62 protein-coding genes and 1 pseudogene are annotated in these 55,908 nt (G+C 50.0%); 30 read left to right on the top strand and 33 right to left on the bottom strand.

Annotation, left to right across the window (positions count from 1 at the left end; translation table 11 throughout):
• The first annotated feature begins 371 nt into the window (after window positions 1-371).
• Complete coding sequence (locus ACMVME_RS00315) at window positions 372-977, top strand: transporter (RefSeq protein WP_068794886.1); 606 nt, start codon at window positions 372-374, stop codon at window positions 975-977.
• A 313-nt stretch (window positions 978-1,290) separates the two neighbouring features.
• Here ACMVME_RS00315 and ACMVME_RS00310 read toward each other — a convergent pair whose 3' ends face one another.
• Window positions 1,291-1,824, bottom strand: coding sequence for a hypothetical protein (locus ACMVME_RS00310; protein WP_025203966.1), 534 nt, complete (start codon window positions 1,822-1,824; stop codon window positions 1,291-1,293).
• Window positions 1,825-2,078: 254 nt separating this feature from the next.
• Here ACMVME_RS00310 and ACMVME_RS00305 point away from each other — a divergent pair, with 254 nt between their 5' ends.
• The 4 genes from ACMVME_RS00305 (at window position 2,079) to ACMVME_RS00290 (ending at window position 6,198) form a co-directional block, all read left to right on the top strand.
• The gene (locus ACMVME_RS00305; RefSeq protein WP_414743336.1) at window positions 2,079-2,744 is read left to right on the top strand and encodes a Crp/Fnr family transcriptional regulator; all 666 of its coding nucleotides are present in this window, start codon (window positions 2,079-2,081) and stop codon (window positions 2,742-2,744) included.
• Window positions 2,745-3,048: 304 nt separating this feature from the next.
• The gene (locus tag ACMVME_RS00300) at window positions 3,049-4,014 is read left to right on the top strand and encodes a nucleoside hydrolase (RefSeq protein WP_414743335.1); all 966 of its coding nucleotides are present in this window, start codon (window positions 3,049-3,051) and stop codon (window positions 4,012-4,014) included.
• Window positions 4,004-4,987 carry an adenosine deaminase gene (gene add, locus ACMVME_RS00295; RefSeq protein ID WP_068794690.1) on the top strand — a complete coding sequence of 328 codons (984 nt, stop codon included), beginning with the start codon at window positions 4,004-4,006 and terminating at the stop codon, window positions 4,985-4,987. Before ACMVME_RS00300 ends, add begins: the two co-directional genes overlap by 11 nt.
• A 62-nt stretch (window positions 4,988-5,049) precedes the next feature.
• Window positions 5,050-6,198: an MFS transporter gene (locus ACMVME_RS00290; protein WP_059306225.1), complete on the top strand. Its 1,149-nt coding sequence runs from the start codon at window positions 5,050-5,052 to the stop codon at window positions 6,196-6,198.
• A gap of 181 nt (window positions 6,199-6,379) precedes the next feature.
• Here the strand turns inward: ACMVME_RS00290 and ACMVME_RS00285 are convergent, their stop codons facing one another.
• Window positions 6,380-6,859 carry a MarR family winged helix-turn-helix transcriptional regulator gene (locus tag ACMVME_RS00285; RefSeq protein WP_025203961.1) on the bottom strand — a complete coding sequence of 160 codons (480 nt, stop codon included), beginning with the start codon at window positions 6,857-6,859 and terminating at the stop codon, window positions 6,380-6,382.
• A gap of 140 nt (window positions 6,860-6,999) precedes the next feature.
• Here ACMVME_RS00285 and ACMVME_RS00280 point away from each other — a divergent pair, with 140 nt between their 5' ends.
• Window positions 7,000-7,821: an alpha/beta fold hydrolase gene (locus ACMVME_RS00280; protein ID WP_014170403.1), complete on the top strand. Its 822-nt coding sequence runs from the start codon at window positions 7,000-7,002 to the stop codon at window positions 7,819-7,821.
• Between the two features lie 75 nt (window positions 7,822-7,896).
• Entirely contained in the window at window positions 7,897-8,664 is a 768-nt protein-coding gene (locus ACMVME_RS00275; RefSeq protein ID WP_251858728.1) for an alpha/beta fold hydrolase, read from the top strand.
• A gap of 106 nt (window positions 8,665-8,770) precedes the next feature.
• On the opposite strand, the gene ACMVME_RS00270 is transcribed toward ACMVME_RS00275, so the two are convergent.
• On the bottom strand, window positions 8,771-9,712 hold the full coding sequence (locus ACMVME_RS00270) for an MBL fold metallo-hydrolase (protein WP_251858729.1): 942 nt from the start codon (window positions 9,710-9,712) through the stop codon (window positions 8,771-8,773).
• 175 nt (window positions 9,713-9,887) lie between these two features.
• Here ACMVME_RS00270 and ACMVME_RS00265 point away from each other — a divergent pair, with 175 nt between their 5' ends.
• A complete protein-coding gene (locus ACMVME_RS00265; protein WP_251858730.1) occupies window positions 9,888-10,784 on the top strand; it encodes a helix-turn-helix domain-containing protein in 897 nt (298 codons plus the stop codon).
• Window positions 10,785-10,823: 39 nt separating this feature from the next.
• Here ACMVME_RS00265 and ACMVME_RS00260 read toward each other — a convergent pair whose 3' ends face one another.
• The 3 genes from ACMVME_RS00260 to ACMVME_RS00250 form a co-directional block, all read right to left on the bottom strand.
• Window positions 10,824-12,029, bottom strand: coding sequence for an NAD(P)/FAD-dependent oxidoreductase (locus ACMVME_RS00260; RefSeq protein WP_414743334.1), 1,206 nt, complete (start codon window positions 12,027-12,029; stop codon window positions 10,824-10,826).
• A 136-nt stretch (window positions 12,030-12,165) separates the two neighbouring features.
• On the bottom strand, window positions 12,166-12,918 hold the full coding sequence (locus tag ACMVME_RS00255) for a glucose 1-dehydrogenase (protein ID WP_251858732.1): 753 nt from the start codon (window positions 12,916-12,918) through the stop codon (window positions 12,166-12,168).
• A gap of 37 nt (window positions 12,919-12,955) precedes the next feature.
• Window positions 12,956-13,303, bottom strand: coding sequence for a MerR family transcriptional regulator (locus tag ACMVME_RS00250; RefSeq protein WP_020882407.1), 348 nt, complete (start codon window positions 13,301-13,303; stop codon window positions 12,956-12,958).
• A gap of 248 nt (window positions 13,304-13,551) precedes the next feature.
• Between ACMVME_RS00250 and ACMVME_RS00245 the strand changes: the two genes are divergently transcribed.
• Window positions 13,552-14,442 (top strand): GNAT family N-acetyltransferase, encoded by an 891-nt coding sequence (locus ACMVME_RS00245; RefSeq protein WP_251858733.1) that lies wholly within the window; start codon window positions 13,552-13,554, stop codon window positions 14,440-14,442.
• Between the two features lie 247 nt (window positions 14,443-14,689).
• Here the strand turns inward: ACMVME_RS00245 and ACMVME_RS00240 are convergent, their stop codons facing one another.
• Both ACMVME_RS00240 and ACMVME_RS00235 read right to left on the bottom strand, forming a co-directional pair.
• Window positions 14,690-15,892: a sensor histidine kinase gene (locus tag ACMVME_RS00240; protein ID WP_044868160.1), complete on the bottom strand. Its 1,203-nt coding sequence runs from the start codon at window positions 15,890-15,892 to the stop codon at window positions 14,690-14,692.
• A complete protein-coding gene (locus tag ACMVME_RS00235; protein ID WP_047356792.1) occupies window positions 15,889-16,575 on the bottom strand; it encodes a response regulator in 687 nt (228 codons plus the stop codon). The genes ACMVME_RS00240 and ACMVME_RS00235 overlap by 4 nt, the downstream gene beginning before the upstream one ends.
• Window positions 16,576-16,680: 105 nt before the next feature.
• Here ACMVME_RS00235 and ACMVME_RS00230 point away from each other — a divergent pair, with 105 nt between their 5' ends.
• Window positions 16,681-17,457, top strand: a complete 777-nt coding sequence (locus ACMVME_RS00230; protein ID WP_068794692.1) for a MipA/OmpV family protein — start codon at window positions 16,681-16,683, stop codon at window positions 17,455-17,457.
• Window positions 17,458-17,503: 46 nt separating this feature from the next.
• On the opposite strand, the gene ACMVME_RS00225 is transcribed toward ACMVME_RS00230, so the two are convergent.
• Window positions 17,504-17,761, bottom strand: coding sequence for a LysR substrate-binding domain-containing protein (locus ACMVME_RS00225; RefSeq protein WP_237765322.1), 258 nt, complete (start codon window positions 17,759-17,761; stop codon window positions 17,504-17,506).
• On the opposite strand from ACMVME_RS00225, the gene ACMVME_RS00220 reads away from it, so the two are divergent.
• Window positions 17,708-18,313: a helix-turn-helix domain-containing protein gene (locus ACMVME_RS00220; protein ID WP_414743400.1), complete on the top strand. Its 606-nt coding sequence runs from the start codon at window positions 17,708-17,710 to the stop codon at window positions 18,311-18,313. The genes ACMVME_RS00225 and ACMVME_RS00220 overlap by 54 nt on opposite strands.
• Window positions 18,314-18,415: 102 nt before the next feature.
• The gene (locus ACMVME_RS00215; RefSeq protein ID WP_251858734.1) at window positions 18,416-19,162 is read left to right on the top strand and encodes an SDR family oxidoreductase; all 747 of its coding nucleotides are present in this window, start codon (window positions 18,416-18,418) and stop codon (window positions 19,160-19,162) included.
• A 142-nt stretch (window positions 19,163-19,304) separates the two neighbouring features.
• Here ACMVME_RS00215 and ACMVME_RS00210 read toward each other — a convergent pair whose 3' ends face one another.
• The gene (locus ACMVME_RS00210; RefSeq protein WP_014170418.1) at window positions 19,305-20,027 is read right to left on the bottom strand and encodes an SDR family oxidoreductase; all 723 of its coding nucleotides are present in this window, start codon (window positions 20,025-20,027) and stop codon (window positions 19,305-19,307) included.
• A gap of 98 nt (window positions 20,028-20,125) precedes the next feature.
• On the opposite strand from ACMVME_RS00210, the gene ACMVME_RS00205 reads away from it, so the two are divergent.
• Window positions 20,126-21,028 (top strand): LysR family transcriptional regulator, encoded by a 903-nt coding sequence (locus ACMVME_RS00205; RefSeq protein WP_025203945.1) that lies wholly within the window; start codon window positions 20,126-20,128, stop codon window positions 21,026-21,028.
• A gap of 161 nt (window positions 21,029-21,189) precedes the next feature.
• On the opposite strand, the pseudogene ACMVME_RS00200 reads toward ACMVME_RS00205, so the two are convergent.
• A pseudogene (locus ACMVME_RS00200) lies at window positions 21,190-22,089 on the bottom strand (LysR family transcriptional regulator).
• A gap of 161 nt (window positions 22,090-22,250) precedes the next feature.
• On the opposite strand from ACMVME_RS00200, the gene attM reads away from it, so the two are divergent.
• Window positions 22,251-23,042, top strand: a complete 792-nt coding sequence (gene attM, locus ACMVME_RS00195) for an AttM family quorum-quenching N-acyl homoserine lactonase (protein WP_251858735.1) — start codon at window positions 22,251-22,253, stop codon at window positions 23,040-23,042.
• Between the two features lie 87 nt (window positions 23,043-23,129).
• On the opposite strand, the gene ACMVME_RS00190 is transcribed toward attM, so the two are convergent.
• From ACMVME_RS00190 to ACMVME_RS00175, 4 genes are all read right to left on the bottom strand, one after another.
• Window positions 23,130-24,149, bottom strand: a complete 1,020-nt coding sequence (locus tag ACMVME_RS00190) for an NADP-dependent oxidoreductase (RefSeq protein ID WP_251858736.1) — start codon at window positions 24,147-24,149, stop codon at window positions 23,130-23,132.
• Window positions 24,146-24,556: a hypothetical protein gene (locus ACMVME_RS00185; RefSeq protein ID WP_251858737.1), complete on the bottom strand. Its 411-nt coding sequence runs from the start codon at window positions 24,554-24,556 to the stop codon at window positions 24,146-24,148. The genes ACMVME_RS00190 and ACMVME_RS00185 overlap by 4 nt, the downstream gene beginning before the upstream one ends.
• A gap of 4 nt (window positions 24,557-24,560) precedes the next feature.
• Window positions 24,561-25,379 carry an oxidoreductase gene (locus ACMVME_RS00180; protein ID WP_251858738.1) on the bottom strand — a complete coding sequence of 273 codons (819 nt, stop codon included), beginning with the start codon at window positions 25,377-25,379 and terminating at the stop codon, window positions 24,561-24,563.
• Between the two features lie 98 nt (window positions 25,380-25,477).
• The gene (locus ACMVME_RS00175) at window positions 25,478-26,257 is read right to left on the bottom strand and encodes an SDR family NAD(P)-dependent oxidoreductase (protein ID WP_251858739.1); all 780 of its coding nucleotides are present in this window, start codon (window positions 26,255-26,257) and stop codon (window positions 25,478-25,480) included.
• A gap of 240 nt (window positions 26,258-26,497) precedes the next feature.
• On the opposite strand from ACMVME_RS00175, the gene ACMVME_RS00170 reads away from it, so the two are divergent.
• The 4 genes from ACMVME_RS00170 (at window position 26,498) to uspF (ending at window position 29,240) form a co-directional block, all read left to right on the top strand.
• Entirely contained in the window at window positions 26,498-27,046 is a 549-nt protein-coding gene (locus ACMVME_RS00170) for a TetR/AcrR family transcriptional regulator (RefSeq protein WP_032681991.1), read from the top strand.
• Window positions 27,047-27,223: 177 nt separating this feature from the next.
• Entirely contained in the window at window positions 27,224-28,435 is a 1,212-nt protein-coding gene (yedE, locus tag ACMVME_RS00165; protein ID WP_068794699.1) for a selenium metabolism membrane protein YedE/FdhT, read from the top strand.
• Window positions 28,432-28,665, top strand: coding sequence for a sulfurtransferase-like selenium metabolism protein YedF (gene yedF / locus ACMVME_RS00160; RefSeq protein WP_014170428.1), 234 nt, complete (start codon window positions 28,432-28,434; stop codon window positions 28,663-28,665). The genes yedE and yedF overlap by 4 nt, the downstream gene beginning before the upstream one ends.
• Window positions 28,666-28,805: 140 nt before the next feature.
• Complete coding sequence (uspF, locus tag ACMVME_RS00155; protein ID WP_014170429.1) at window positions 28,806-29,240, top strand: universal stress protein UspF; 435 nt, start codon at window positions 28,806-28,808, stop codon at window positions 29,238-29,240.
• Between the two features lie 29 nt (window positions 29,241-29,269).
• On the opposite strand, the gene ACMVME_RS00150 is transcribed toward uspF, so the two are convergent.
• The gene (locus ACMVME_RS00150) at window positions 29,270-29,608 is read right to left on the bottom strand and encodes an energy transducer TonB (protein ID WP_080975384.1); all 339 of its coding nucleotides are present in this window, start codon (window positions 29,606-29,608) and stop codon (window positions 29,270-29,272) included.
• Window positions 29,609-29,731: 123 nt separating this feature from the next.
• On the opposite strand from ACMVME_RS00150, the gene ACMVME_RS00145 reads away from it, so the two are divergent.
• A complete protein-coding gene (locus ACMVME_RS00145) occupies window positions 29,732-29,938 on the top strand; it encodes a hypothetical protein (protein WP_320726084.1) in 207 nt (68 codons plus the stop codon).
• Between the two features lie 217 nt (window positions 29,939-30,155).
• Here the strand turns inward: ACMVME_RS00145 and ompW are convergent, their stop codons facing one another.
• Complete coding sequence (gene ompW / locus ACMVME_RS00140) at window positions 30,156-30,788, bottom strand: outer membrane protein OmpW (protein ID WP_014170432.1); 633 nt, start codon at window positions 30,786-30,788, stop codon at window positions 30,156-30,158.
• 282 nt (window positions 30,789-31,070) lie between these two features.
• Here ompW and ACMVME_RS00135 point away from each other — a divergent pair, with 282 nt between their 5' ends.
• From ACMVME_RS00135 to yciA, 4 genes are all read left to right on the top strand, one after another.
• Window positions 31,071-31,475, top strand: coding sequence for a YkgJ family cysteine cluster protein (locus ACMVME_RS00135; RefSeq protein WP_032680849.1), 405 nt, complete (start codon window positions 31,071-31,073; stop codon window positions 31,473-31,475).
• A 25-nt stretch (window positions 31,476-31,500) separates the two neighbouring features.
• Window positions 31,501-32,244 carry a YciC family protein gene (locus tag ACMVME_RS00130; RefSeq protein WP_020882388.1) on the top strand — a complete coding sequence of 248 codons (744 nt, stop codon included), beginning with the start codon at window positions 31,501-31,503 and terminating at the stop codon, window positions 32,242-32,244.
• 52 nt (window positions 32,245-32,296) lie between these two features.
• Window positions 32,297-32,836, top strand: a complete 540-nt coding sequence (locus tag ACMVME_RS00125) for a septation protein A (RefSeq protein WP_020882387.1) — start codon at window positions 32,297-32,299, stop codon at window positions 32,834-32,836.
• A 104-nt stretch (window positions 32,837-32,940) separates the two neighbouring features.
• Entirely contained in the window at window positions 32,941-33,336 is a 396-nt protein-coding gene (yciA, locus tag ACMVME_RS00120; RefSeq protein ID WP_014170435.1) for an acyl-CoA thioester hydrolase YciA, read from the top strand.
• A gap of 38 nt (window positions 33,337-33,374) precedes the next feature.
• Here yciA and tonB read toward each other — a convergent pair whose 3' ends face one another.
• Window positions 33,375-34,097 (bottom strand): TonB system transport protein TonB, encoded by a 723-nt coding sequence (tonB, locus tag ACMVME_RS00115; protein ID WP_025203933.1) that lies wholly within the window; start codon window positions 34,095-34,097, stop codon window positions 33,375-33,377.
• A 221-nt stretch (window positions 34,098-34,318) separates the two neighbouring features.
• Here tonB and ACMVME_RS00110 point away from each other — a divergent pair, with 221 nt between their 5' ends.
• On the top strand, window positions 34,319-34,615 hold the full coding sequence (locus ACMVME_RS00110; RefSeq protein WP_014170437.1) for a YciI family protein: 297 nt from the start codon (window positions 34,319-34,321) through the stop codon (window positions 34,613-34,615).
• Between the two features lie 45 nt (window positions 34,616-34,660).
• On the opposite strand, the gene leuE is transcribed toward ACMVME_RS00110, so the two are convergent.
• The 4 genes from leuE to ACMVME_RS00090 form a co-directional block, all read right to left on the bottom strand.
• Complete coding sequence (gene leuE / locus ACMVME_RS00105) at window positions 34,661-35,296, bottom strand: leucine efflux protein LeuE (protein WP_020882385.1); 636 nt, start codon at window positions 35,294-35,296, stop codon at window positions 34,661-34,663.
• A 67-nt stretch (window positions 35,297-35,363) separates the two neighbouring features.
• On the bottom strand, window positions 35,364-35,774 hold the full coding sequence (locus ACMVME_RS00100; protein ID WP_032678335.1) for an Exc2 family lipoprotein: 411 nt from the start codon (window positions 35,772-35,774) through the stop codon (window positions 35,364-35,366).
• Window positions 35,775-35,786: 12 nt separating this feature from the next.
• Window positions 35,787-35,915 (bottom strand): KPN_01571 family protein, encoded by a 129-nt coding sequence (locus ACMVME_RS00095; protein ID WP_014170440.1) that lies wholly within the window; start codon window positions 35,913-35,915, stop codon window positions 35,787-35,789.
• Window positions 35,916-36,031: 116 nt separating this feature from the next.
• Entirely contained in the window at window positions 36,032-36,205 is a 174-nt protein-coding gene (locus ACMVME_RS00090) for a YciY family protein (protein WP_086463573.1), read from the bottom strand.
• Window positions 36,206-36,349: 144 nt separating this feature from the next.
• On the opposite strand from ACMVME_RS00090, the gene cls reads away from it, so the two are divergent.
• Complete coding sequence (gene cls / locus ACMVME_RS00085) at window positions 36,350-37,810, top strand: cardiolipin synthase (RefSeq protein WP_014170441.1); 1,461 nt, start codon at window positions 36,350-36,352, stop codon at window positions 37,808-37,810.
• Window positions 37,811-37,843: 33 nt separating this feature from the next.
• Entirely contained in the window at window positions 37,844-38,173 is a 330-nt protein-coding gene (locus tag ACMVME_RS00080; RefSeq protein WP_006810881.1) for an HI1450 family dsDNA-mimic protein, read from the top strand.
• Between the two features lie 31 nt (window positions 38,174-38,204).
• On the opposite strand, the gene ACMVME_RS00075 is transcribed toward ACMVME_RS00080, so the two are convergent.
• From ACMVME_RS00075 to ACMVME_RS00045, 7 genes are all read right to left on the bottom strand, one after another.
• On the bottom strand, window positions 38,205-39,074 hold the full coding sequence (locus tag ACMVME_RS00075) for an ion transporter (RefSeq protein WP_044866074.1): 870 nt from the start codon (window positions 39,072-39,074) through the stop codon (window positions 38,205-38,207).
• A 14-nt stretch (window positions 39,075-39,088) separates the two neighbouring features.
• Window positions 39,089-40,093 carry a murein tripeptide/oligopeptide ABC transporter ATP-binding protein OppF gene (gene oppF / locus ACMVME_RS00070; RefSeq protein WP_014170444.1) on the bottom strand — a complete coding sequence of 335 codons (1,005 nt, stop codon included), beginning with the start codon at window positions 40,091-40,093 and terminating at the stop codon, window positions 39,089-39,091.
• Window positions 40,090-41,103: an ABC transporter ATP-binding protein gene (locus ACMVME_RS00065; protein WP_014170445.1), complete on the bottom strand. Its 1,014-nt coding sequence runs from the start codon at window positions 41,101-41,103 to the stop codon at window positions 40,090-40,092. Before ACMVME_RS00065 ends, oppF begins: the two co-directional genes overlap by 4 nt.
• 11 nt (window positions 41,104-41,114) lie before the next feature.
• Entirely contained in the window at window positions 41,115-42,023 is a 909-nt protein-coding gene (gene oppC / locus ACMVME_RS00060) for an oligopeptide ABC transporter permease OppC (RefSeq protein WP_044857337.1), read from the bottom strand.
• Between the two features lie 14 nt (window positions 42,024-42,037).
• Window positions 42,038-42,958, bottom strand: a complete 921-nt coding sequence (gene oppB, locus ACMVME_RS00055) for an oligopeptide ABC transporter permease OppB (RefSeq protein WP_014170447.1) — start codon at window positions 42,956-42,958, stop codon at window positions 42,038-42,040.
• 83 nt (window positions 42,959-43,041) lie between these two features.
• A complete protein-coding gene (gene oppA, locus ACMVME_RS00050) occupies window positions 43,042-44,673 on the bottom strand; it encodes an oligopeptide ABC transporter substrate-binding protein OppA (protein ID WP_020882381.1) in 1,632 nt (543 codons plus the stop codon).
• 772 nt (window positions 44,674-45,445) lie between these two features.
• On the bottom strand, window positions 45,446-46,093 hold the full coding sequence (locus tag ACMVME_RS00045) for a YchE family NAAT transporter (RefSeq protein WP_014170449.1): 648 nt from the start codon (window positions 46,091-46,093) through the stop codon (window positions 45,446-45,448).
• Between the two features lie 479 nt (window positions 46,094-46,572).
• Here ACMVME_RS00045 and adhE point away from each other — a divergent pair, with 479 nt between their 5' ends.
• On the top strand, window positions 46,573-49,251 hold the full coding sequence (gene adhE, locus ACMVME_RS00040; protein ID WP_025203929.1) for a bifunctional acetaldehyde-CoA/alcohol dehydrogenase: 2,679 nt from the start codon (window positions 46,573-46,575) through the stop codon (window positions 49,249-49,251).
• A 65-nt stretch (window positions 49,252-49,316) separates the two neighbouring features.
• Here the strand turns inward: adhE and tdk are convergent, their stop codons facing one another.
• Window positions 49,317-49,931, bottom strand: coding sequence for a thymidine kinase (gene tdk / locus ACMVME_RS00035; RefSeq protein WP_032669745.1), 615 nt, complete (start codon window positions 49,929-49,931; stop codon window positions 49,317-49,319).
• 549 nt (window positions 49,932-50,480) lie between these two features.
• Between tdk and hns the strand changes: the two genes are divergently transcribed.
• Window positions 50,481-50,894, top strand: coding sequence for a histone-like nucleoid-structuring protein H-NS (hns, locus tag ACMVME_RS00030; RefSeq protein ID WP_008502781.1), 414 nt, complete (start codon window positions 50,481-50,483; stop codon window positions 50,892-50,894).
• Window positions 50,895-51,094: 200 nt separating this feature from the next.
• On the opposite strand, the gene galU is transcribed toward hns, so the two are convergent.
• From galU to rssA, 3 genes are all read right to left on the bottom strand, one after another.
• Window positions 51,095-52,003 carry a UTP--glucose-1-phosphate uridylyltransferase GalU gene (gene galU / locus ACMVME_RS00025; RefSeq protein WP_014170452.1) on the bottom strand — a complete coding sequence of 303 codons (909 nt, stop codon included), beginning with the start codon at window positions 52,001-52,003 and terminating at the stop codon, window positions 51,095-51,097.
• Between the two features lie 200 nt (window positions 52,004-52,203).
• The gene (gene rssB, locus ACMVME_RS00020; protein ID WP_014170453.1) at window positions 52,204-53,217 is read right to left on the bottom strand and encodes a two-component system response regulator RssB; all 1,014 of its coding nucleotides are present in this window, start codon (window positions 53,215-53,217) and stop codon (window positions 52,204-52,206) included.
• Between the two features lie 91 nt (window positions 53,218-53,308).
• The gene (rssA, locus tag ACMVME_RS00015; protein ID WP_032669742.1) at window positions 53,309-54,211 is read right to left on the bottom strand and encodes a patatin-like phospholipase RssA; all 903 of its coding nucleotides are present in this window, start codon (window positions 54,209-54,211) and stop codon (window positions 53,309-53,311) included.
• A 114-nt stretch (window positions 54,212-54,325) separates the two neighbouring features.
• Between rssA and ACMVME_RS00010 the strand changes: the two genes are divergently transcribed.
• Complete coding sequence (locus ACMVME_RS00010; protein WP_025203926.1) at window positions 54,326-54,784, top strand: YchJ family protein; 459 nt, start codon at window positions 54,326-54,328, stop codon at window positions 54,782-54,784.
• 48 nt (window positions 54,785-54,832) lie between these two features.
• The gene (purU, locus tag ACMVME_RS00005) at window positions 54,833-55,675 is read left to right on the top strand and encodes a formyltetrahydrofolate deformylase (RefSeq protein WP_014170456.1); all 843 of its coding nucleotides are present in this window, start codon (window positions 54,833-54,835) and stop codon (window positions 55,673-55,675) included.
• Window positions 55,676-55,908: the final 233 nt, after the last annotated feature.

Raw genomic sequence — 55,908 nt, 5'->3', positions numbered from 1 at the left:
TTTATTATAACCACTTAAACACCCGGACGGCTGAATGGCTATGGAAATTAAGGCGCTGGCGCAGCGTATTCACGCCCTGTTTAGCTAAAGCATACTTCCCCTTTTGAGGGTGGATACCCGTCTGACGATGGGTCATCGTATGCACGTGACTGCTCAACCAGAGGCTGAACTCGTGTGACATGGGATTACATCGCTCAGGCGACTTTCCACCTGGATTTCTGATGCAAGGCTGAAGTCTGAGGTGGAATGCTAATGCGCCCTCGCTAAGTAGCTCAAAATGCTTAAAATTCATGCCTATAGCGCACAAAGTGAAATAGATTTTCGTTCGAAGCCACTTATCATAGGTGTTTTGAATGAAAGTGGTGGTGTTAATGTCTGTGCTCAAAAGCTTTTTCTTCTTTCTTTTCGCGTCAGCCGCCTGCACTGTGCCCGTGCTTTGCCTGTGGGCGGATATCTATTTATTTAACCTGGATATACCGGAGATATCGCTGACCGAAATTGTGCAGGAATCAGTTTTAGGGGGCATTGTATTTATACACTTCCTGCTGGCGAAGAAATGGGCATTCATGCGCTATTGCAACATCCTGATTGGCGGCTTTTTCCTCTCCATGCTGATTCGAGAACTGGATGCATTTTTCGATCTTCTGGCTCACGGAAGCTGGGTATGGTTTGCACTGCTTTCCGCCGTTTGCGCTTTGCTTTATCCCGTTATGCATTATCGTCTTACCCTTACGCAACTGGCACACTATACCCGTACCCCGTGGTACGGCGTGATGCTCAGTGGTCTGTTGGCAGTCCTGGTCTTCTCCCGGCTGTTTGGAATGCACGGATTGTGGTACGCGATACTTGATCAAAGCTACGTCAGGGTGGTCAAAAATGTCGTGGAGGAAGGCAGCGAATCATTCGGGTATATGCTCTGCCTTATAGCATCTGTAGGGTACTACTGCTCTTTCCGGTCGCTCCCCCGCCAGAAATGATTCTGGTATTTAGAGAGCACGATAAACACGCCAATCTTCCTGTGACGATGAGTTGAACGCCACAGGGAGAGCGGACTTCTATTCTCAAAAGCAAACGTTGTAGCGCCCAATATAATACGTTACATCTCTCTTAACGCCATCCGCGTGCTCCGTGTTCAGGTAATGCCCTTATAAAGTGAAAAAGAATCAATAGTCGTTGAACAGATGAAGATAAAAAACATCAAAAATCTCTTCTTCAGATTTTTAATGGTGAAGTCAATCTCCCTCGCAGCAAAAATTCACGTGATTATATGTGAATTCGCAGACTAACATCTTAACGCTCTATTAATTCGGCGAATCTCTCAAGAAATGCACTAAATGCAGCTTTCGGTAGCATCGGAACGACTTTAATTATAACCGATGGTGATATATCTCGCAGGGAAGGATAGTCTAATACCTTTTCCATACCCAGATCCCTCGCTTCAGTAGCGAGCATGATCCGATCAGCATGCTTAACTTCTGAGGCTTTACAGGAGGAAATATTAAATTTCACTCTGATCAATGACTCAATTTCTTTCTCAAGGTTTATATACTGCGGCATACATTTTTTTAAAGGAGAAGGGAAATCTTTTATGTAAGCCTCGGTGGCATCATGAAGAAGCCCTTCCAGAGCTAAATGCACTGGCGTTAAATAACTTACCAGAACGGAATGCTGAGCCACTGAATAGAAACTTTCGCATTGCCCACCAAAACGGCATTCATTTGACAAGCCCTTAGCGATATCAATTATATCTATATCATTTATACTGAGATTAAGAAAATCAATTTTCTTGCCGCTAAAAGTAACGATAGTGGTTGCTGAATGCATAAAACCGCCCCGAATAAAATAACTCTCAGACCATTTACCTTGAGTATAAAAAACGCTTTATCGAAAAAAAAGGACGCATGTCCTTTTTTCGAAAGGAGTTTTATTATAAGAGTTGATGACGATTTGAGAAAATGGTATAGATGCGCCAGAAATATCATCGCTGACAGGTTAACCTGGTGATGCCAGGCATATGACTTGAGATTATTTCATGCACAATCTATAATAATTCACAAACAAAGCGTTGAGTCACCTTTATGAAATCATTACAAATAGATTTATCACATTCTGACATTCTGAACTCTAAACTTAAATTAATTTTACCAGATGACATACTCAGCAGAGCTAAATTACTGATTTTTAATAAGGGAGAGATTTTACTCCACCAAGGAGATTCCCCATCGGGAGTTTACTGTTTAATTAAAGGTAAGGTACAAATAGAGCATTTATCTAAAGATGGTAAAGATATTACTTTTTGTATAGAAGAACCTCTCTCTGTGATTGGTGCCATTGAAATTTTCCAACATGATAGCACCAGCAGAAATCTGATTACAGTAAAGATCCTTAAGACGTCAACGATAGTTTATTTTTCACTTAACTATATAAATACTATTGGATTAAATGAGCCAGTTTTTCTTCGTTTTCTTTGCCAACAACTTGCAAATAAATTATTCATCTCTTCTAAATTAAAAACCACTATGTGTTTAAGTTCATTACAGAGAGTGTCAAATTACCTCATGAATGAATATAATAAACATGGTTCCGTTATCAGGCTTGAGCGAAGAGAATTGGTCGCATCATTTCTTTCCATTTCGGTGAGACATCTCAATCGAGTTTTAGCAGAGTTACAAGAAAATCAAATCATAGAACTCAAGAATAAAACGATTATAGTGAAAGACAGTGAATTATTAAAGCCAGAGTAATCTGCAAATAACCTTCGCACCACATTCTACCACAGCCGCTTTCAACGCCATCGGAAGATGGTTCATTTATATGAAGCCTTTTTTAATCACAATTTTTTTATTTTATAAAAGCACTAACCATATATAAAAACTATGGCACACGATTTTTTCACAAATATCTTAGCGAAGTTAGCGCTCAAAATACTAATCGTTATTGAAGCGAGACCGACTGGCATGTCCACTAAAAAGAGATAGATGTCCTTTTTTTTGGATGCATTGTTCGTCATCTTATCTCGTGACAAGCTTCCTTACTGAGAGAAATACTATGAGAAAATTACTTATTGATACTGATACCGCTTCTGATGACGCAGTCGCTATTGTGATGGCACTCAGAGAGCGTACCGTTAGGGTTGAAGCAATAACAGTAGTCGTTGGTAACTGTGAGATCGAACAGTGTGTTCAAAACGCATTAGTGAGTATTGAAAAAGCCGGAACATATGCTCCTCCTGTATTTTCCGGAAAGACAAAGCCGCTTTTTAAAACCCACTTCACTTCTCACCATATTCATGGCAAAGATGGTATGGGTAATATGGAAAATCCCCCCACCACCCTAAAGTCGGAATCACTTCATGCGGTAGATGCGATTCTTCTTTATGCAGAAAAATTCAAAGGTGAACTTGAGATCGTTACCCTGGGACCTCTGACTAATCTGGCAATGGCAGTACTGAAGGAACCAACGCTTGCGAAAAAAATTAAACATGTTTATATCATGGGCGGTGCCGGCCTTACTTCGGGAAATATCACGCCTCTGGCTGAGTTCAATTTTTTTGTTGATGCGGAAGCCGCAAATATAGTGATGCAATCAGGGCTCCCTATGACAGTCGTTGGGTGGGAAATAGGCATGGGAGAAGCTTTCATTAATGAAGATGATATAGCATACCTCAATCAACTGAGCCCCTTGGGTCAGTTCGCCGTAAGATGCAACAAATCTTTGATGGAGTTTAATGCAGGCCGAACGGTACGCAAGGGTTTTGATTTGCCAGACCCCACCACCATGGCAGTAGCGCTTTTTCCTGATATTGTTGAGGAGGCGTTTTCCCGTTATTCCTGGGTGGAGTACAAATGTGAGTCATCGTATGGACATTATGTTATCGATGCGACAAACCTTACAGGGAAAGCACCTAATGCCAGAATTATACTTAAAATAAAAAGTGGTATGTTCAAAGAGAAATTATTCTCGTTACTCGCAGACTCCGCAATGATGTATAGAGGAACTTTAGATGTATTTTAATTCCCGAAGGATTCCGAAAATTGAGCTTCACGTTCATTTGGATACTTGTATTAGCTATCATTGCGCAAAAATGCTGATGCCTGCACTGAATCTTAAAGTATTTCAGTCGAATTTTATCGCACCGAGTCAATGTACTGACCTGGGAGATTTTTTAAGAAGAATTTCTCCGCAGCTGAGCTTATTACAAACCCACACTGCATTACGTCAGGCCGTCGAAGACATGTTTGATCAACTCCATGCTGATGGGGTAATTTATGCTGAGTTACGCTTTGCGCCACTCTTACATCTTAATCAATATCTTACGGCTGAAGAGGTCATTGAAACCGTCCTGGATGCCATGCAGATAAATAGCCATATTTTTGATATCAAAGCCAATTTAATATTATGTACACTGCGTCATTTTACGGCAGAACAGAGCCTTGAGACGGCAAGACTGGTGACAAAATACCTGCATTATGGGGTTGTCGCGCTTGACCTTGCAGCTGATGAAGCCCGCTACCCGCTGGATAACCATGTTGAGGCGTTTAATTATGTACGCCAGCATGGAGGCAACTGTATCGCACATGCAGGAGAGGCTAAGGATTTCGTCAGCGTAAATGAAACGCTTAATAAACTGAAAGTTTCTCGCATCGGACATGGCGTCAGAAGCATTGCTGACAGAGCGACACTAGATCGGTTGCTTGAAGAGCATATCCATCTGGAGATTTGCCCGGGTTGTAACATTGTCTGTAATATTTATCCTTCCATTGAAGAGCACCCTGTTAATGCGCTTTTTCGTGAAGGCATTTCATTAAGCATTAATACTGATGCCAGAACCGTTGCCAACACCTCACTGGATAAAGAATATCAACTATTACATCATGTTTTTGGATGGGACACAGAAGAATTTCTGGTTTGCAATATCAATGCTATTGACGCATGTTTTCCCTCGCTACCGCTGAAGAAACAACTCAAAGCCAATCTTACGGGGTGATAATCCCAGACATACATTTAAACAACAGGCATGAGCGCTCATTACATCGAATATGAAATAACATGACCACATTTTTGTATCTAATACTCTGTGCGATGTCTACCGCCGCCGGCACCGATATGGTTTTGCCTGCTATTCCACTTTTTGCTACAGTCTTTAATACCTCATCGGAGATATCACAAAGGATACTCTCCATATATGTAGCAGGTAATGCCTGTGGTTTATTACTATTTGGTAACCTGGCCGATCGCTTCAGCAAAATCAGGATGCTCTTCTTTGCGCTACTTTTATTTTCACTAACTTCTTTTGGTTGCGCGTACGCTCCAGAAATAACACTTCTTTTAATATTACGATTTACACAAGGGATGGCTTCTGCTGCAGCATCAGTTTTCATCCCTGGATTTATTAGAGGTTTGTTTCCTCATCGGAAGGCAGCCCGGGCAATTGGATTGTTAGGGAGCATACAGGCATTAGTTCCGGCGATAGCCCCTGTAGTAGGTACACTTATCCTGCAGTTCTTTAACTGGAGAATCACGTTTATCTCTCTGGGCGTACTGACGATGGCTTTAGCTGTAATGATAAGGTTTGCAAAGGGACCAGAACGAAACCCAGGCCAGCACACGCCTGGAACGTACGTACAATTATTGAAAAATGCTGTTTATCTTCGCTATGCATTGAGCCAGGCTTTGGCCGTTGGCGGTCTGATAACGTTCGTATTCGGAGCACCAAGCGTCATTATCCTTTCCATGGGCGGGAACCTGAATGACTTCATCCTTATGCAAATGTTGAACGTAGGAGGTTACATCATCGCCGCCAACATTTCTCCGGGGTTGGCTGAACGTTTTAGCCATGAAAAAGTAATTCTTGCCGGCACGCTTATGGCATTGCTCAGCGCCTTCGCGCTATCGGGATATGGTTTCCTGAACGGAAGCCGGGCTTTTGTTATGACCATACTCTTTACGCCAATGGGTTTTGCGCTGGGGTTAAGGGGCCCCGTCGCCTTCTACAGGGGTATCGTTTCTGCAGGCAGTAATGATGCCAGAGGATCTGCGCTTATGATTTTCCTCACCTTCATAACGACTGCGCTGGGGTCACTCATAACTGGACATTTTATTACGGGTGGGCTCACCCCTCTTGCCATGTCAGTCACCGCCATGTTCTTACTGTCATTTTTGCTTTTTGTGTTATTGCCAAAACTGAACCGCCAGTGAATAAACAACAATGGGTAAGTCAATATTCTTTACAGCAGTGCATGAACGCTGTTGAAGAGTCGCTTCGGGGCGCAGCGGACATTGCATCCGCCCACCCCGGCAGTTAAAGCAAAGTTACTCCCCGGTACCTGTCTTGTCAGTCACCAGACGTACACTTATCAGGAACCCGAATCCGCCTCAATCAGGATAGGTCATCGGCGTCCGGTTTCTGCGCACGGTGGATCTTGTCACGGATCTTATCAACTGATGCTTTGATGTCAGCAATGATGTCGGCGTCCATCCCAAGGGTATCCACAATACAGCGCGTGATAGTGCTGGTCTCGCTTTTCAGCGCCTCACCCTTCTCCGTTAGGTGGATAAGCACTTCGCGCTCATCCTTCGGATTGCGTGTCCGGGTGATCAACCCCGCAGTCTCCAGCCGCTTCAGTAAAGGGGTCAGCGTGCTGGACTCAAGAAAAAGAATTCCACTCAGTTCCTTCACTGTTCGCCCATCCTGATTCCACAAGGTGACCATCACCAGATACTGAGGATAGGTCAGGCCAAGCTTATCGAGCATGGGACGATAGAGCTGGGTAAAAGCATGTCCCGCTGAGTAAAGAGAGAAACAGAGCATACCGTGCACATCGGGCAGGGAATCCTCGGAAGTAGTGTGTTTAGTCATATGTCCTCCAGTCCCCCTAAAATAATTTGCATACGATTTAATTGCAAGCGATTGACAAAGGCAAAAAGGGCTGCCATATTCATTTGCACACAAATAAGTCGCACACAAACTAATAGCACAACACATGACAGGAGAACGAAATGACAACTTTCACCACCACAGACGGAACAGGCATTTTCTACAAAGACTGGGGTTCAGGTCAGCCTATCCTCTTCGCTCATGGATGGCCGTTATCGTCTGATGCCTGGGATCAGCAGATGCTGTTTTTCAGCCAGAAGGGTTTCCGGGTCATCGCACACGACCGTCGCAGCCACGGGCGTTCGGACCAGACTTTCCACGGCAACAATATGGATCAGTATGCGGACGATCTCGCTGAGCTGATTGAGGCGCTGGATCTGAAGGATCTGATTTTAGTGGGTCACTCAACAGGGGGCGGCGAAGTTGCTCATTATATCGGTCGTCATGGTACCTCACGTGTGGCTAAAGTCGTTCTGGTCGGCGCTGTCCCTCCTCTGATGCTCCGGACGGATGCCAATCCTGACGGCACCCCGATGGAGGTGTTTGATGCCATCCGCGAAGGCACGGCCAAAAACCGCTCACAGTTTTACTTCGACCTGACGGTTCCGTTCTATGGCTTCAACCGTGACCATGTCCCCACCAATGACGGGTTGCGGGAAAACTTCCGCAGAATCGGCCTGCAGGGCGGTATTAAGGGGCAATATGACTGCATCCATGAGTTCTCTGAAGTCGATTACACACACGACCTGCAACAGATTGATCGCCCTACTCTGATTATTCATGGCGACGACGATCAGATTGTCCCCATTAAGGCATCTGCACACCGCGCCGCTGAGATCGTCGCGAATGCAACGCTGACGATATATGCCGGCGGTTCACATGGACTGGCGGAGACAGAAGCCGATCGCTTTAACGCTGACGTACTGGCCTTTATTCGCAGCTAACAAGGTGGCCTGTTCCAGACAGGCCGCAACTATCATACGCATAGCCTTTAAACTGAATTGAAAAGAGGAACGATCATGTCCAAATTTGCTGCCTCCCTTGCCGTTGCCACCGTTTTGCTGTCTGCCAGCGCTATCGCAGAAACCACTAAGCCGACTGTTGTCCTGGTTCATGGTGCCTTTGCCGACTCTTCTAGCTGGAATGGCGTTACCCAAATCCTGCAAAAGGACGGGTATAACGTCGTCGCTGCGGCGAATCCGCTGCGCAGTGTTTCGACTGATGCGGCTTACGTCTCTTCCGTGGTGAACAATATTAAGGGGCCGGTCGTCCTTGTCGGCCATTCCTATGGTGGCCAGGTCATTACGAACACGGCCCGTGATACAAACAATGTGAAATCGCTGGTGTATGTCGCCGCATTTGCTCCGGATGCCGGTGAAGCGGCGGCCGACCTGGCCGGAAAATTCCCTGGCGGCACGCTTGGCCAGGCGCTCGCCGCACCGGTGAAGCTGGCTGATGGTAGCGTCGATCTCTCCATCGACCAGGCGAAGTTCCACCAGCAATTCGCACATGACGTTTCAGCTAAAGAGGCGGCGCTGATGGCCGCAGGGCAAAGACCGATTACCGAAGCGGCTTTAACTGAAAAGTCAGGTGCGCCTGCCTGGAAAAAACTGCCCTCTTACTTCATTTACGGTGACGGCGACAAAAATATCCCCGCCCAGGGTTTGCGATTCATGGCTGAACGCGCGGGCTCAAAACACACCGTGGTGATCAAGGGCGCATCCCATGTCGTGATGGTTTCTCATCCGCAGGACGTTGCCACACTTATTGAGGAAGCGGCGAAGTAAACATCTCTCTCCCCCCTGAACGCCATCCCTCGCTTGAGGGATGGCCGTATAAGTAATGCCTCTTATGTTCCTGCCGGTATCCGTGAAAATGACGTCAGCGGTATTCTTAATAATCCCAGGGACCCGGAATGCAACGGAACGTATCGCCATCGACAGCAACATGGCAGACAGACGGGAATGAGAGATGAGTAGCGATCAATGACTCCCTGTTATCTGCCAGTTCCTGCAGCAGACGAATGCGAAACTGTGCCGCTTCTTCGGGATAATGGTCGAAACCATTGAACCAGTCAGGATGTTCAAACCCAACCTGGAAAATAGCATCGCCGGCAAAGGTGAGTCGTTCCCCCTCAGAGGCCAGCCTTACCACGCTGTGTCCGGGAGTATGCCCGCCTGTACGAACGACACGCACGCCGGGTGCAACCTCGTATTCCTCTTCGAATGTGTGCAGTTGAGTCTGGTACGCTTGCAAAAACTGGGTAGCGGTTTGGCGGAGTGCTTCCGGGAAACCAGGCGGCATGGATACCTGTGAAAAATCGGGGTCACGCCAAAATTCCACCTCAGCAGCAGCGACATGAATGCGAAGGTCTGACCGCATGCGCGCTTTCACACCCTCAATAAGCAGCCCACCAACGTGATCCATATGCAGATGTGTGATAATCACATCCGTGACGCTGGCAAGATCTATCCCCGCTGACGCCAGGCGGTTAACCGTTCGCCCGGCGCGGGGTAAATCAGGGAAAGCCTCCCCCATCCCTGCATCAACCAGGATCGTCCGGTCACCGCTATGCACGAGAACCACATTTAATGCCCAGTCGAGAAAATCGGCAGGCAGAAACTTATCTTCAAACCAGTGGGTACGTTCGGAGCCCTCCGCGTTATGACCCAACATGGGTCCAGGTAATGACAACACGCCGTCACTGATCACCAGAACATCAATCTTACCGACCTGTAGTGCATAACGTGATGGCACCTTTTCATAAACGGCTTCCACATGCGAGGTACCATTAACAGGTGCTAACGACGCTGCATCATTCTTAGATATCGCCATATTTCCTCCGGACAACATAATTAATCGATTTAAGGGTATACACACCGTAGAAATGACTTTTTTCCCCTCTGTTATTTCCCATCATCAAAAATAAACATGCAGACAGAACACAATGAAACAGGGTTAAAACATCGCTATACTCTTATGATGCCCACTGTTATTAACAGGTATACTCATGAAAAATCATGACATTCCTCTTGACGATGCCGTTCATAAAATGGCTCAGGTATTAAAGAACCGACCTGAATTAGGCATAGACAGTGGAGATGCGCTGCAAATTCGCTGTTATCACTGGCCGCATGGGCCATTACATGAAACTATCCCGCCACTTGATCAACATGTGATTATTGCTCACGTTGGACATATGCAACGTGTTGAGCGAAAAACAGAAAATAAAATCGTTAAAAACACGATCCGGAAAGGCGCCATCACGACAATTCCTCAGGGAAGTACGTCTCGCTGGGATATTGCTGGTCTTGTAGATGTTATGCATTTATATATTCCTGATAATATTTTCGCCGATCTTCTGAATCAAATGGAGATACCCACTGCTGAGTTACTCTTACGCACAGCGCATTTTGATGAGACGGCATCAAAAATTACGCTGGCCGTTGCGGAAATCATTTCGGACAATAACAAAATTAACCAACTGCTCTGCGAGCACTTAACACTGTCATTAATATTACAGTTAATAAAAAACCACCCCAACACGCTGACAGTCGCAGGTCAGTCGCAAGGAGTATTGTCTTCGCGCGCATTAAAAATGGCGCTGGAAAAACTGGATAACAGCCCCATAGGTGATGTCACAATTAAATCACTGGCTTTTGAGCTGGGAGTTTCCTCAGCTCATTTCTGCCGTGCCTTTAAAAACAGTACCGGCTTAACCCCGTACGGGTGGCTTAAGCAGCGCGTAATGGAACGCGCTTTCCACGAGTTACAACACACCGATAAACTGATTACAGAAATTGCCATTGAAAGCGGCTATGGCTCGCAAAATGCATTTACCCAGGCCTTCAGAAAAATTACAGGCTTGACCCCCGGTCAATGGCGTGAAAAAAAGAACACGCGTTGATGCTGCCAGCCGCCAGGCAGCATCAACAGAGATGCCCTGTTACGGAACAATAATATAATCAGGGTTAGCAACAGAAAACATTTTCTCTCTGTCGGGTTCTGGCGGATAAATCCACTGAGTATTAATTTTCTGCTTTATTTTTTTCGCTTCCATGCCCTGGTACATAACCTGATGATCCCAGCCTTCCGTGTAGACCGCCCCCCATTTGCCCAGATCAAGACAGGTAACATATTTTGGCTGGCTGTAAGGATGCAGCGGTAATCCCAGTATTTCTGCTGCCGCGTTATGACCGGCGACGCGCCCCAGGCTCATCGCATGCTGGCAGGACATGACGTTATAATTACCTTCATCATCCGTATGAACTTTTACGGTATCGCCGGTAACGAAGATACCCCTGGCGGCAGGTGCCCGCAGATACGCATCCCCAATAACACGGCCCAGATTATCGTGGTCGCCCGGGATGAGCCCGGCTAACGCGCTGGCCCGCATTCCCGCCGTCCATATCACCGTTTTGCTGGGGATAAATTCATCGTCCGAAAGCATTACCCCCTCAGCATTGATTGCGCGCACTCTGACGCCCGTTCGAACAGTCACGCCATTACTGGCCAGCGCCTGATTGATGATCTCACAGGCATCCTCGCCCATCGCCTGACCAATTTTGTTCGAACTGTCCACAATAATAACCTGCAAATGGCGCTCCGAACCCAAGAGGTCTCTGAGGCGTTCCGGCATTTCAGTGGCGGTCTCAAGCCCGGTCAGGCCCCCACCGGCGACAACAACAGTATTTCGTGCGGGAGAATAAGGCTCTGAAGCTAACGACATGAGGTGTTGCTCCAGTTCATGAGCAGCATTCAATGAGTTCACATCAAAACTGTATTCCGTGATCCCCGGCAGTTCTGGGTGAAATGCCTGGCTTCCGGTGGCCAGTACAAAACTGTCAAAATTAACCGAGGTTTCGCCACTCTCTTTTTTTACCGAGATAGTTTTATTTTCTGCGTCAATATCGGTGACATAACCGGCAATATAGTGCACACCCGCAGCCTTAAGAACATGCAGAATAGAGGGTGCCATATTTTCCAGTACGGCTTCATACAATCTTGGACGAATGGTTAATGCGGGTTCCGGAGAAACCAAAAAAATCTCAATCCGACCATTTGCCTTTTCCATATGTACCAGCCTTGCTGCTGAAATGGCGGCCCACATACCTGCAAAACCCGAACCGGCAATAATAATACGTTTTTTCATAGCGATACCTGTTAACAGCGGATGATGAAAATGTCGTTACCGCACCAAGAGTAGTGAAAGTCAAACCTGCCTGCTCTAGCAAAATTGATGTGCTTTAATCAAATTTGATGTTTTTTTATCAGCGCTGCGCGCGCCGCTAAATTTGCCCCATCCCGCCATCGACAGACAGGTCGATACCCGAAATAAAACTGCTTTCATCCGATGCAAGAAACAGCGCTGCCGCGGCCACCTCGTCAGGTTTGCCTAAACGACCTAACGGAATACGACTTGCGATGCTGGCGTCAAAAATCTCGCGATCGCTCAGGGAAACGCCCATTTTACTGATAATCGGTGTGGCGACGGGTCCTGGGCTCAGGCAATTCACGCGGATCCCACGGCCTTTAAGGTCGGTCGTCCAGCTGCGGGCAAAAGATCGCAGCGCGGCTTTTGAGGCGGCATAGATAGTGTGTCCATCGAACCCTTTATAATGCGCAATGGAGGACGTTAATATTATCGAACCACCGTCGGACATTAACGGGAGGGCCTGTTGCACGGCGAAAAACGTCCCTTTTACGTTGATATCAAACTGAGTATTAAAATCATCTTCGGTGGAGGCCGGGAAATCGGAAAGCACAATAACGCCGGCATTTGCAAACATCACATCCAGCTTGCCGTACTTTTCGTTAATAATACGAAAGAGGTTTTCATGGCTTCGTATGTCACCGATATCGTGTTGTATTGACAGTGCATTATCGTCACCGAGTTCATTCATCGCCTGCTGCAGGGTTTCTGCATTCCTGCCAGTGATAATCACCTTTGCACCTTCTTCACTAAACCGTTTAGCCGTGGCCAGTCCGATACCGCTACTGCCTCCGGTAATTAACGCGACTTTATTGTCTAACTGTTTCATGATGATATTTCCTGTTATTACTGCTCAGACAGAGCGATCACTCGTAAGCGTGAATACGCGTGGCAAGTGTATTTCTGCGTTCATTAAGTAATTCGATAAGCGTGTCCAGTGCCCGAAGTTTTTCTCTGTGCTGGGCCAGACACTGGATAAAACGTGCATCATCCATGTCGCTTACCTGAGAAAACTTTTCCAGCTCTGCAATCTGTCGGGTACTGAACCCACATTTTAAAAGCGAGATTATCCATCTCACTTTCTCGACGTCTTTCGCGTCGTAATTCCGATAACCGTTGTCCAACCGCTGAGAAACAATCAGTCCTTTAGCTTCATAATGTCTTAGCACTCGGGTGCTGACGCCAGTGAGCGCCGCCAGTTCAGATGGTCGCATACCTTTCTCCTCGTCATAGATGCACTCTACAACATTGACACTAGTGTCAATGTAAAGAGCATAGCGTTAGCTGGAATGTAAGCAGATATTTCCTGAGACAGGCAAAATTAACTCCGCCAACGAAGATTGCAGCAATCTTGATTTTGCCTTGACCGTTTATTGATTAACGGTCGGGATAATCAGCCTGTTCAGACAGAACTGCCCGGGGCTGACAGCGCCCTCTGATGAGATTGCAAGGAGAAACAATAATGGGCTTCAGACATTCGCTTTTTGGATGGGAACGTTCACACTTCACGCATTACCAGGCGGCTTATTATAAGTACGGCGGCAGTGTTAATACTCACCCCGACATTATCAATTTCTTTATGCAGAAGAAGGAAAAAGATTTCGCATTCTGGCATTACCGACGCGATGGCGAGATCACCGCAGCGTACTTTACCAGTGATGAAAATACCTTCGGCCTGAATGTCTGGCGCGATTACCCGGTATCTTATGATGAAATTATTATCCCCATGGCTGCCGATCAAAAAATCGTTCTGCCAGTAAAAACAAACCGGCTGTCTTCATCGCTGCGTGGGAATATAATAAATGCCACCTATGCTTTTCGTGAAAAACGTAAGGTTTGCCTGATTAAAACGTCTTTCTCAGGTAAAACGGTGAAAAAAAGAAATGGAGAGCTAAAAAAAATGCTGGCTGCGGGCGGAGAATGCATACCGCTCAGAGAGATGTCACCGGCGGATATTGCTGATATTTACGTGCATCTCTTCAGGCTGCGTTTTGCTGACAGCGTCAGATGCTATAACAGGAAAAACATCACTGAACTGTTAACCGCCCTGCCACATATGGTCACCGGCAATGTACTTTTCTTTGAAGGTGCCCCCGTTGCGATAGATCTCGTACTGTGTGCCCGTAGTGAAAAAAGCCTGTATTTTGATGTTCCTAACGGTGGGATTGACCCGTCGATCACCGCATTCAGCCCAGGAAGTCTGCTCATGTGGAAAAATATTGTTGATGCACGAGAAGTGTGTCGCGATGAAAATAAGGCAATGCAATTTTCAATCGGATTGTACGATAAAAAATGGGACTATAAACTGCTTTGGGCCGAAACCCGGCCTACAGGTAAATCATTGGTTCTTTGAACTGTATTCGCCGCCCTGCCCTTAACAATTATTTATCTCCTTTCGGCGCATCCAATAAAACAATAATGATAATCTGAAATATGACAATCACCGGTGCGATGTACAGTAAAAAACAACCACATCGTACCATTTTACGAAAGGCAGAAAGCAGTGAGAGAAGTAATTCAGGTGACATGGTAAACCCCCGTTTACCATGTATTTAAACTCAATTTTTACAAGATTCAGTTCACCCTTTGTTAAGGAACCGTCAATGCTGTTCCTTTTCGCTTAGCGGTATCGTCATCGTGAACGATAGCCCTCCGCTGGCATTCCGTTCTGCAAAGACAGTACCGCGATGCGCCTCGCATATCGCTCTGGCAATAGAGAGCCCAAGGCCGGATCCACCGGTATGTCGTGAACGAGACTGCTCCTCACGCACAAACGGTGAAAATATGGTTTCAAGCAGTGCGTCCGGGACTGCCGGACCGTTGTCGCGGAAAATAACGGATACCTTTTTATCGCTGACATGATAACGAATATCCAGGATGCCCCCTTCCGCAGCGTAACGCAGAGCATTGTCCATCAGGATCAAAAAGACCTGGCCTATCCGGTACGGATCAACCCGACAGGTCACAGATTCCCCCTCATGGTAGATAATGTTCACTCCCACCCTTTGGGCTGAAGGCATCGTCCATGCCACTTTCTCACGGATTATCTGGTCCAGGCTGGTTGATACCAGGCTCAAATTCAACTGGTTGGCATCAGCCAGTTTTAACAGATGCAGATCGTCAACCAGTCTGTTTAAATCATTCATCTGCTGCATGATCATGTTCAACTGGGCCTGACTGGGTTCAAATACGCCGTCCATAATGCCCTGCAGACGACCGATGGCAGCCGTCAGCGGCGAGCGCAATTCATGTGCCATGATCACATGCGATTTTTTCAAATCTTTCTCGTAGCGTTCCAGCTGCATCGACATCCCGTTAAAGTTCTCGCTGAGGCTACGCAATTCAAGCGGCAGATTGTCCGGGACGGGCACACGGGTCCCAAACCCGCCTTCAGCAACAGACCGTGCCGCACCGGCAAGCCGGCTAATATGATGGGATATGGGGCGCGCTGTTTTCAGCGTAAGCATAAAAATAATCGGTATGAATATCAGAACCAGGATGCCAAGAATCACCCAGTCCTTAATCCCCATCGTCGGATCTGAGTAGGACAGCCCATACCAGGTGTCGATAATTTCATGATAGCGGTTGATGTTCTGTTCAGGGTGCTTGCTCAGAACTGAGAGTTCAGCCCTGACGGCCTCTGGCATCCGGTAGGCGTGCCATTTGTTTTCAACAAAAAATCGCACCCACATAAAAAAGGCGATAAGAATAATACTTCCGACTGCCAGAGATATCAGCCGCTTGCATATCCAGTTCCACAGCGTACTCGGTTCGCCTCGTGGAGATAACGTAAACTTTTTCATGCATTTGCAAATCGGTAACCGATCCCTCGTACGTTTATCAGCAAATCAGTCTGCCCCGCTGACTCGAGTTTTTTTCGCAAGTTATAGATATGCGTGTCCACAACGCGCTCCAGGGCTTCACTTTCTGGGAGACACGCTTCAAGAAGCGCCTGACGGGTGAAAGCCTTATTCGGTGACTTAAGAAATGTCATCAGCAGCAGCAGTTCCGTCGGCGTTAAATCCAGCGCTGTCCGTTGCCCGTTATCGCTCTCAACGCTTACCGTCATGGACTCTGTATCTGCCTGCAGTCCCCGGTACTCAATAAGCGTGCTGCTGCGCTCGCCGGAATAACGACGGAGTACAGCATGGACTCTGGCGACCACCTCACCCGGGTTATAGGGCTTCACCACATAGTCATCCGCGCCAAATCGCAGGGCACTGATTTTGTCGCTGCCGTCGCGGATGGCGGTGATCATAATCACGGGAATATCACTGCGCCGGCGCAGGGCCAGCAGAACATCGTTCCCGCTCATGCCGGGTAACATCACATCCAGCAAAATAATGTCGGGCTTCCAGCTGAATGCCAGTTCGAGCCCCCGGTTACCGCTGCTGGCCGAAGAGGTCTGAAACTGATCGCGCTTAAGGTAAGCCTCAAGCACATTCGCGGCATCCAAATCGTCTTCAATAATTAAAACACGTTTCACATTCGCACCTTGATGGAATCTTGATTAAATCTTGCAGGAATATTGATTGACCGCCCGCATACTCCGCAATTCATAGATATAAGCATAATTCATTCAGGAAGTTTTATGAAGGAAATAAAAATCGCCTTAGTAACACTCATCGCAGCATCGTTCGCTTCACAGGCATCATCAGATAAAAAAGCATCTTATGTCACGATTGGCGTGGGTTCACAATATGCGCCTGAATATACCGGCTCGAATAAATATGATGTCAATACGCTGCCGTATTTCGGATGGACTTACGATGACTGGTCCGTCAATACCGACAAAGGCATTGTCTATTCCCATCAGTTCAGTAATGGCGTTTACCTGGGGCAAGCTCTGGGGTATTCCCTTGGCCGCACGGATAGCGGAAACGCCTGGCTTCAGGAAGGTTCTGATAAACTTAAAGGTATGGGTAAGATTAATACCGTAATGAATACCACCACCACGGCAGGATGGTGGATAGCACCCTGGATAGGCTTTGAGGGAAATATTACGGCACCGCTGACTGAAAGCCAGGGAATGCAATATAAAATTAAACTTAATGTCGTTCTTTTTGCTAACGACACAGATACTCTGCTAATCAGTACCGAAAGAAAATACGGCGACGCACGGTATAATAATACCTGGTTTGGGGTGAATGAAAATCAAAGTACCCATTCCGGATATAGGCCTTTCAACGCGGGTAGCGGATTAAACAGTGTGAATTACGATATTAACTGGCAACACACATTTAATGATAACTGGTCCGGCTATGCGGATTTAGGGTATATCACGCTTGCAGACCGTGTAAGCAGCAGCCCCATTGTGCAAAAGGATGAATATCTTCTCTTTACCGTCGGGGCATTTTATACATTCTGATGCAGGATATCGGTTATCTGGTGCTCTGACCGCCAGATAACCTGGTTTACTGCGTTTTAAGCTTATTAATAAACCAGCGTCCGGCTGGCCCTGGAGGATATTGCGTCATATGTACCGCATGCATGGAAAAACCAGGGCCAACATCGGGTTGCATCTCCAGGTTCAGGATAACCAGTCTGCCATTAGCAAGATCGTCCTCAACCATAGGCAAAGGCATATAACCCCAACCGAAGCCCGCACGCAAGAATGCATGTTTTGCCCCCATGTCACCCAAACGCCACGTCTTAGCCGACATCACACCAATATTGGTGTGTCCTTGATGCAGGATATTGAGCTGCGGGAAGTGTCGGGCGAACGCGATGAAACACTGTCAGCCCTGCTGGAACTTATGCGCGCAGAGCTTTATTTTCAGCACCCACCCAGTGGACCTTACATCCAGGGTATCGCTCAAGCCCTTGCCGTACATCTCTCCCGTGCTTACCGGACATCGGCAAAGCGACACCACGGCGGGTTGCAGGCATATAAATTACACCGGGTATTTAAGGCGATGCATGAAGAGCTGGCTCTCCCCTTCGACTTAGCACGTCTGGCTGGCCTTGCCGAGCTTAGCGAATTCCATTTCAGCCGGGTCTTTAAACAGTCTACCGGGCTTTCGCCTTCCCATTATTTTATCCGCTTGCGAATGGAAGAGGCGCGCCGCCTGTTGTCCGAGACAGAGGATTCGATGATCAGCATTGCCCTGACCGTGGGCTACAACAGCCCCAGCCATTTTGCTGCCATATTCCGCAAGCACACCGGTATTTCGCCCTCTCAGTATCGCCACGAAAATATGCGTAGCAAAACACCGACAGTGTGAGCAAACCACCGCGCGAAGAGAGTGCCTTTTGCAGACATGATTGACCCGAACTTCAGATGTTCTTTGCTGAAGCGCTGAAACAAACGCATAAGAGGATCAATCATGGAACTCAACGGTAAATCAGCCATCGTGACCGGTGCATCAAGCGGTATCGGCGCAGCCACCGCCATTAAATTGGCCAGAGAGGGGGTCAAAGTGGGACTCGCGGCCCGCCGCCGGGATCGTCTCCAGGCGCTGGTGTCAGAAATCAAGGCCTTCGACGGAGAAGCCATTGCGCTGGAAATGGATGTGACTGACCAGGCGTCAGTCTTCGACGGCGTGAAGAAACTGCACGACGCCTATGGCCACATTGATATCGCCTTCAACAATGCCGGACTCATGCCCATTTCAGACATCGCCAGTCTCAAACTGGAGGAGTGGCATCGTATGGTTGATGTCAATATTAAGGGCTTAATGAACACGGTTGCCGCGGTACTCCCTGTGATGCAAGCGCAAAAGTCAGGGCATATCATCAATACGTCCTCGATTGCGGGCAGAAAAACGTTCGCTGGACTCGGGGTATATTGCGCGACGAAACATGCGGTAGCCGCATTTTCAGATGTATTACGCATGGAACTTTCGTCTCAATACAATATTCGCGTAACCTCACTTCAGCCAGGCGCGGTTGAAAGTGAATTATTCGAGCACATTACTGACGAAAACTACCGTGCACAGATGGAAAACCTGAAGGAACACATGACGTTCCTGAAGTCAGAGGATATTGCTGATTCCATCCTTTATGTGCTGCGCGCGCCGGACCATGTCGACGTGGCAGAATTGTTCATCATGCCCACAGAGCAGCAGTGGTAAGTTTGTCATGCGGGCCAAACCGGTTGTCTGGTCCGCGTTATGACCTTTTCAATACACATACAATTTTCACCCTGCACTCTGTGACGCGACAAAAAAAAGCTGCCTTACAGGCAGCTTTCGTGGTGAATATGCGTTAGCCAGTTCAGTTCGCAGACGCGGTAGGTCGAATCGTGATTTCTGTTGTATCAACATTTTCAGGCGCTTCAATCACTTGCCGAACAGCGCGGGCAATATCAGCCGGCTGGAGTGCAATGGAACGGTATACCTCCATTGCCGCCTGCGTTTCCGGATGAGTAATGGTCGAGGCAAGTTCGCTTTCCACCACACCGGGGTTGACGCAGGTGACACGGATGCTGGCACTTTCCTGTCGCAAGCCATCTGAAATCGCCCGAACGGCGAACTTTGTGGCGCAATAGACGGCGGCTGTCGGCACCACAGAGAGCGCGCCGATAGAGCCAATATTGATTATCTGACCGGAGCCCTGCGCTTCCATGGTGGGAAGCACGGCGCCAATCCCCCATAGTACGCCCTTGATATTCACATCAATGGTACGTTCCCATTCATCATATTTACCCGCTGCCAGCGGAGAAAGGGGCATTATTCCCGCGTTGTTGATCAGAACGTCAATACGCCCCCACGTAGTCAGTGCCGCCTGCACGAAATCAGACATCGACTGGCGATTTGTGACATCCAGCTCGCAGGCTTCAGCATGCCCGCCTGTACTGCGGATTTCTGCAGCGATAGCTTCTATACGATCTTTCCTGCGTGCCCCAAGTAACAACTTCGCGCCTGCATTGCCAAGCTCTCGTGCAATACCCTCTCCGATACCGCTGGATGCACCGGTGATCAAGATGACTTTATCCATGATTTACTCCTTCAGTTGAGTTCAGAGGGATAATAGAACGAGGGTATTGTTTCGTGTATCCTGCCACTGATGTACACACTGGTTAGCAAACCTAAACAATGAAAATCGACCTTAATCTTTTACCTCTGTTTCTGGCTGTCGCAGAGGAACGTAGCTTCAGCGCTGCCGCCGAACGTCTTGGCGTGACGCGATCGGCGGTCAGCCAGGGGATCAGACGCCTGGAGGATACGTTCGGGACCCTGCTTGTCATGCGCACCACGCGTTCGGTAAACCTGACTGAAGCGGGAGAACGGCTGCGAAAATCGTTGTCCGTACCGCTATCAACGATTGACGCGGCGTGCGAAGACGTTCTCTCTGACAACGGGCCGCGAGGGCATCTGAAAATTGCTGTCACCTCAATTGCAGAAGAATTTCTTTCAGGCCCTCTGCTCGCGTCCTTTGCAGCCGCTAACCCTGCAGTCACCATCGATATCGTCGTGTCGGATGACGAATTTGATATTGTGGCAGCGGGCTATGATGCCGGCGTAAGGCTCGGTGACGTGATCGAAAAAGACATGATTGCTGTCCCTCTGACGGGACAGCAACGGGAAGTGGTGGTGGCATCACCAACGTATCTGGCGGCCCACAGCGCACCGCGCCATCCGCGAGAGCTTATCCGCCATCGCTGTATCGGCTGGCGCCCATCGCCAGACGTCGCGCCCTATCGCTGGGAATTTGAGGAAGCGGGAATACCTTTCGACGTGGCGGTTGAACCGCATATCACCACCAACGATCTCCGTCTCATGCTCAGGCTCGCGCTTGCGGGGGGAGGAATTACCTTTGCAACCTATGAAACATTCAGGCCATTTATTGAAAAAGGACAGCTTGTTTCATTACTGGATGATTTTCTTCCACCTTTTCCAGGGTTTTATCTGTACTTCCCGCAACGTCGAAATATGGCCCCCAAGCTGCGGGCTCTGATTGAACACGTCAGGCAGTGGGGGAAGACGTCACTGCAGTAGTTTCAAACCCGCGCAGAATATTTAGCTTCCGGAGAGTTGCCGCGCCGTAGCAGCGAATGACGCATGCTCGACTGGGCAAGCCATTAACCGGGGTGTACCTCAGGCAGGCAAGAAATTTTGTTCAACCGTTTATTTAACAGCCTCATATTCGAGTTTGAGAACTATAGCTGCCCTTTTGTTACCGAGCGCGTAAGGCTTGTGCGAAGTTCGTTTTCAAGGAAAGCGACACATGCTCGTGTTTCAGCGGAGATGATATTAGCCGGGGGATAAAGTAGATATGCAGGGAATGAAGGAACAAGGTAGTCGGGTAACACAGGTACGAGATGCCCGTCGGCAATCTCCTGTTGGCAAACCGGAGACTGCAATACCCCGATTGCCCTTCCTGCCAGAAGCACAGTACGTAACGGCCGTCAGTGGCTGGAAGTGAATGTTATTCTCACAGGGACGGTGAGTAACGCGTTGTCAGGCGCGATCAGCGTCACATGGTTATTCATAAACAGGCCCGAAACACGAGCAAACGCATGTCGGGCGAGCTCACCCGGTGTACGGGGCATATCATAACGCTGCAAATATTCGGGAGAGGCCACCAGCAACCGCTCAATTTTCCCCAACGGGCGGGCAACATAATATCCTTCCCCCGCCTCACCAAGACGTAGCGAGATATCCACACCTTCGGTGACCGGGTCCGTCACTCTGTCACTGAGCACCAGATCTATGTTTATGCCCGGATAGGCCAATTGCAGTTTAAGCAGGGCGGGCATAAGTAACTCTTCCCCGGCTCCATAGGGTGCGGCAATGCGCAGGGTTCCACTAATTGCTTCACCATTATCCACGATTGCCAGCGCATGGTCAGCCGCTGCAACGGCGCTTTTGCTCCGTTCATAGAACAGCGTCCCGCTATTGGTGAGAGACATTCGGCGCGTATGACGTCGCAGCAGGCGGGTATTAAGATGAGCTTCCAGACGCTCTATCCTTTCACTGACCGCCGGCTGTCCGATGCCGAGATCGCGCGCAGCGGCAGACATGCTTCCGCGCTCAACCACCCGAATGAAAATACGCATTGCCGTAAGTAAATCCATTCACCGATTATATTGGTAAAACCGATAAATGAAAGTGGTCCCGCCCCTCTACTGCCAGGCCCTTCTGTTAATGAAAATCTGTGCGTCCACGGCTGTTGTAGCTATGGCGTACAGAACATTTCATTTTTTACGGGAAAAGAAGCATGTCAGATATCAGGCTTTATATGTTCCAGTCGGGCTATCAGCGTTGTAAATATCACGATATCAGGATGAATCAGGGTGAAGGCTCCGACTACATTATACCTGTCCCCTGGTTTTTACTGACGCATCCGCAGGGAAATGTTGTTATTGACGGTGGTCTTGCGGTGGAAGGGCTGAAGGATCCCCGCGCCTACTGGGGACCGACTGTTGACCAGTTTCAACCCATCATGGATACAAACCAGGGCTGTAGAAGACAACTGGCGAAGCTCGGAATAAGGCCAGAATCGGTGCGTTATGTTTTACTCTCCCACCTCCACTCTGACCATACCGGCGCGATTGGCCGCTTTCCTGAAGCCACTCATCTTGTGCAACGTGCTGAGTACGACTATGCCTTTTCACCGGACTGGTTTACCGCCGGGGCCTACTGTCGGAAAGATTTTCATCGCGAAGGTCTCAAATGGCAGTTTCTGGCAGGAGATGCCGATGACGGTTTTGATCTGTATGGCGACGGCGTTCTGAAAATTATTTACACACCAGGCGACTCCCCGGGTCATCAATCTTTTGTCGTCTCCCTGCCGAGTGGAAAATCGTTCACCCTGGCGATAGATGCTGCCTATACGCTTGACCATTTTCAGGATAAAGCCCTGCCTGGCTTGATGACATCGGCCAGTGAGGTGGCACGATCGGTGGCAAAACTAAGAGTGGTTACCCAGATGCATAATGCGGAAATTATTCCCGGGCACGATCCTGATATCTGGCCGCATTATGCGATGAAGACGGAAGGCTATAACTGATACGAACGGTGATAGTGACAATACCTCTTCCCTGAGGCGATAACCCTGGTCATTTATGCTTAGCGCAGAGGCAAGCCTTCGTCTCTATCACTCATGAATTTTAACCACCACTTTCCCCTTTGCATGCCCGCGAGCCAGATAGGCGAAGGCGTCGCCAGTTTCGGCAAAGGGGAAAACGTTGTCGATAACAGGCTTGATGCGTTGAGCGTCCATGAGTTCAGCGATTTGGCTAAGCTGGCTGCCATCAGGGCGGACAAAGAGAAACGAATAGGTTAATCCTCGTTTTTTTGACAGTCGCATGATTTTGCGGCTCAACAGTCCTAATACAAAACGCAGGAAAACATTGAGGTGTCTTTCCCGTGCGAAAGCCGTATCTAACGGCCCGATCAGGGAAACTATCTTCCCTCCCGGTTTAAGGATTTGGGTGGATTTCTCAATCGCGTCACCTCTGATAGTCCCGAGGACAATATCGTAGCCGCTCAGCACTTTTTCGAATTCCTGCTTTTTATAGTCAACCACCTCATCTGCACCAAGGCGGCTCACCCAGTCAATGTTGGCGGTGCTGGTTGTCGTCCCTACCGTTGCGCCAAGGTGTTTTGCCAGTTGGATAGCAAAACTGCCAATTCCACCGGAGCCGGCCGGGATAAATACTTTCTGCCCCGCTCGCAGCTTCGCGCGTTCCGTCAGCGCTTGCCAGGAGGTGAGACCGACCATCGGAAGCGACGCTGCCTGTACGAAATCCAGAGTGGCGGGTTTTAACGCTGCAAGGTTTTCTGGCACCCGCACAAATTCAGCAAGCGAACCCGTTCCCCTGTCAAAAATACTGGCAAACACCTCATCGCCTGCGTTGAAACGCGTCACGCGGCGTCCTGTGGCAACGACAACGCCGGACACGTCACTGCCCAACGTCGCGGGGAGACTGAAATGCAGAACACGTTTGAACATGCCGGTCGGGATCATGTTATCGATCGGGTTCAGACCTACTGCATACACTTTGACTAGAATTTCATCATCACCAGGGGACGGAAAATCTATGTCGTCGAATCCCAGTTCAGGGGATTTACCATAGCGTTTAAACGTAAATGCTTTCATCGTCTTCTTATTCATTTGTCTTTTACTCTGCCGGGTTTGCCGGTGGCATGTTTCTTACCAACGCTGTTGCTGAGTAAAAAAGCGATACCCAGGAATAGCTCGATAAATACTGCAATAACGATCTGCCCATTAACGTGTCCTGCATACCACTCAACAACGCCGGACGCGGCTAAAATCAAACATAACGTACCGATTCCTGCTGCCAGGGCATAGCGTGCCAGCGAGGGCTCTGCGTGCCTGGCGAATAAACACATCACCCCCAGGCCCGCGTACAGGGCGGCAGAGCGATGGCCGAGCACATCAGTTCCCGGTGTCGGCGTGATTCCCCACTGCGTTAACAGCAGTTGCGGGAAGAACATCCATATCGCCGTCAGGATGAAAAACAACCCGGTAGTCAGAATAGCCAGTTGAGAAAATTTCATATTCTTATTCTTTCGCGTCGAGCTGAAGACTGTTGCGTACTACCTTGTCCAGAAGTGAAGCAGGCGCAAAGCGGCGAATAAAATTCAGTTTCCCCGCCAGCGTGCCCGCCGTATAACGCACCTTAGGCCGTAAAGACTGGGCAGCCTTTAGCACCACATCAGCCACCACTTCCGGACGTTCCGCCTCGTCCATTGCCTTGCTGACGACGTTGTTCAGCTTAGCCCGGAGCGGTTCATATTCTTCTAGCTTCGCGTCAGGTTCTAAATTGTTTGCGTCGAACTGTGTCTTTATATAGGCCGGCTCGATCACGGAAACCCTGATACCCTGTGTGCGCAGTTCATGGTCCAGCGCGCCCGTATACCCTTCAACCGCATGCTTACTGGCTGCATACAGTGCCACGTACGGTAGCGGGACAATCCCTAATATCGAACCAATGTTGATGATGCGGCCACTGCCCTGACGGCGCATGTGCGGGATCACTGCCCGCGTCATTCTGACCAGGCCAAGAAAGTTGGTGTCGAAAATACGCCTGGCCTGATCAATCGAACTTTCTTCCGCGGCCGCAGGAGCAACCCCAAAGCCCGCATTATTCACCAGCAAATCTATCCGCCCTTCCAGGTGCAGTAACGCCTCAATGGCGGCGCTCACGGACGCATCGTCCGTCACATCAAGCGTTAATAACGCAAAGGGATGTGTACCTGCCTGCGCACCGCGCCGGCTGGTGCCATAGACCGTATACCCCGCGGCCAGCAGTTTTTTAGCCGACGCCTCACCGATCCCCGAAGAAGCTCCGGTCACCAGTGCTACACGTTTTTTTGTCATTCTCACTACGCTCTCTTGATGGAGTCCTGCTCACCCTGCAGCGCAACAACACGCTGCAGGGAAACAACGCGGCATAGGGTTATGCCAAATCCCCGTGACTACACTGTGTACCGTTCTGCCGCTTTAGCCTGATTGATATCCGCCAGCAGAGCCTGACGCGCCTTCTCCAGGTCATCCCAGTGGGCAGCATTTTGTAAAGGAGGGATGGTGACGAGTTCGCGACGATCAAAGCCGGCCAGGGCTGCGTCAACTAACTGACCCACTTCCATCATCTCGGGCGCCTTAGTGATATCAATACCTGCACGCTCCCAGATTTCGGTGTAAGTGCCGGCCGGAAGTACTGCCTGGACGTAAACGCCCGCGGAGGACAGCTCAATATGCAATCCCTGCGACAGGAAAAGCACAAAGGCTTTGGTGGCACCGTAAACCGTCATGGCAAATTCCGGGGCGAGCCCAACGACGGAGCTGATATTGACGATTGCGCCTTCTCCGGTTTTGACAAACCGTGGCGCCGCGGCACTCGCAAGCCTCGTCAGCGCAGTGACGTTCAGGGCGATAAGACGCTCAATTGCCTCAGGCGTCTGGCCGGTAAAATTGCCCGACTGTGCCATGCCCGCGTTGTTAATCAGCACCCCTATTTTTTCGTCATCACGAAGACGAGCTTCCACCGTCGCTAAATCCGCTGCCTGAGTGAGATCGGCTGGCAGTACATCTACAGAAACGCCCTTCTCCTGTCGCAGATGCTCGGCGAGTGCGTCTAATTTTGTTTTATCGCGGGCAACCAGAACCAGGTCATGTCCACGGTTCGCAAATCTTTGCGCATAAACAGCACCAATACCCGTCGATGCGCCTGTAATGAGAACTGAAGTTTTCGTCATATGTGATCTTCTTTATTCAATGTTGAACAGAATCTGCACTGTTCGATGCAGGTAAATCCGGGGATATGTCCGGCTCTCTTTGCTGATCTCAGTCAGACTGACGGAGCGCGCATAACTCTGCGAAGCACCGTCGGGAACATGGATTTAATGATGATGATCATAATCTATAAAGTCAACTGGTTTGATTATGATCATCATCAATGTATAATTGAGCCTTGTTTTGTAAGGGGGCGGGAACGCATGAAAGTGTCAAAAGAGCAGGTTCGGGAAAACCGGATGCGCATTGTTGAAACGGCATCAGAACTTTTTCGTGAGCGCGGCTATGACGGCGTGGGCGTGGCGGAGCTGATGTCTGCGGCGGGTTTAACCCACGGCGGGTTTTATAAGCACTTTGGTTCAAAGGCTGACCTGATGTCAGAAGCCATGAACTGTGGTTTTGTACACGCCGCGGAAAACCTGGCGGGTGTGGACCGAGAAAAATTCATTGAATATTACCTCTCCCGACAGCATCGCGATGATATGGCCAGGGGTTGTGTGATGTCTGCCCTGGGCACCGACACCGCCCGTCAGTCCGAGTCCATCAAAGAGACATTTGCGGCTGGGGTTGAACGCCAGTTGGCAATGTTAAGCGACGAAAATGTCTCACGTGCTGACCTGATAGACACCTTTGCACATCTTGTCGGTGCTCTGGTGTTGTCCCGTGCCTGCCCGGATAATTCTGCGCTCGCTGACGAAATTCTGGATGTCTGCCGCTCGCGTATTCTGCGTGAGGAGCCGCGAAAAGAGTGAATATTTTGCAGCCGGGTGAGTGATTGCCAGGAGATATCAGGAAGATTTGATGATGGAGGTCATAAAAAAGGTAGGTATTTTGGAGAAAAGTTTTGGAGAGGTTTTGGAGAAAGAAAAAAAGTTATATATTCCAGCCCGTTAAATCCAAATATACCTTCTGAGTTCAGAGGCTTACTCATGTCATGGCAATACTTCAAACAGACTTACCTGGTTAAGTTCTGGTCACCTGTACCCGCCGTTATCGCAGCGGGGATCCTGTCTACTTACTATTTCGGCATTACCGGTACGTTCTGGGCTGTAACCGGCGAGTTTACCCGCTGGGGTGGACAGCTGCTGCAGCTTGTCGGTGTGCATGCTGAAGAGTGGGGTTACTTTAAGCTCATTCATCTGGAAGGCACTCCGCTGACCCGCATCGACGGGATGATGATCATCGGCATGTTCGGCGGCTGTTTTGCCGCCGCGCTGTGGGCAAACAACGTTAAGCTGAGAATGCCAAAAAGTCGGATCCGCATCGTACAGGCGGTCATCGGCGGCATGATTGCCGGTTTCGGTGCGCGCCTGGCGATGGGCTGTAACCTTGCCGCCTTCTTTACCGGTATCCCACAGTTTTCGCTACATGCCTGGTTCTTTGCCGTCGCTACCGCCATCGGTTCTTACTTTGGCGCAAAATTTACCCTTTTGCCGCTGTTCCGTATTCCCGTCAGGATGGTTAAGGTCAGCGCCGCATCGCCGCTGACGCAAAAACCGGCTCAGGCACACCGTCGTTTCCGCCTGGGGATGCTGGTCTTTTTCGCCATGGTGGCATGGGCACTGTGTACAGCGCTCAATCAACCTAAACTGGGTCTGGCAATGCTGTTTGGCGTGGGCTTTGGTTTGCTTATTGAACGCGCGCAGATCTGCTTTACTTCAGCGTTTCGCGATATGTGGATCACCGGGCGGACAATGATGGCAAAAGCGATTATTGCCGGGATGGCGGTGAGTGCTATCGGCATCTTCAGCTATGTTCAGTTAGGTGTTGAACCGAAAATCATGTGGGCCGGCCCGAATGCGGTGATTGGCGGCCTGCTGTTTGGCTTCGGGATTGTGCTGGCTGGCGGTTGTGAAACCGGTTGGATGTACCGCGCCGTTGAAGGTCAGGTGCATTACTGGTGGGTTGGCCTGGGGAACGTGCTCGGGTCAACTCTCCTTGCGTACTACTGGGATTCCCTTTCTCCTGTCCTCGCGACAAACTGGGATAAGGTCAACCTGCTCAGCACGTTCGGCCCGCTCGGTGGCCTGTTAGTGACGTACGCCCTGCTGCTGGTCGCTTTTTTACTGGTGATTGCGCAGGAGAAACGGTTCTTCCGCCGTGCCGCTGTCAAAAATGAAACGCAGGAGAATGCCGCATGAAAGAGATCGTGCCTGACTATCGTCTGGATATGGTGGGCGAACCCTGCCCTTATCCCGCTGTCGCTACGCTGGAAGCCCTGCCTCAGCTCAGGAAAGGGGAAATTCTGGAGGTGGTGAGCGACTGCCCGCAGTCTATCAACAACATTCCTCTGGATGCTAAAAACCACGGTTACACCGTGCTGGACATTCAACAGGATGGGCCAACCATTCGTTATTTGATACAGAAATAATCCCGCCACAGACGCTCCTTAACCGGGGCGTATCCTGCCCCAAAAATCCGCCTTACGTCCCACTTTGGCGGTAAATACAGTCCCCTGTTCTCCCCCGGAACTACACTTAAAGTGGATAAAAAACAAACAGGAGGTGTGGCATGTTTGCGTCAATTCTCGTTCCTGTCGATATTTCAGAGCGTCGCCTGACCGAACAGGTGATTCCCTATGTTCAGGCGAACGCAGCAATCAGTAACGGCAAAGTGCATTTTCTGACTGTCGTTCCTTCTTTCCCCTACTATTCCTCTCTTGGTCTGGCCTATTCCGTTGAGATGCCAAAACTGGAAGAAATGCAGCAGGAGGCGCTGGCGAAATTGAATGAGATCGTTACGCAGTTCAATTTACCGGCCGACCGCATTCAGACCCACGCCATTTCTGGCACGCCTAAAGATCAGATCCTGAAACTGGCTGAGAGTATCAATGCAGACCTGATAATTATTGCGTCTCATCGACCTGATATTTCGACCTATCTGTTAGGCTCTAACGCTGCGGTCGTCGTGCGCCACGCAAAATGCCCGGTGCTGGTGGTGCGTTAGCGTGCCTGCGAGGAAAGATAAGCCCCGGACTATCGGGGCTTATTTACTGTGAAAGTGACCGTTTCTGTTTGACGGTTTTTATTCGGTGATAAACACCATATTTGCACGGCACGCAGCGTTTCGCGTTCAAACACCCCTTCAGGCTGTGCAGAGACAATACGTATATCGTGTGGATGACCATCGTCGCCCACAGAAAAAGAGAAAACAACGTTACCCTCAATGCCCAGCGCCTGTGCCTTTACGGGCATGGCAGGGAAAGGCTTATTCGTTATTCCATTGCACGGTTTCTGCGCCGGTTCAGGTTGCATGGGCTGTTGATGGCAGCCAGAAATGAGCGTAACCGCAGCCGCAATAATTATTCTTTTCAATATTATGTCCTGTAAAATTTAACGTCTCGCTTTTCGAGAACAGTATATTGCGGCATCTGGCATTAATCTCCTCCCAACCCCGATAGCCTGCTTGCGGAATAACTTTCATAAATGGACTTTCTCATGAATCAAATTCTTCCGTCAGTGTGTATTACTGCTGTGCTTGCCGGATGTGTTCCCCTTCCCCCTAAACGCTGTCACAAACAACGTGCCCCCGATGCCTGTACTTATAAGCATTCCGGTAAAGTCTCGGATAACAATATCCACGGGCCACAGGCCTGCGCCATTGAGCAATCACTGGACGCCGCACTGACCGATCCTCACGCATGAAGCGGTAAGCGATGCAATCTGCACCTCGACTTTAAGGATGGTGTGAATAGGTTATGGTCAGGCGTTGACTGACGCGGCTAAACGGGCAGTATTTCCGCCGTTTACGGTTCAGCATGTATTTGATGAGATGAGTACAGCACGCTGGAATATGGAGGGGCAACCTTAATCGCCCCCCGAAGCAAGACTGGCCATAACCAGGCCAGTCTCAGGGGATAAATCAGAAACGATAACCCGCGGAGAACATAAACACCCACGGATCGAGGCGAGTGCTGATACTTTGCTGTTCACCGCCCGCTTTAAAGCGAACGTCGGTATCAATGTCCATGTACCAGACCGAGGCGTTAATTAACCAGTCACGGTTAATCAGATAATCCAGCCCCACCTGCCCCGCAACACCCCACGAGTCTTTCAGGCTGAGATCGGTAAGCCCGGCTTCTTTACCGGTATCGTTAAATTTCTCGTCGAAGAAGGTGGTGTAGTTCACCCCTGCGCCAATATACGGACGCACCTTACTGTTAGCATCACCAAAGTACCACTGCGCCATCAGTGTTGGCGGTAAATGGTGCACCGTCGCGATATCCCCGGTTGGCCCTAAACCGACGCGATGACGGAATGGCGTTGCTGCCAGAAGCTCAACACCAATGTTCTCCGTCGCCATATACGTAAAGGTCAAACCGAGTTGGGTATTGTTGCTGACGTTAAAACCGCCCATACCCAGTACGCTATCAGAGCCTTCTGTTGGACGCACCGTTGCCGAACCGGCACGAATAAAGAATTCACCTGCTTCATGCGCATACGCGCCGCCAGAGAGACTGCTTAATACAAGGGCTGCCACCGCTAATTTTTTCATATCCGCTCCATCGTTGTGGTTTTAGTCGCGGAGGAGAATATACTCACAAATGAGTAATAAGTGATCTGCTACAGATCACATTAAAACCAGTAAGTTAACATTCATTGATCTGGGTTAATTTTTGGTGACACACCGTAAAGCGATAAGTTGTCGTCAGGTCAATTTCTGGCATTTCGGCGTTACAAAATTTTCTCTTTTCACCCTCTTGCTCTTCCTCTCGCGGCTGGATAATTTAGCGCTCTCACAAGTTGATTTGATGCGTTCTTCTTTTGCAGGTGTGCCATGAGTGATGTTAACCCGTGCATGACGTGCGGAGCCTGTTGTGCGTATTTTCGAGTCTCTTTCTACTGGGCCGAAGCCAGCGATGGCGGCGGTACCGTTCCGGTTCATCTCACTGAACCGTTAACGCCTTTTCTGCGCTGCATGAGCGGCACCAACCAAAAACCGTGCCGATGCGCTGCGCTTCAAGGTGAACCTGGGGTGTCCACCCGGTGCTCTATCTACGAGCACCGCCCCAGCCCGTGCCGGGAATTTTCCATGTCAGGTGAGGATGGGCAGGTCAATGAAGCCTGCAATCGTGCCCGTGCGCGCTTTGGATTACCGCCGCTTTACAAAGATATGCTTTTCCATACAAGCCTTGATGCTGCCACGACAGTGTTATCCGGTGTACAATTGCCGGCTAATTAACACCTGCAATACTCAAGGAGAGTGCATGTCTATCACGGCGAAGTCTGTCTACCGTGACACGGGAAACTTTTTCCGCAATCAGTTCTTAACCTTTTTACTGATCGCGTTGCTATGCGCCTTCATTACAGTGGTGCTTGGCCATGCGTTCTCGCCAAGTGACGAACAGATTGCAAGCCTGAGCCAGGGCGACAACCTTGCAGATAGCGTGGGGTTGTTTGAACTGGTACAAAACATGACGCCGGAGCAGCAACAAATCCTGCTGCGGGCTTCCGCTGCTTCGACATTCTCTGGTCTTATCGGCAATGCGATTCTGGCAGGTGGCGTTCTGCTGATGATTCAGCTGGTTTCCGCCGGTCAGCGCGTCAGCGCCCTGCGGGCGATTGGTGCCAGCGCGCCGGTATTACCGAAGCTGTTTATCCTCATCTTTTTAACCACCATGCTGGTGCAAATGGGGATTATGCTGGTCGTCGTGCCGGGTGTATTACTGGCTATCGTGCTCTCTTTCGCGCCGGTAATGGTCGTGCAGGATAAACTGGGGATCTTTACCGCGATGCGCAGCAGCATCCGGCTCGCCTGGGCAAATATACGCCTGGTGGCACCGGCTGTTATCGGCTGGCTGTTGGCGAAAACGCTCCTGCTGCTGTTTGCCCCGAATTTTGCGGTACTCACGCCAAATGTTGGCGCGGTGGTGGCAAATACGCTGAGCAACCTCATTTCAGCGGTACTGCTGGTCTATCTGTTCCGCCTGTATATGTTAATTCGTCAGTAATCCTGTGGCCGGGAACGTCAGCCCGGCCCTACACAGAAGATGGAATCACAGAATGAAGCAGTTTCTTGATTTTTTACCGCTCGTGGTCTTTTTCGCTTTCTACAAGCTGTATGACATTTATGCCGCCACGACTGCACTGATCGTGGCCACAGCGGTTGTGCTGATCTACAGCTGGGTTCGCTACCGTAAAGTTGAAAAAATGGCGCTGGTGACCTTCGTCCTGGTCGCGGTGTTTGGTGGACTCACTCTGTTCTTCCACAACGATGAATTCATCAAATGGAAAGTCACGGTGATTTACGCTCTGTTTGCGGGTGCGTTACTGATTAGCCAGTGGGTGATGAAGAAGCCGCTGATCCAGCGGATGCTGGGCAAAGAGCTGACGCTGCCTCAGGAAGTGTGGTCTCGACTGAATATCGCCTGGGCGATCTTCTTTATTCTCTGTGGTCTTGCCAATATCTATATTGCTTTCTGGCTGCCGCAGAATATCTGGGTCAACTTCAAGGTCTTTGGCCTGACGGCTCTGACGCTCATCTTCACGCTGTTAAGTGGCGTTTATATCTATCGCCACATGCCACAGGACGACCAGCACTGATCGTTCACCGACCAGAACGTGTGCAGCAGGCGTTCTGGTCTATTCTCTCCAGCCTGAAATCATAGTAGCATCCCGCCTGAAGTCTTCAGTTACGAGTTAAAACAATGACAACAAATAACGCCCCTCAGGGCGAACTGGTTTTACGCACACTGGCAATGCCCGCTGACACCAATGCCAATGGCGATATTTTTGGCGGCTGGCTGATGTCGCAAATGGATATGGGCGGCGCTATTCTGGCAAAAGAGATTGCACATGGCCGGGTAGTGACGGTGAGAGTGGATGGCATGACCTTCCTGCGCCCGGTTGCAGTGGGTGATGTGGTTTGCTGTTACGCGCGTTGCGTAAAACGTGGCAATACCTCCATCTCCATTAACATCGAAGTGTGGGTGAAAAAGGTCTCGTCCGAACCCATTGGACAGCGTTATAAAGCGACAGAAGCGCTGTTTATTTATGTGGCCGTGGACAACGAAGGTAAACCCCGACCGCTTCCTCAGGCCTGATTGCCCGGTAAAAAAAAGCCTCCTTGCGGAGGCTTTTTTTATTCCATCTGTGCCCCGCCATTCAGGCGGAAGACAATATTCACGATCAGTCCGTTGCCCGGTTTACCGGCTTCATAACGCCATCTGCGCATCGCCGTTTTCACTTCTCTCTCGAACATATTAGACGGCTGCGCGGACAGTATTTCCACGTTCTCAACACGCCCTTCCGGCGTAACATCGAATTTCACCCGTACACGGCCCTCAATACGTAATGCCTGAGCACGGGCCGGATACTGCGGCTGATTACGGCTGACCGCACGCGGTCCCGCGGGTGCGGTGACTGTCGGTTTGGCTGTCGTCGTGGTGTTATTCATCACCGGACGCGAAGGTGCTGCGTTTTCTACCGTCTGCGTGGCGCGGGGTTCAACCGGACGCGTTTCGCGTTTTGGACGTTCTTCTACCTTTTTCACCGGTTTTGGCTTCGGCTTAGGTTTCGGCTTCGGCTCGGGTTTGTGGATCACCACCGGAGCTTCTTTTGGCGGTTCCGGCACCGGTTCAGGTTCGGGTTCCGGTTCGGCGACGGGCTGTGGCGGCGGAGGCGCAACCTGCGGCGGTTCGAGATCCGCTGGCGATACCATCGTCACAGAAATAGGCTGTGCGGGCGCTGGCATTTCAACAACCTGATGAACCGAGGTATAAAGCAAACCCGCCACGACAGCACCGTGAATAACGACAGAAAGCAGCGTCGGCCAGGGAAAGCGGCGAGGTAAATCAAGGGTCATCGAAGTCATAATCATCAACGTTAAAAAACCGAACACTGATTTTAAATGCAAATAGCAATCATATTCAATAAGACACTTTGTCCTGGCGCAATTTAAGCGCAAGAGAGGCCAAAAAAGGCGCATTCAGATCAGGGTTTTAACATTGTTTTTATCTTTACATTGCAGTCAGTTGCCCTTTCACATAACGTTACTGACACTTTTAATGGTTAAGGAGCTTCACCGTGCTTTACGTGATTTACTCTGAAGATGTCGCTGATTCCCTCGAAAAACGCCAGTCCGTTCGCCCTGCCCATCTGGCGCGTTTACAACTGCTCCAGGATGAAGGTCGATTACTGACCGCGGGTCCAATGCCTGCGGTAGACAGCAATGACCCTGGCGCTGCCGGTTTCGCGGGCTCCACGGTGATCGCCGAGTTTGAATCCCTGGAAGCGGCTCAGGCCTGGGCTGATGCAGACCCGTACGTTGCCGCAGGTGTCTATGCGAAGGTGACGGTTCGCCCGTACAAGAAAGTGTTTTGATGCAAAAGTGGCTCCGAAAGGAGCCACTCATCTCTTCAGTTCTCTTCAGTGCAGTGACGCTAAGCGCGCCGCAAATCCGACAAACAGCAGCCCAATCAGCCCGTTCCCCAGCTTTGCCAGTTTCTTTTTGGTTTTCAGATAACGCGTGACAAACGCACCAGAGAAGATCAGGAAGCTCATATACATAAAGCTAATCAGCTCCAGCGTGGTCGCGAGGATCAGGAAAGACGTGCCCGTGTTTTTCGCATTCACATCGATGAACTGCACAAAGAACGAGACATAGAACAAAATAGCCTTTGGATTCGTCAGGCTCAGCACCAGCGAGCGTTTCATGATCATGCTCGCAGGCTCGGTTCCGCTCTCATGGGTATTCTTCTGACGGGTGATGACTGACCAGAGCATTTTGCCGCCGAGCCACAGGAGATAAAAAGCACCGAGGTAGCGCACAATATTAAACAGAACCGGGGTCGTCTGGATTAATGCTGCGACGCCCGCCCAGGCCAGAAACATCAGCACTGCATCGCCGATAAATACGCCAGTGGCGGCGAGATACCCTTTTTTAACACCGTGCCCAATACCGGTTTTCAGTACAAACAATGTGTTCGGTCCAGGCACCAGCACGATAAAAAATGCCCCTACAACATAGGTCCAGAAATTAAGTACACCAAACTCCGCAAACACCTCTCACTCCTTTTGCTAAAAAACGACGGGAATATCGCTGCAAATACGATATCCCCAAAATCAGACGCTATTGTACGCCGTTATAGCCATCAAGATAAGTCGTAGCCAGTTCGTTACCAAATAAAACGGCGTCCTTCTCTTCCATTTGAGACGTCCATTTATCCGCGGTATTACCGTCGAAAGCATGCTCCGTTTTCGCCTGATTCTTCAGTTGATCGCGAATGCTTTGGGCGTACTGGTTTGCCTCAGACAGTGTGCGTCCTGCAGCGCGATCGGTTTTCCCCTGCTCATAAAGCTCACGGAACTGAGGGACATTCAGACGATAATTTTGCGATACACTTGACGTAAAATTGCCGCCAGTAAAATTGGTTTTATGCGACACGAAATAATAAGCATGCCTTTCCGGTGACGTTTTACTGCTGGCACAACCGCTCAACACGGCAATCCCAAGAAGGGCAGCAACCACTTTTCCGTTCATCTCTTTTCCTTTTTAGTTTATCCAGTGCGATATCCCGCTGAGCAGTAAATTAATCAACGCGGATAATGACGATAATCCTGCGTTTTCCCTGATCGCATCCAGCGCAAGCAGCACAATAAATACCCAGAGATAAGGATTCATCTTTGAAATGCATAAGATTAAGAGGGCGGAGTATATCGCGGAATGAATCGGGGGAGAGACTGCGAAAAATGATAGCCTGAAAATCAGTGGGCACCTTAACGGTGCCCTGATGGTTCTCAGATAACCTGTGTAGCGAACAGCAACGCGTTACGGTGTCTGGTCATTCCACATTTTCTGATGGCGTGTATACGCATATTGCGGCGGGATTGTGCTTCCAGCCAACGAGCCTTGCGACGACTCACCTGTCGCAACATGCGCCAGCGCCCTACTTCTGTTCTACTGCGCTTCATGTTTACAACTCTTTCTCTAACAGAAACCCCATTATAAACCCAACCCCGCAGCAAACCAGCGCTTTTAACTGGCGTTTTTATTTGCCAGATGATTCCTGATGCGTACACTCATAACAATACGCTTTCAAAAGGATTTTTTTACCTATGACAACCTTCTACACCGTGGTGAGTTGGCTGGTCATTCTGGGATACTGGCTGTTAATCGCGGGTGTGACTTTGCGCATCCTGATGAAGCGCAGAGCCGTACCCTCTGCCATGGCCTGGCTGCTGATAATCTACATCCTGCCGCTGGTGGGGATTATTGCCTATCTCTCTTTCGGTGAGCTTCATCTGGGTAAACGCCGTGCCGAGCGTGCCCGCGCCATGTGGCCTTCAACCGCCAAATGGCTCAACGATCTCAAAGCCTGCAAACATATCTTTGCCGAGGAGAACAGCAGTGTTGCCTCCTCGCTGTTTAAGCTGTGCGAACTCCGTCAGGGTATTGGCGGCGTTAAGGGCAACCAGCTCCAGTTGCTGACCTCCTCGGATGACGTCATGCAGGCCCTCATCCGCGATATTCAACTGGCTCGCCATAATATCGAGATGGTGTTCTATATCTGGCAGCCTGGCGGCATGGCCGATCAGGTTGCTGAATCGCTGATGGCCGCTGCGCGTCGGGGCATTCATTGCCGCCTGTTGCTGGACTCCGCTGGCAGCGTCGCCTTCTTTCGTAGTCCCTGGGCGGGCATGATGCGTAATGCCGGTATTGAAGTGGTTGAGGCGCTGAAGGTCAATCTCTTGCGTGTGTTTCTGCGCCGGATGGATCTTCGCCAGCACCGTAAAATGATCATGATCGACAACTATATTGCCTATACCGGCAGCATGAACATGGTTGACCCGCGGTTCTTCAAGCAGGACTCGGGTGTCGGGCAGTGGGTAGACCTGATGGCGAGAATGGAGGGGCCCATTGCCACCTCGATGGGCATCGTTTATTCCTGCGACTGGGAGATAGAAACCGGGAAACGTATCCTGCCGCCACCACCGGATGGCAATATCATGCCATTTGAAGAGGCCAGCGGACACACCATCCATACTATCGCTTCCGGACCGGGCTTCCCGGAGGACCTGATCCATCAGGCGTTGCTGACGGCCACTTACGCAGCGCGTGAATATTTGATCATGACCACCCCCTACTTTGTTCCCAGCGATGACCTGCTGCACGCCATCTGTACCGCGGCACAGCGCGGTGTCGATGTGAGTATCATCTTGCCACGCAAAAATGACTCGCTTCTGGTGGGCTGGGCCAGCCGGGCATTCTTCAGTGAACTGCTGGCTGCGGGGGTGAAAATCTACCAGTTTGAAGGCGGATTACTCCATACCAAGAGCGTGCTTGTCGACGGCGAGTTAAGTCTGGTGGGTACGGTTAACCTGGATATGCGCAGTCTGTGGCTGAACTTTGAAATCACACTGGTGATCGATGATGCCGGCTTTGGCGGCGATCTGGCCGCGGTCCAGGATGATTATATCTCCCGCTCGCGACTGCTGGATGCCAGACTGTGGGTTAAACGCCCGCTGTGGCAGAGAATTACCGAACGACTGTTTTACTTCTTTAGTCCGTTGCTGTAAAACGTGCCCAACGATGTTAAACAGGTAGTCATCATGGAAATGGATCTGAACAATCGCCTGACCGAAGACGAAACGCTCGAACAGGCCTATGACATTTTTCTCGAACTGGCGGTTGATAACCTCGATCCCGCAGACGTGATCCTCTTTAATCTCCAGTTTGAAGAGCGCGGGGGCGCCGAGTTGTTCGACCCTTCTGAAGACTGGGCTGAACATGTGGATTTCGACCTCAATCCTGACTTCTTTGCCGAAGTGGTGATTGGCCTGGCCGATGAAGATGGCGGTGAAATTAACGACATCTTCGCCCGCGTCCTGCTGTGTCGCGAGAAAGACCACAAGCTGTGTCATATTCTCTGGCGCGAATAATAAAAAAGGCTGCGATTGCAGCCTTTTTTATTTAATCCGGTAACTCACTTCCGCACTGATTACAAAACCGCGCGCTGTGTTCATGTTCACCCTGGTGACATTTCGGGCATTTTCGTTGCGCTTTACGGTTCTGAAAAGCACTGCTCATGTGCGTAGTAATGAGCCCTGTCGGGACCGCAATCACCGAATAACCAATCAGAATCAGTACCGAGGCGACAATCCGTCCCAGCGGAGTGTGAGGAGCTATATCACCATAGCCAACGGTCGTGACGGTCACAATCGCCCAATAAACAGAAGCATTCAGCGTTGAGAAGCCATTCTTCGGCCCTTCTATCAAATACATCAGCGCGCCGAATATCACCATGACGATGGCAATAAATGAATAAAACAGGATCAGCTGATGCCGCGCGCTGACGATGGCACTCCAGAATATCCGCAATGACGGCATAAACCGCAGCAGTTTAAGAATGCGTAACACCCGAATAACGCGCATCGCTCGCCAGGCAAAAACATAGCTCAGACTGATTTCTGGCCATAGCCACATGACATAGAGCGGCAGGATCGTGGCTAAATCAATAAATCCCCAGAAGCTGAAGACATATTTGGCCGGGTTAGGCCAACAGAATACCCGCAGGAAATATTCAGCGGTAAAGACCAGCGTAATGACCAGCTCCAGCCAGACAAAGAGATGCCATTCTTCCAGCGTCAGGTGATACTGCGTTCCGACGCCCGATTCGATAAAAATGATCACCACGCTGAGCAGCGCAAACAGGGCGCAGAGGGCTTCAAAACGCCGTCCGGTTACCGTTTCAGGATCGAATAAAAGATGATAGAGCCGCCGACGGACGGAGGTGAATAATCGCGACACGTTAACCTCGCAAATAATAAGGGCTGACATCATGTCAGCCCTTGCGATTATAACGGGTCTACTTTCAGGCAGGAAACCGCATGTCGGAAACTGCCCTCCAGAACCGGACGTGTTTTTGCACATTCCGGCCCGGCCATCGGGCATCGCGTACGGAATACACAACCGGACGGCGGGTTAATCGGGGACGGTAATTCACCTTCCAGAAGCTGGATGGTTTTATTTTTTTCCAGATCCGGATCGGGAATCGGTACCGCAGACATCAGTGCCCGGGTATAGGGGTGCAATGGGTTATGGTACACCTCATCGTAAGTCCCTAATTCCACCGCATGGCCCAGATACATCACCAGTACGCGGTCAGAAATGTGTTTCACCACCGCGAGATCATGCGCAATGAAAATCAGCGACAGCCCCATTTCACGTTGCAGTTTCTGCAGCAGGTTAACCACCTGCGCCTGAATAGAGACATCCAGCGCCGAGACGGGCTCGTCACAGATAATCAGCTTCGGCTCAAGGATCAGTGCGCGGGCGATACCGATACGCTGGCACTGACCACCGGAGAATTCGTGCGGGTAACGGTTGACGAGGTTAGGCAACAAGCCCACTTTCATCATCATTGCCTTCACACGGTCGCGTACTTCCTGACGCGGCATCTTCGGATGATAGGTTCGCAGTGGCTCAGCAATGATCTCCCCGATGGTCATACGCGGGTTCAATGAGGCCAGCGGATCCTGGAAAATCATCTGGATGTCGCTACGCACATCGCGCCACTCGTCTGGCTTCATGCCCAGCAGATCTTTACCCAGCCAGGCAACTTTGCCGTCGGTGGCTTTCACGAGGCCTATGATGGCACGCGCAAACGTGGATTTACCGCAACCGGACTCACCCACCACCCCCAGGGTTTCCCCTTCATACAGACGAAGCGTTACGCCATCGACCGCTTTCAGGGTTTTCGGCGGCTGCCAGAACCACTGTTTTCCGTCTTTAATGTCGAAATGCACCTTAAGGTCAGCAATTTCGAGCAGGACATTTCTTTTTTCATCTAATGCGTTCATACCAGATCCTCCTGCGGCTTAAAGCAGGCGCGCAGTCGGCCTGGTGCAAACTCTTCCAGCGGCGGCGCGGTATTGCAGATTTCCATCGCGTGCGGGCAGCGTGGCTGGAACGGACAGCCTTTCGGCAGACGCAGCAGGTTTGGCGGGTTGCCAGGGATGGTCAGCAGGGATTCCCCTTCTGCATCGAGGCGCGGCACCGCATTCAGCAGACCAATGGAGTAAGGGTGTGCAGGCTGGTAGAACACGTCGCGCGCCTTACCATATTCCATGGTGCGACCGGCATACATCACCAGTACCTTGTCACAGATACCGGCCACTACGCCCAGATCGTGAGTGATCATGATAATCGCGGTGTTGAACTCACGCTTAAGCTCGTTCAGCAGCGTCATGATCTGTGCCTGGACGGTCACATCAAGCGCGGTGGTTGGTTCATCGGCAATCAGCAGTTTTGGCCGGCACATCAGCGCCATCGCAATCATGACACGCTGACGCATACCGCCGGAGAACTCATGCGGGAACATGCGCATGCGCTTGCGCGCTTCCGGCATTTTTACCGCGTCGAGCATTTTGACGGACTCCTCAAAGGCTTCCGCTTTGCCCAGGCCTTTGTGCAGCATCAGCACTTCCATCAGCTGCTCGCCGACACGCATATACGGGTTCAGCGAGGTCATCGGGTCCTGGAATATCATCGAAATCTGCTCAGCGCGCAGCTTGTTCAGCTCGTATTCCGGCAGGTTGAGGATCTCACGCCCGTTGAATTTGGCGGAACCGCCAATGACACCGTTAGACGCCAGCAGCCCCATCAACGCAAAGGCAGTTTGGGATTTTCCGGAACCTGACTCGCCCACGATCCCCAGCGTTTCACCCGCACGCAGGTTGAAGTTGAGATCGTTCACGGCGGTCACATCGCCATCCGGCGTTTTAAAGGTCACGCGGAGGTCTTTTACGTCCAGCAGGAGGTTACCCTGCTGTTGCGCCTGTGGCGCAGTGGCCGTTTCAATAATCGTCATGACGGCGCTCCTTAACGGTCTTTCGGGTCGAGGGCATCACGCAGGCCATCGCCGATAAAGTTGAAACAAAACAGGGTGACGACCAGGAAGCCCGCCGGGTACAGAAGCAACCACGGTGAGACTTCCATTGAGTTTGCACCATCACTCAGAAGCGCGCCCCAGCTGCTCAGTGGCTCTTGTGTACCCAGACCCAGGAAGCTCAGGAAAGATTCAAACAGGATCATGCTTGGTACCAGCAGCGAGGCATATACCACCACCACGCCGAGCACGTTAGGAACGATATGGCGAACCACAATATTACCGGTGGTGACACCGCCCACCTGCGCCGCTTCGATAAACTCTTTACGCTTAAGACTCAGCGTCTGACCACGAACGATTCGCGCCATATCCAGCCAGGACACCATCCCGATTGCCACGAAGATCAACAGGATATTCTGGCCAAAGAAGGTCACCAGCAGGATAACGAAGAACATGAACGGGAAGGAGTTTAAGATTTCCAGCATACGCATCATGACGGAGTCCACTTTACCGCCAAGGTAGCCTGAGAGTGAGCCGTAAAGCGTACCCACGATCACCGCCACCAGGGCGGCAGCAATACCGACCATCAGCGAAATGCGGCCACCGATAGCGACACGCACCAGCAGGTCGCGCCCTGAGGAATCCGTACCAAAATAGTGCCCGGACGTCATATCGGGTGCGCTGGACATCATGCCCCAGTCGGTGTCGAAATAGGTAAATTGCGACAGAATCGGCGCCAGGGTGACAAACAGCGCGATGAGCACCAGAACAACCAGGCTGGCGACCGCGGCGCGGTTATGCATAAAGCGACGACGGGCGTCTTGCCAGAGGCTACGACCTTCTACTTCCAGTTTTTCACTGAAGTTTTCCAGCGCCTCGCTGTTTTTCTTACTCAACATCATGGCGTGCTCCAGTATCAGTAACGGATTTTCGGGTCGATAACGGCATACAGCACATCGACGATAGCGTTAAACAAAATGGTCAGTGCGCCGACGAGGATTGTCAGGCTCAGTACCAGTGAATAGTCGCGGTTCAGCGCGCCATTAACGAACAGTTGACCAATGCCCGGCAGACCGTAGATGGTTTCGATAACCATTGAGCCGGTGATGATCCCAACGAATGCCGGCCCCAGGTAGGAGAGCACGGGCAGGAGCGCAGGCTTGAGTGCATGGCGGAATATAATCCGGCGCATCGGCAGCCCTTTCGCACGCGCGGTGCGGATGAAGTTCGAGTGCAGGACTTCAATCATGGAACCGCGGGTGATACGCGCGATACTGGCGATATAAGCCAGGGAAAGAGCCACCATTGGCAAAATCATGAACTTCAGCGCCCCACCGTTCCAGCCGCCCCCGGGCAGCCATTTCAGCGTAATGGCAAATATCATCACCAGTAATGGCGCGACAACGAAGCTGGGTATAACCACCCCGGTCATCGCCACCCCCATTACGGTATAATCCCATTTGGTATTTTGTTTGAGCGCGGCAATAACGCCCGCGGTGACACCGAGAACGACGGCAAGGATGAATGCCGCAGCACCCAGTTTCGCGGAGACAGGGAAGCTGGACGCCACCAGGTCGTTAACGGAATAGTCTTTGTATTTGAATGACGGTCCAAAATCACCGTGCGCCAGTTGCTTCAGATAGTTGAAGTACTGCGTGGAGATAGGATCGTTTAAGTGATACTTCGCTTCGATATTGGCCATCACTTCCGGTGGCAGCGTACGTTCACCGGTAAATGGACTTCCCGGCGCGAGACGCATCATAAAGAAGGAAATCGTAATTAGAATAAATAACGTTGGTATCGCTTCTAAGCAGCGACGCAGGATAAATTTCAACATTGCCCGTACCTTCTGGCGTGTGCCTGATGAATGTTACAAAGTAGACACAGTGGGGCAAGCCAGGCCTGCCCCACGTATTGCCATTAATGCTTGATAATATAAAGATTCTTAACGGAAATATTATCCAACGGGTCTTTACCGGTATAACCCCCTACCCACGGTTTCACCAGGCGGGCGTTAACGTAGTAATAGACCGGTACGATTGCAGAGTCTTTATCGAGCTGCTCTTCTGATTTCGCGTACAGATCAGCGCGCTGCGCATCGTCTGTGACTTTCAGCGTATCAGTAATGATCTTATCGAATGCCGGGCTCTTATAGTGCGCGGTGTTATTCGAACTGTCGCTCAGCATGGTGTTCAGGAAGGATGTTGGTTCGTTATAGTCCGCACACCAGCCGGCACGCGCCACGTCGAACGTCCCCTGATGACGGGTATCCAGGAAGGTTTTCCACTCCTGGTTTTCCAGCTTCACGTTCACGCCCAGGTTTTTCTTCCAGATAGACGCGACGGCGATAGCCAGTTTTTTATGCAGGTCAGACGTGTTGTACAGCAGGTTAAACGTCAGCGGCTTGTCAGCGGTATAACCGGCTTCAGCCAGCAGTTTTTTCGCTTCTTCGTTACGTTTTTCCTGTGACCACTTGAACCACTCAGGCTCAACCAGTTTCATACCGTCGGTATAAGGAGGGGTATAGCTGTATGCCGGCAGGTCGCCCTGGTTTTTCACTTTGTTCACGATAATATCGCGATCCAGTGCCAGCTTCAGCGCTGTACGCACGCGCACATCGGTGAAAGGTGCTTTCTGGTTGTTGATTTCGTAGTAGTAAGTGCAGAGATACGGATCAACATGCACTTCTTTCGGGATCTCTTTTTTCAGCTTCTGGAACAGTTCAATCGGCATGTTGTTATAGGTCATGTCGATTTCGCCGCTGCGGTAACGGTTAACGTCAGTGACTTCCGAAGAGATTGGCAGGTAGGTTACCTGATTGATGACGGTTTTCGCGTTATCCCAGTACTGCGGGTTACGCTCCAGAACCATACGTTCGTTGACCACCCAGTCTTTCAGTTTATATGCACCGTTGGTCACGATATTGGCAGGCTGGGTCCATTTTTCACCAAATTTTTCCACCGCAGATTTTGGTACCGGGGAAACGGACGGGTGAACCAGTAATTTGTAGAAGTACGGAACAGGCTCGCTCAACGTCACTTCAAAGGTATTGGCATCAATCGCTTTCACACCCAGGTCGGTGACCGGTTTTTTACCGGCGATGATGTCATCAATATTGGCGATGTGGCCATATTGCAGGTAGCTCGCATACGGAGAGGCGGTGGTTGGATTCGCCAGACGCTGCCAGCTATATACGAAATCTTCGGCGGTAACCGGCGTACCGTCGGACCATTTCGCATCTTTACGAAGATGGAAGGTCCAGACTTTGAAATCTTTATTTTCCCATTTTTCCGCCACACCCGGTGCCGGGTGGCCGTCTACGTCGGTCACCAGCAAGCCTTCGAACAGGTCGCGGTTGACGTTAGACTCCGGAACACCTTCAATTTTGTGCGGGTCAAGAGACTGAACTTCCGCACCGTTGTTACGAACCAGCGTCTGTTTCTCAGCCAGTTGAACGCCTGCAGGAACGTCCGCAGCCATTGCAGCGTTGCCCGCGATTAGCGCAGTTAAAATCCCCGCCGCTACCAGATTTTTTTTTGTGATGATGGACATTGTGTTGGTACTCCACTCATTATAATTACTGGCCTTCGCCAGCTGTGTAATCCCCTGTTGGGGCCTGTACAGCGCAGGAGTTTTTTTTGCTGCTGTCAGGTTCTTCTTTTTACTTCTTGCTATCACCGACTTTTTTATTACTGACCGCTCGTATGGCCGTCTTGCGTCGATTCTTCACAGGTCTCCCCTGTCTGAGGCCTGCGCTGGATATGTGAGAAGAGGACTATATGAAAATAATTCTCATCTGCTTGTTTTATGCTGCAAAATATTAGGCCGGAAAGTATCAAATGGCGTAAACGCGCGCCAATACATTTTGCAAATTTGTTAAGCAATTCTCTTTTACGGTGAGTACCGTATCTCGGGGGGCAGCCCTGCCTGACATCAAATACCGCATAAAAACATTGGTATTCAATATGATAGAGAAAACATTCTCTACAAGCGCGTCGCTGCGCTATCATCAAGTGGTTTTGTACAAAAATTTAACAACTGATTATTATTTAGCACATTCCTCTAGGGGAACGTTGAAATTACTAATATCATTTCGGTTATGACTCAGCAAGCCCCAGAGTATCATGTGAGTAAAATAACAGGTCGATTGAAGGTTTTATGCGCAGAGAGGCACGAGGTAAATTGATAACTTATTGAAATATAAGAAAAGCGGATTATTAGTAGAATTTATTATGATATGTGAGCATTTCAACTTTAGTTATATGATTTGCTGATAATCACGTAAAAAAACGGAGCCGCAGGCCCCGTTCTTTCATTTGAAATATTAGTGCAGTAAGCCGGGGAAAATGCTTTTAATACCGGTGACAATAAATTCGATGCCTAACGCCATCAACAACAGCCCCATGATACGCGTAATGACGTTGATGCCCGTTTGCCCCAGCCAGCGCACCAGCCAGGGTGCCATGCGGAAAACACCCCAACAACACAGTGCGAAGATAGCGATGGCGACAGAAAAGCCAATCAGGTGCATCAGGCTATGGTAACGTGTCCCCCAGACAATGGTGGAACTGATCGCACCAGGCCCTGCCATTAAAGGCAACGCAAGCGGGACCACGCCGATACTTTCGCGAATGGCGGTTTCTGATTTCTCCTGTTTGTTCTGCTTATCCTCACCTAGCTTACCGCTGATCATCGACATGGCAATGGTCACCACCAGGATGCCACCCGCGATGCGGAAAGAATCAATTGAAATGCCGAACAGCTGGAGAATGGCATCACCCAGGAAAAGCGAGGTGAGCAAGATAATGGCCACTGACAGGTTAGCGGTGAGGTTGGTTTTGTTCCTGGCCGCCGCCGTCTGGTAACTGGTCATACTAATGAAGACAGGGATGATCCCTACCGGGTTGACCAGGGCAAACAGACCAATAAAAAATTTAAAATACGTTGGAAAATCAAAGAGCGTTTGGATCACGTTTTGCTCCGCTTATGCACATGCCCGGGACTGACACTTTGTCATGAAAAATCGCGCTGAAGATACGCTTTTTATGAGCATACTTCACCAGAAATCTGTGCCTAAACGTTATCCTTTCAGGATGTTAAACAGATGTAGAATCAGTGATAGCATCACTTCCAATAGTTACTTAATTATTTAACACTGGAAATATCTACAATAAATAACCCTGCTGAAAGGTATCAGCTTGGGGAAAAATTGACGCAGATCATGATTTTCGTACTCAGAAGTGAGTAATCTTGATTACGCCCCCCAGGAAGGTCACCTGTCACAAAGGGATGATGTTAAGGTAAGGCTCTTTTAGTAAGTTAGCGCGCCAGAGCATAAAGTAACTCTTTGTTTTACTTTATCTAACGCAAGTCGTAGTGGCTCTGTCTATACTGTCAGACGTATCGAGCGCTGGTTTACTAAAAGAGTTTAAACATTATCAGGAGAGCATTATGGCTGTTACTAATATCGCTGAACTGAACGCACTCGTCGAGCGCGTGAAAAAAGCCCAGCGTGAATACGCCAATTTCACCCAAGAACAGGTTGATAAAATCTTCCGCGCGGCCGCTCTGGCTGCTGCAGATGCTCGAATCCCTCTCGCTAAAATGGCCGTTGCTGAATCCGGCATGGGTATCGTTGAAGATAAAGTGATCAAAAACCACTTTGCTTCAGAGTATATCTATAACGCCTATAAAGATGAGAAGACTTGCGGCGTCCTGGCTGAAGATCATACCTTCGGTACCATCACCATTGCTGAACCTATCGGTATTATTTGCGGTATCGTTCCAACGACTAACCCAACGTCTACTGCCATCTTCAAATCGCTGATCAGCCTGAAGACCCGTAACGCAATCATCTTCTCCCCTCACCCACGTGCTAAAGATGCCACCAACAAAGCAGCGGATATCGTGCTGCAGGCTGCTATCGCTGCGGGTGCGCCAAAAGATCTGATCGGCTGGATCGACCAACCGTCTGTTGAACTGTCTAACGCCCTGATGCACCACCCGGACATTAACCTGATCCTGGCAACCGGTGGTCCTGGCATGGTTAAAGCAGCATACAGCTCCGGTAAACCGGCTATCGGTGTAGGTGCGGGTAACACGCCTGTTGTTATCGACGAAACGGCCGATATTAAACGTGCTGTTGCATCTGTACTGATGTCTAAAACCTTCGACAACGGTGTTATCTGTGCGTCTGAACAGTCCGTTGTTGTTGTAGATTCCGTCTATGATGCGGTTCGCGAACGTTTCGCCAGCCACGGCGGCTACATGCTGCAGGGCAAAGAGCTGAAAGCCGTTCAGGATATCATTCTGAAAAACGGCGCGCTGAACGCCGCCATCGTTGGTCAGCCAGCCTATAAAATCGCTGAACTCGCCGGCTTTACCGTTCCGGCAACCACCAAGATTCTGATCGGCGAAGTTAAAGTTGTCGACGAAAGCGAACCGTTCGCTCACGAAAAACTCTCGCCTACGCTTGCTATGTACCGTGCGAAAGATTTCGAAGACGCGGTAGTAAAAGCGGAGAAACTGGTTGCAATGGGGGGTATCGGTCATACCTCTTGCCTGTACACCGACCAGGATAACCAGCCAGAGCGCGTTGCTCACTTCGGTCAGATGATGAAAACTGCGCGCATCCTGATTAACACCCCGGCTTCTCAGGGTGGTATCGGTGACCTGTACAACTTCAAACTCGCACCTTCCCTGACTCTGGGTTGTGGTTCCTGGGGTGGTAACTCCATCTCTGAAAACGTTGGTCCAAAACACCTGATCAACAAGAAAACCGTTGCTAAGCGAGCTGAAAACATGTTGTGGCACAAACTTCCGAAATCTATCTACTTCCGCCGTGGCTCTCTGCCAATCGCGCTGGATGAAGTGATTACTGATGGCCACAAACGTGCGCTCATCGTGACTGACCGTTTCCTGTTCAACAACGGCTACGCAGACCAGATCACGTCTGTTCTGAAAGCGGCTGGCGTTGAAACTGAAGTGTTCTTTGAAGTTGAAGCTGACCCAACCCTGACCGTAGTACGTAAAGGTGCTGAACTGGCGAACTCCTTCAAACCCGATGTGATCATCGCACTGGGTGGTGGTTCCCCAATGGACGCCGCGAAAATCATGTGGGTTATGTACGAGCACCCAGAAACACACTTCGAAGAACTGGCGCTGCGCTTTATGGACATCCGTAAACGTATCTACAAGTTCCCGAAAATGGGCGTAAAAGCGAAAATGATCGCCGTTACCACCACTTCCGGTACAGGTTCAGAAGTCACGCCATTTGCCGTTGTAACCGACGATGCAACCGGTCAGAAATACCCACTGGCTGACTACGCGCTGACGCCAGATATGGCTATCGTTGATGCCAACCTGGTCATGGAAATGCCGAAATCACTCTGTGCGTTCGGTGGTCTGGATGCCGTGACTCACGCCCTGGAAGCTTACGTTTCCGTACTGGCTTCTGAGTTCTCTGACGGCCAGGCTCTGCAGGCTCTGAAACTGCTGAAAGAAAACCTGCCAGCGTCTTATAATGAAGGGTCTAAAAACCCGGTTGCCCGTGAACGTGTTCACAGTGCAGCAACCATCGCCGGTATCGCGTTTGCTAACGCCTTCCTGGGTGTTTGCCACTCAATGGCACACAAACTGGGTTCACAGTTCCACATTCCTCACGGTCTGGCGAACGCCCTGTTGATCAGCAACGTTATCCGTTATAACGCGAACGACAACCCAACCAAGCAGACTGCTTTCAGCCAGTACGACCGTCCACAGGCACGTCGTCGTTACGCTGAAATCGCAGACCACCTGGGTCTGAGTGCACCGGGCGACCGTACTGCGGCGAAGATTGAGAAACTGCTGGCATGGCTGGAAAGCCTTAAAGCTGAGCTGGGTATTCCTAAATCTATCCGTGAAGCGGGCGTTCAGGAAGCTGACTTCCTCGCACATGTTGATAAGCTGTCTGAAGATGCATTCGATGACCAGTGTACCGGTGCCAACCCGCGCTACCCGCTGATCTCTGAGCTGAAACAGATCCTGCTGGATACCTTCTACGGTCGCGAGTTCAAAGAAAATGACACTGTTGCTGTGAAAGTCGACGCACCTGTCATTAAAGCTGACAAGAAAGCGAAGAAAAACGCGTAACTGACAGCCTGATAAAAAACCCGCTTCTGGCGGGTTTTTTTATGTCTGCATTTTACTGTGAAGGATTATTTGCGGTTGTCAGGCTGAAGCGCCGTCAGTGAGCCGACAATCAACGCTTCCTTATAATGCTTACGGCACACTGATACGTAGCGCTCATTGCCACCTATCACCACCTGCTCGCCATCAGCATAGGGTTTTCCGGCCTGGTCGAGGCGAAGCACCATGCTGGCTTTACGGCCGCAAAAACAGATGGTTTTAAGTTCAACGAGTTTATCCGACCACGCAAGTAAATACTGGCTGCCGGCAAATAGCTCACCACGAAAGTCAGTGCGCAACCCATAGCACAGAACGGGAATATCAAGCTCATCGACAACCTCTGAAAGCGCATGAACTTGCTCACGCGTCAGAAACTGGCTTTCATCAACCAGAACACAATGGATGGGCTGTGAAGCATGCGCTGCGCGGATATCCTCCAGCAGGTCAGTTTGCGGGTTAAACAGCCTCGCAGGCGATGAGAGGCCTATTCTGGAACTCACCTTCCCTGCACCAAAGCGGTCGTCAATTTCAGCCGTATAAACAACGGTACGCATCCCACGTTCCTGGTAATTGTATGAGGATTGCAGTAGCGCTGTCGATTTCCCGGCATTCATTGCCGAATAGTAGAAATAAAGTTGTGCCATTGGCCGTAAAACCCTAATCAATGTGTAATATTACCGATGATTCATTGTACCATATTTTGTCTGGTTATCAGCGATACGACGCACAGACTATGCGGTTCAGCGCGAGGTTTACCGCCGGCATTTTGCAAAAATAATCCGTTAAAACATGAAGTAAACGCATCCACCCCAGCCAATATGTTATAGGGTCAGCCAAACATAACACTTCATTTTATAGTGGAATCATCGTTCATTAAAATTCACTATTTATTAACTATTTCTGCCTTAACATACCCGGTGTAAACTAATACAAAAGGCTGATATTTATCCGCCGCAACTATAATTCCTGAGGCAAATGTCACAAAAAAAAGATGCAATCGACTGCGTTAAGCCACTTTACGTGATAACAAGCGAGACTGGCGGGTTATGAAATTTAAGTTAGCGTAATTAATAATAGCGGCAATATTCACTATTTTTTGAATTCCTTACATTCCCAGCTATTGCACAACTGAATTTATCGCTCTATTATTAGGACAACAAACCACCCCCCATTATAAGTTTGAGATTACTACAATGAGCGAAGCACTTAAAATTCTGAACAACATCCGTACTCTTCGTGCGCAGGCAAGAGAATGTACCCTCGAAACGCTTGAAGAAATGCTGGAAAAATTAGAAGTTGTAGTTAATGAACGTCGCGAAGAAGAAAGCGCTGCTGCTGCTGAAATCGAAGAGCGTACTCGTAAACTGCAGCAATATCGTGAAATGCTGATTGCTGATGGTATCGATCCAAATGAATTGCTGAACAGCATGGCTGCAGCTAAAACCGGTACCAAAGCAAAACGCGCTGCTCGTCCTGCTAAATATAGCTATGTTGACGAGAACGGCGAAACTAAAACCTGGACCGGCCAGGGTCGTACTCCTGCTGTTATCAAGAAAGCAATGGATGAGCAAGGTAAACAGCTGGATGACTTCCTGATCAAGGATTAATCATCTCGCTTCCAGAAAAATCCCGCGTAATGCGGGATTTTTTTTACCCGCAATTTACCGCAAACATCCCCTTACACTCTGTCATAAAGCGTTATTTGGCTATTTAGCTTGCCTTACAATCGGACGTGATGACGGTGTGTTATGGGCATAAAAAAACCGGTGGGCAGAGCCTCACCGGTTCAGATCAAATGAAGCCTGAGTTATTTCTTAATACCCGCGCTCTCTTTGAGCCAGGCTTTAAATTCTTCACCGAGCGTATTGTGGCGAATGCCATATTCTACAAACGCCTGCATATAACCGAGCTTATTACCGCAGTCATGGCTCTTACCTTTCATATGGTAAGCTTCAACGGTCTCTTTCTCGATCAGCATATCAATGGCATCGGTAAGCTGGATTTCATCACCCGCTCCTGGAGGCGTTTTCGCCAGCAGAGGCCAGATTTCAGCACTCAGGACATAACGACCTACAACCGCCAGATTAGAAGGCGCTACGTCGGCCTTAGGCTTCTCAACCACGCCAATCATCGGCACGCTCTCACCCGGTTCAAGGTTAACGCCTTTGCAGTCAACAACACCGTAAGCGGTAACATCATCCACAGGTTCAACCATGATCTGGCTGCTGCCTGTTTCATCGAAGCGTTTGATCATCTCAGCCAGATTGTCCTGAGAAAGATCTGATTCATATTCGTCCAGAATAACGTCAGGCAGGATCACCGCAACAGGCTCATCACCTACAACGGGATGCGCACACATGACTGCGTGGCCCAGACCTTTAGCCAGCCCCTGACGCACCTGCATAATGGTGACGTGTGGCGGGCAAATAGACTGAACTTCTTCCAGTAGCTGGCGCTTAACACGTTTTTCCAGCATGGCTTCGAGTTCAAAACTTGTATCGAAATGGTTTTCGATAGAGTTTTTTGATGAATGTGTAACCAGCACAATTTCAGTAATGCCGGCCGCGATACATTCGTTAACGACATACTGAATTAATGGCTTATCAACCAGAGGCAGCATCTCTTTAGGAATCGCCTTAGTTGCTGGTAACATCCTGGTCCCCAATCCCGCTACCGGGATGACGGCCTTTCTGACTTTCGAATTTAGGGCAGCCATTCAAATTCTCCTGAGCTGTTCAAGTTTTGAACTTTTATGCAATAAATAACGCGTTAAGTATATCAGCCTCATCCCGCAGTCCGGGTCTGAAAAGAACGCGTTGCCGATCAATTAGGACAAATACGCATGATTCCGGGCAGCGATAGTAGCACTCCCCGTAAATCACAGGTAAAGCAATCTTAAAATTAAGATCCAACTGCTTATTCCGTGGACAACATTAAGCGTAGCCGTCCCCCAGCACCCCAAATTTGGCACTGCCAGGAGGAACAGCGATGGCTAATTTGATTAAGATAAGCCGTACCCAATGTTCCAAGCGGGACACCGTTACTGACCTGAATATGATGTTCCCCGGTATTCAGCGAGGCATTAAGCCCCGCGGAAACGAGGATAAGATTTTTCAAACCGCTGTGGTAATAACCTACCAACAGCGGAAACTGTCCGGGTAAATTGGCCTGACGAAAAAGCTGGTTTACCTGTTTGAGTAAACTGCCTAACTCGGGAAGCCGCTGTCCCTGATGGGAGAGTTGTTCCTGCAGCAACCCGTTAAATAGCGCGCGAAGTAATAACGCGGCTAATACACCATTATCCCCTGCCCGGGTGACATCAAGACAATAAAATGCAAGGTCTGAATCCGATAATGGCGCAATATCGAGCACCAGCCCTGGCTGGTCAGCGGCCACCAGCTGACGATAATTCACACGACAGTGAGAAATATTTTGTTGTACCGGCGGTTGAAGTTCTTGCAACAGTTTCGCCGCCGCAGGGGGATTACTCACTAAGGCGTCCCAGTCCTGGAAAAGGCGTTCCTCTTCCTCAACCCGGGAATTAAACATATTTGGATAAAGACAGGCTAAGACGGTTTCACGAAGCCGGTTAAGATCTTTAACCGGTTTAAGCAGAATATCCTGAACCCCCAGACGCAAGGCTTTGGCTATATCCGCCATGTTCTCTGTGGCGGAAATCACCAGTATCGGCATCTGGTTGGCTTCATTGCGCAGATGTTCGACCAGCTTCAGTCCATTCATCCGTGGCATTTCAAGGTCACAAATCATCAGATCAGGCGTGATATTGACCATTTTTTCCAGCGCGTCGATGCCATCGTCAGCCAGTGAAGTGTTTGCCCCCAGTGATGATAACCACGAATCCAGTAGCGATCGGAAAACGGGCTCGTCTTCAACAATCAAAATGTGTTTTCCGGCCAATGGCTTCGTCATGGTTCCTCCCCTGGCTGACAGTAACTACATAGTGGCATGCTATCGGCACTGTCGCCTGTCAGATTTTGCTGAAGTAGTCAAAAAAAGGTGCTTAACGTGCTGTTCGCACAAAAGGCAGCAACTCATCTATTTTCTTTTCGACGGCTAACGAGCCCGCTGCGATGGCGGCCTCAGCCCGATGGAAATCAAGGGTAGAAATTTGCGGACAATACGGCTGAAGCAGAATATCCGGCGGGTCGCCAGCCATGCGGTTGCGCTTGAGGCGGTTCTCCAGGACCTGGATTGAGGTCGTCATAATTTCAATCGCCGTGGGTGCAGTTACCGCACGCCGGGCGGCCATGCGCCCGAGACGTCCGCGCAGACGCTCATGCCAGGCCAGTTTTTCGCCCTCGGCATCTTCACTCTGAAGATTGACTGGCATCAGGTCTTGTTGCATCAGATGAGCGTCGTGCTGTAAATCCACAGCAATAACGATATCGGCACCCATAGCGCGGGTCAGGGAAATGGGGACCGGGTTAACAACGCCTCCGTCGACAAGCCAGTAACCGTTGTGCGGAACAGGGGCCATTAAGCCCGGCATGCTGCAGGACGCGCGAACGGCAAGATGGATATCCCCTTCGGTAAGCCAGAGTTCGCGGCCGGTACTGAGGTTCGTCGCAACGGCACCGAAGGGTAACTGACAATGACTGAAGTCATCGAGAGGCATAATCTGACGGAACTGGTTAAAGACCCGTTCACCGCGCAGCAACCCACCGCGCTGCCACGAGAGATCCATCAGGCGCAATACGTCCCAGTAACTGAAGGAGCGTACCCAGGTTTCAAGTTCCGGAAGCTTTCCACACGCGTATGCGGACCCCACAAGCGATCCGATTGAACACCCTGCAACAATATCAACGTCAATGCCCATCTGCTTTAAGGCATTTATCACGCCGATGTGCGACCATCCCCGGGCTGCACCTGAGCCCAGCGCCAGTCCAATTTTAACCTTTCTCATTAGCCCTGTTTTACGTCCCCTGGATTCCTGACATAGCATCAACGCAACTGCTCAGTTAACATGGTGCTACCCGAAGCGTTTAACGCCCTTATTTTTTGTTCCAGGAAGAGAATCGTGTCTCAACTCTGCCCTTGTGGTAGCGCTCTGGAGTATAGCCTATGTTGCCAGCGATATCTGTCTGGCGATCAGGTTGCACCAGACCCGTCACACCTCATGCGTTCACGGTATACTGCTTTTGTGATCAAAGACGCAGACTACCTGATTAAAACCTGGCACCCGTCCTGCCACGCTGCCGATTTCAGACAGGATATTGAAGCCGGATTTGCTAATACCCAATGGCTCGGCCTTACCGTCTATGAATCGTCAACGGGAAGTGATGCTGATGAAGGTTATGTCAGCTTCGTTGCCCGCTTTATCGAACGCAATAAGCCCGGTGCCATTATCGAACGTTCCCGGTTCTTAAAGGAAAGCGGGCAATGGTATTATATTGACGGAACGCGCCCACAGTTTGGTCGTAACGATCCCTGCCCTTGTGGTTCAGGTAAAAAATTTAAAAAGTGTTGCGGGCAGTAATGCCTGACAACCCAGACTTCGCAAATACTCAAACAGGATTTCCCGGCGATGCAATCACTACAACGTAAAGTTCTGCGCACCATCTGTCCCGATCAAAAAGGGCTGATCGCACGAATTACCAACATTTGTTATAAGCATGAACTGAATATCGTGCAGAACAACGAGTTCGTTGACCACCGTACCGGACGCTTCTTTATGCGTACCGAACTCGAAGGGATTTTCAACGACACCACCCTGCTTGCCGATCTCGACAGCGCGCTGCCTGAAGGCTCTGTGCGTGAACTGACCCCCGCTGGCCGTCGTCGCGTTGTTATTCTTGTGACGAAAGAAGCCCACTGTCTTGGCGATCTGTTGATGAAAGCAAACTACGGTGGCCTCGATGTTGAAATCGCTGCCGTTATCGGTAACCACGAGACGCTGCGCACGCTGGTTGAACGTTTTGATATTCCGTTTGAGCTGGTCAGCCATGAAGGCCATACCCGTGAAGAACATGACAACCTGATGGCCAATGCTATCGAAGCGCATAACCCGGATTACGTGGTACTGGCGAAATACATGCGTGTGCTGACCCCATCTTTCGTGGCGCGTTTCCCGAACAAGATCATCAACATCCATCACTCATTCCTGCCAGCCTTTATCGGTGCACGTCCTTATCACCAGGCGTACGAACGCGGTGTGAAAATCATCGGCGCCACCGCGCACTACGTGAATGACAACCTGGACGAAGGCCCAATCATTATGCAGGACGTGATTCACGTGGATCACACCTATACCGCAGAAGATATGATGCGCGCCGGGCGTGACGTAGAGAAGAACGTACTCAGTCGTGCGCTTTATCAGGTGCTGGCGCAACGTGTGTTCGTTTACGGTAACAGAACGATTATTCTTTAATCGACAAGAAAATGAACTGGTTAGCTTTACAGCTTAACGCGTAAAATTCAGGCAACCAGTTTATTTTTATTGTGGTAACGCTTTACAGGGGCGTCTCATTTGATATGATGCGCCCCGCTTCCAGCAGGAAGCAGGCCAGTAAATAGCATTACCCCGTGGTGGGGTTCCCGAGCGGCCAAAGGGAGCAGACTGTAAATCTGCCGTCATCGACTTCGAAGGTTCGAATCCTTCCC

The organism is Enterobacter cloacae complex sp. 2024EL-00711, from assembly GCF_047529885.1.
In the GTDB taxonomy this organism is placed as follows: Bacteria; Pseudomonadota; Gammaproteobacteria; order Enterobacterales; family Enterobacteriaceae; genus Enterobacter; species Enterobacter ludwigii.
This window is presented reverse-complemented; position numbering and strand designations above follow the sequence as displayed.

Coding starts and splice junctions, on each gene's coding strand:
- ACMVME_RS00205 (WP_025203945.1), top strand. CDS start 20,126: ATGAAAATCGACCTTAATCTTTTACCTCTGTTTCTGGCTGTCGCAGAG.
- yedE (WP_068794699.1), top strand. CDS start 27,224: ATGTCATGGCAATACTTCAAACAGACTTACCTGGTTAAGTTCTGGTCA.
- ACMVME_RS00255 (WP_251858732.1), bottom strand. CDS start 12,918: ATGAAACAGTTAGACAATAAAGTCGCGTTAATTACCGGAGGCAGTAGC.
- tonB (WP_025203933.1), bottom strand. CDS start 34,097: ATGACCCTTGATTTACCTCGCCGCTTTCCCTGGCCGACGCTGCTTTCT.
- oppA (WP_020882381.1), bottom strand. CDS start 44,673: ATGTCCATCATCACAAAAAAAAATCTGGTAGCGGCGGGGATTTTAACT.
- ACMVME_RS00305 (WP_414743336.1), top strand. CDS start 2,079: ATGAAATCATTACAAATAGATTTATCACATTCTGACATTCTGAACTCT.
- add (WP_068794690.1), top strand. CDS start 4,004: ATGTATTTTAATTCCCGAAGGATTCCGAAAATTGAGCTTCACGTTCAT.
- ACMVME_RS00250 (WP_020882407.1), bottom strand. CDS start 13,303: ATGCGACCATCTGAACTGGCGGCGCTCACTGGCGTCAGCACCCGAGTG.
- ACMVME_RS00315 (WP_068794886.1), top strand. CDS start 372: ATGTCTGTGCTCAAAAGCTTTTTCTTCTTTCTTTTCGCGTCAGCCGCC.
- ACMVME_RS00190 (WP_251858736.1), bottom strand. CDS start 24,149: ATGAATAAGAAGACGATGAAAGCATTTACGTTTAAACGCTATGGTAAA.
- uspF (WP_014170429.1), top strand. CDS start 28,806: ATGTTTGCGTCAATTCTCGTTCCTGTCGATATTTCAGAGCGTCGCCTG.
- ACMVME_RS00260 (WP_414743334.1), bottom strand. CDS start 12,029: ATGAAAAAACGTATTATTATTGCCGGTTCGGGTTTTGCAGGTATGTGG.
- ACMVME_RS00130 (WP_020882388.1), top strand. CDS start 31,501: ATGTCTATCACGGCGAAGTCTGTCTACCGTGACACGGGAAACTTTTTC.
- ACMVME_RS00065 (WP_014170445.1), bottom strand. CDS start 41,103: ATGACGATTATTGAAACGGCCACTGCGCCACAGGCGCAACAGCAGGGT.
- oppF (WP_014170444.1), bottom strand. CDS start 40,093: ATGAACGCATTAGATGAAAAAAGAAATGTCCTGCTCGAAATTGCTGAC.
- galU (WP_014170452.1), bottom strand. CDS start 52,003: ATGGCTGCCCTAAATTCGAAAGTCAGAAAGGCCGTCATCCCGGTAGCG.
- ACMVME_RS00245 (WP_251858733.1), top strand. CDS start 13,552: ATGGGCTTCAGACATTCGCTTTTTGGATGGGAACGTTCACACTTCACG.
- yciA (WP_014170435.1), top strand. CDS start 32,941: ATGACAACAAATAACGCCCCTCAGGGCGAACTGGTTTTACGCACACTG.
- ACMVME_RS00215 (WP_251858734.1), top strand. CDS start 18,416: ATGGAACTCAACGGTAAATCAGCCATCGTGACCGGTGCATCAAGCGGT.
- ACMVME_RS00270 (WP_251858729.1), bottom strand. CDS start 9,712: ATGGCGATATCTAAGAATGATGCAGCGTCGTTAGCACCTGTTAATGGT.
- ACMVME_RS00285 (WP_025203961.1), bottom strand. CDS start 6,859: ATGACTAAACACACTACTTCCGAGGATTCCCTGCCCGATGTGCACGGT.
- ACMVME_RS00095 (WP_014170440.1), bottom strand. CDS start 35,915: ATGAATCCTTATCTCTGGGTATTTATTGTGCTGCTTGCGCTGGATGCG.
- cls (WP_014170441.1), top strand. CDS start 36,350: ATGACAACCTTCTACACCGTGGTGAGTTGGCTGGTCATTCTGGGATAC.
- ACMVME_RS00300 (WP_414743335.1), top strand. CDS start 3,049: ATGAGAAAATTACTTATTGATACTGATACCGCTTCTGATGACGCAGTC.
- rssA (WP_032669742.1), bottom strand. CDS start 54,211: ATGAGAAAGGTTAAAATTGGACTGGCGCTGGGCTCAGGTGCAGCCCGG.
- ACMVME_RS00310 (WP_025203966.1), bottom strand. CDS start 1,824: ATGCATTCAGCAACCACTATCGTTACTTTTAGCGGCAAGAAAATTGAT.
- ACMVME_RS00175 (WP_251858739.1), bottom strand. CDS start 26,257: ATGACGAAAACTTCAGTTCTCATTACAGGCGCATCGACGGGTATTGGT.
- ACMVME_RS00265 (WP_251858730.1), top strand. CDS start 9,888: ATGAAAAATCATGACATTCCTCTTGACGATGCCGTTCATAAAATGGCT.
- ACMVME_RS00220 (WP_414743400.1), top strand. CDS start 17,708: ATGTTTTGCCCCCATGTCACCCAAACGCCACGTCTTAGCCGACATCAC.
- ACMVME_RS00280 (WP_014170403.1), top strand. CDS start 7,000: ATGACAACTTTCACCACCACAGACGGAACAGGCATTTTCTACAAAGAC.
- purU (WP_014170456.1), top strand. CDS start 54,833: ATGCAATCACTACAACGTAAAGTTCTGCGCACCATCTGTCCCGATCAA.
- ACMVME_RS00125 (WP_020882387.1), top strand. CDS start 32,297: ATGAAGCAGTTTCTTGATTTTTTACCGCTCGTGGTCTTTTTCGCTTTC.
- ACMVME_RS00170 (WP_032681991.1), top strand. CDS start 26,498: ATGAAAGTGTCAAAAGAGCAGGTTCGGGAAAACCGGATGCGCATTGTT.
- oppC (WP_044857337.1), bottom strand. CDS start 42,023: ATGATGTTGAGTAAGAAAAACAGCGAGGCGCTGGAAAACTTCAGTGAA.
- rssB (WP_014170453.1), bottom strand. CDS start 53,217: ATGACGAAGCCATTGGCCGGAAAACACATTTTGATTGTTGAAGACGAG.
- ACMVME_RS00290 (WP_059306225.1), top strand. CDS start 5,050: ATGACCACATTTTTGTATCTAATACTCTGTGCGATGTCTACCGCCGCC.
- ACMVME_RS00135 (WP_032680849.1), top strand. CDS start 31,071: ATGAGTGATGTTAACCCGTGCATGACGTGCGGAGCCTGTTGTGCGTAT.
- ACMVME_RS00075 (WP_044866074.1), bottom strand. CDS start 39,074: ATGATGTCAGCCCTTATTATTTGCGAGGTTAACGTGTCGCGATTATTC.
- ACMVME_RS00185 (WP_251858737.1), bottom strand. CDS start 24,556: ATGAAATTTTCTCAACTGGCTATTCTGACTACCGGGTTGTTTTTCATC.
- ACMVME_RS00210 (WP_014170418.1), bottom strand. CDS start 20,027: ATGGATAAAGTCATCTTGATCACCGGTGCATCCAGCGGTATCGGAGAG.
- ACMVME_RS00230 (WP_068794692.1), top strand. CDS start 16,681: ATGAAGGAAATAAAAATCGCCTTAGTAACACTCATCGCAGCATCGTTC.
- ACMVME_RS00100 (WP_032678335.1), bottom strand. CDS start 35,774: ATGAACGGAAAAGTGGTTGCTGCCCTTCTTGGGATTGCCGTGTTGAGC.
- ACMVME_RS00180 (WP_251858738.1), bottom strand. CDS start 25,379: ATGACAAAAAAACGTGTAGCACTGGTGACCGGAGCTTCTTCGGGGATC.
- adhE (WP_025203929.1), top strand. CDS start 46,573: ATGGCTGTTACTAATATCGCTGAACTGAACGCACTCGTCGAGCGCGTG.
- attM (WP_251858735.1), top strand. CDS start 22,251: ATGTCAGATATCAGGCTTTATATGTTCCAGTCGGGCTATCAGCGTTGT.
- yedF (WP_014170428.1), top strand. CDS start 28,432: ATGAAAGAGATCGTGCCTGACTATCGTCTGGATATGGTGGGCGAACCC.
- ACMVME_RS00275 (WP_251858728.1), top strand. CDS start 7,897: ATGTCCAAATTTGCTGCCTCCCTTGCCGTTGCCACCGTTTTGCTGTCT.
- ACMVME_RS00240 (WP_044868160.1), bottom strand. CDS start 15,892: ATGAAAAAGTTTACGTTATCTCCACGAGGCGAACCGAGTACGCTGTGG.
- oppB (WP_014170447.1), bottom strand. CDS start 42,958: ATGTTGAAATTTATCCTGCGTCGCTGCTTAGAAGCGATACCAACGTTA.
- tdk (WP_032669745.1), bottom strand. CDS start 49,931: ATGGCACAACTTTATTTCTACTATTCGGCAATGAATGCCGGGAAATCG.
- ACMVME_RS00090 (WP_086463573.1), bottom strand. CDS start 36,205: ATGAAGCGCAGTAGAACAGAAGTAGGGCGCTGGCGCATGTTGCGACAG.
- ompW (WP_014170432.1), bottom strand. CDS start 30,788: ATGAAAAAATTAGCGGTGGCAGCCCTTGTATTAAGCAGTCTCTCTGGC.
- ACMVME_RS00080 (WP_006810881.1), top strand. CDS start 37,844: ATGGAAATGGATCTGAACAATCGCCTGACCGAAGACGAAACGCTCGAA.
- ACMVME_RS00145 (WP_320726084.1), top strand. CDS start 29,732: ATGAATCAAATTCTTCCGTCAGTGTGTATTACTGCTGTGCTTGCCGGA.
- hns (WP_008502781.1), top strand. CDS start 50,481: ATGAGCGAAGCACTTAAAATTCTGAACAACATCCGTACTCTTCGTGCG.